This is a genomic window from Helicobacter sp. (genome assembly GCF_022770205.1).
In the GTDB taxonomy this organism is placed as follows: domain Bacteria; phylum Campylobacterota; class Campylobacteria; order Campylobacterales; family Helicobacteraceae; genus Helicobacter_D.
Genome location: NZ_JALEIK010000001.1, coordinates 1 through 45338, shown reverse-complemented (window position 1 = coordinate 45338; position 45338 = coordinate 1). Strand labels below are relative to the sequence as shown.

The following is a 45338-nucleotide window of genomic DNA, read 5'->3' as shown; positions in this document are numbered from 1 at the left end:
AAACATCTAACATATTATTGAGCACATTTTTTAATTCTATTAATTGTGGATTGTGAGGATTCTCTACAATTCTAGCTGTTAAATCTCCATCCTCTACTGCTTTAGCTGTTTCTGCTGATTGAGCAATGGCTTGGGAGTCTTGTTTAAGTCCTTCTTCAATGTTTTGGATATTTGTATTAATTTCTTTTGCCATTGCGCCAAATTCATCTTTAGAATCCAAAGTAATAAGTGCTACATTTGTAGAATTATTATTAATAAATCTAAAGAAATTGCGCAAATTGGATTGTAAAACACGCACACTTGAAACAAGATTAGCATAAAGCATCCAAAGAATCGGAGCTACGATGACAAAAAAGCACACCACACTAATGATAAATGCTTTTATAAGTGTTGCATTAATGTTATCAGTAATGGCATTAATAATGCTATTAGAAGCTCCTGTTATATGCGACGCAAGTGTATCTACATAAACCCCGGTTCCTAGGAAAAGGTTATCTGTATTTGGAATCATCACAGCATAAGCAACCTTTTGTGCTTGTTCGTGTGCCATCTGGCAAAGGTTTTGAAAAGGTGTAATGCACAAATTTTGTTTCTTTATCCTGATGTTTAGCAGTCTCAAAAAGTTCGCGCACATAATACACGCCATTGACATCTTTTGCATCATACAAGGATTTACCAATCAAATCTTTACGCGTTGGCAATGCTACTACGGTATGTGCTCTTTATAGGCAAAATAATATCCGCTCTTATCGTCTTCAAAGCGAAATTTTTCAATCCCTGTTGCGATAATTTGGATTTGTGTTGCTTCATAAAGACCACGCACCAACTCCCAAAAAGCATTTGCCAAAGAATCTGTGGCAAGCTTTAGTTTTTGTTGAGTTTCTTCATTGATATTATTGTGGATTGCAACGCGTGTATACGCAACAATACTATTCTCATAATACATTATAATTCCACCAGCTATAATAAGCCCTGCTAACACGCCAAAGACTAGCGTTATAATCTTTGCTTTAAGCGATAAATTTTTATACATTAACCCTGCCCCTAAGAAAATTTTAAATGTAACATTTAAATTTATGTTTTATTTACTTAAAAAAATCCCTTAAATTAAATTTCAAACAGAATTAAAATAAAATTTTTACAAAAAGTAACTCAAACTGCTTTTGCCAAAACGCTTTGTTTTAAAATGCACAAACGCACCTATTGTCTTTGGAATTGCGAGTTTAGAGCGATGTTCTAAGGCAATCAAACTAAAAATATTAGAATCCAAACTTTCTACCATCTTAAAACATTTTGCATAAATGTCCTCTGCATTCTCACGCACATCAAAGGGTGGATCAATGTAGCCAATACAAGGTGCTTGTAATGTTTTTAAAGCCCTAGAATACTCCCTAAAAGTATCACCAAAAATAAGTTTATAAGATGTAGTATTGTTACAAATGTTTTCCAAATTAGATTCCAACACAGCAAAAGATTTTTTATTTTGCTCAAAAAACAGCGCAAACTTTGCACCACGACTTAACGCTTCAATCCCAACACTTCCACTTCCTGCAAAAAATTCTATAAAATTTGCCCCCACAATATCCGCACTTAGTGTGTTAAAAAGCGATTCCTTTAAAATTGCCTTTGAAGAGCGTGTAACTTCCAAAGGTGCCATTTGCAAATTCCGCCCCTTATAAATTCCACCAATCACTCTTAAAGTTGGAATCTTAGCCACGCTTTTCCTTTAAATGCTCCAAAATCGTTGTTTCAATCTCTTTTGCATAACGCTTTAAAATCTCTTCCATTTTTATATTCAAATCTCCTAAAAATAGAGAATCCGTATCTGTGTTTAGAGAATGTATTTCTTCACTCCTTACATCTATGCTTGGCAGAATTGCTTCCTTGCTATTTCTCTGACTTCCATCTTTTAGCGTGTAATAAAAGAATTCCAATTCCTTTAATAAAAGCTCCTTAGTAAATGGAATCTTCAAATGCGCACCTTCCATATCACCAATTAAAAACACAGGCTTTTGGGATTCCACAAATTGTGTCGCCACCACAAAATCACACAATTTATAACTTGTTAAATATTCTTTTAAATACATCTCCAAACTTCTATCTAGCAATAAGGAATCACAAATTAGCGCAATTTTCATTCTATTTCCTTAATCAATTATAATGATTAATTTTACTAGCTTTTCACCTAAGATTCCATATTTTAGAATCTTTTTGCTATAATCTGCAAATTTTTTACAAAGTATAGGAGCGAAGAATGAAAGTTATGGTAATCCAAGGACCAAACCTAAATATGCTAGGAGTGCGAGACCCACGCATTTATGGACCAGTAAAGCTTGAAACAATCCACGAAAATATCCAAACTCAAGCACAGCAAATGGGAGTAGAAGTAGAGTTTTTTCAAAGTAATTTTGAAGGTGAGATTGTAGATAAAATCCAAGAATGCTTTGAACAATTTGATGGAATCATCATTAATCCAGCGGCGTATTCACACACATCTGTGGCAATCCGTGATGCAATTGCTGCTGTTAATATTCCAACCATTGAAGTGCATATTAGTAACATACACGCTAGAGAAAAATTCCGCCAAGAGAGCTTAACAGCAGCAGTTTGCGCTGGAGTAATCGCAGGATTTGGACCATTAGGATACCACTTAGCGTTAAATGGGCTTACGCAAATTGTTAGCGAACTCAATGCGGTTAGAAACGCGCGCCAACAAGCAGAACAACCACAAGGGTAGTCAAATAAGGGGGCATTAATGTTAGCTAGCAAAGTGATGCTTTCCATTGAGCCAAGTATTTACATTCCAAAATGCTATGGTGTGCGCATCATAGGTGCAGCATCATAAAATGCCAATCAAAACATCTGCTAAGACACACTTACCAAGCAAGCATTGCTATGGCGTCAAAACCTATGCTCTAAAATCGCTAGACAAGGATTTAATAGAGCTTATCCCTAAAACACATAAAAAAAGACGAAATCCAACATTTAAAACCACGCAAATCCCCCGTTTTACACAAGTGCGCAAACCTAATCCCTATCGCCTTTTCAAAGCTTATAGCAAGCTAAAGGATTCTGTAATTTTAGGTGTTGGGGCAAATTGCGGAGAGTCTTTGGTGCGTTTTTGGAAGCTTTTTAAAAGACTCTCTTGTAAAAATGCTATAATTGCTACTTCACCGATTCTAAAAAACCCAGCCTTTGGTTACACACAACAGCCAGATTTTTATAATATGATCATTTGGCTAAAAACAAAACTTGGGGTTGCGGATTTTTGGAGTTTTTGCGCATATTTGGAACGCTATTTTGGGAGAGAGCGCAAACGCCCTTTTAAAAATGCACCGCGCACGCTAGATTTAGACATTATCGCTTTTAAAAATCAGCGCATTGCTATGGGGAGTTTAGAGATTCCACACAAGGCTTGGAGTGAGCGTCAAAGCGTTTGGATTCCGCTTACACATTGCAATTAAAGCTTGGAGGATGCTATGAAATTATTTACCTTTACCGCAGAAACTGGCGCACAAGCACTTGCAGAAGCCAAAAAAGAACTTGGCGATGAATTTTCAATCATTGCACAAAAAAAACTAAATGACGGCAAATACGAAGTTTCTGTAGCAATTAGTGAAGAGGATTTAAAACAGGCTAAGGCAAAACAACAGCAAGAAGAACCGCCAAAGACAAATAATATTGCACAACGCCTAGAGTTAATCGCACAAAAAGAAATTGAAAGAAAACGCATTGCACAAAGTATGCCTCCACTCCCAGAAGATGTATCCTTACAACTCTCTGATGCAGTGCGTCAAATTTCACAAATTGCAGGCATAGAGCCAAAAATCCCGGCAAAATCCCCTTATGGAGAGCAAAAAACAAATCAAGCCCCCACAAAAACACAAACCCCACCCCAAAAACAAATGGAATCTAAAAAAAAGGAATCCCAACCTGATGATTTGCGCCTTATTAAAGGTGAGATTGATCGCTTAAATGACAAACTAAAACTCATCCAAAATATGTTTTGGGAAGAGAGAGGTCCAAAGCGCGATGGACTAATCATTCCGCACGAATTTGCAGAGATTTATAGAATCACAAAAGCAAGCGGAATGGCAAAGGAACATTTAGAGAAAATTATGCAATTAACCCTAGAACTAATGCCTATTAAAATGCGTGAAAATTCTGTGCTAATCAAACGCTATTTTAGGGAGGTTTTACGCAAAATGGTAGTTGCTAGGGCTGAAAATTTAAGCAGCAATGCAAAAAACATTATGATGCTTGTTGGTCCAACAGGCGTGGGAAAAACAACTACCCTAGCAAAACTTGCAGCACGCTATTCTAGGCTACTAAATAAAAATTACAAAGTTGGAATCATAACGCTTGATACTTACAGAATCGGTGCAGTGGATCAGCTAATGTTTTATGCAAAGAAAATGAAGTTAAGCATTGATACGGTGGTGGATACTGAAGAGTTTGTCAATGCACTAGAATCTTTAAAATATTGTGATTATATTTTAATTGACACGGTGGGAAGCTCCCAGCACGATAGAGCAAAGCTAGAATCGCTAAAGAGTTTTGTTAATGCTGACCCAAACACGAAAATTGATGTCAGCTTAGTGATGAGTGCTACCACAAAATACGAGGATTTAAAGGATATTTACCACACATTCTCAACGCTTGGAATTGACACTTTAGTTTTTACCAAGCTTGATGAAACACATAGTTATGGCAATGTGTTTTCACTCATTTATGAAACCAAAAAGCCTGTAAGCTACTTCTCTACAGGACAGGAAGTGCCAAATGATTTAAGCGTTGCAACAAGCGATTTTTTAATTGACTGCTTGTTAGATGGACTGATAAAATGAAAAATCAAGCAGCAAATTTAGAACTCCTTATTGACTCTAAAAAAGCAACTAGCACGAAGTTTATCACCATAACAAGCGGCAAAGGGGGCGTTGGTAAATCCACATTTAGCGCAAACCTGTCTTATAAACTTTGGCAACTTGGTTTTAAAGTCGGAATCTTTGATGCAGACATCGGACTTGCAAACTTAGACATTATGTTTGGCGTGCGTTGTGAAAAAAATCTCTTACATGTGCTTAAAAATCAAGCAAGTTTAAGGGATATTATTCTTCCTATTGAACACGGATTGTATTTGATTCCCGGGGATTCTGGGACGGATATTTTCCGCTATAAAAGTGAGTTTATGTTTGAAACACTCATTGAGGATTCCGCCCTTTTAGATAGCCTTGATTTTGTAATTATTGACACAGGGGCGGGCATTGGCGAATACACACAAACTTTTTTAAAAAATAGCGATGAAGCCATTGTGATTACGATTCCAGATCCAGCAGCAATTACTGATGCCTATGCCACAATCAAACTTGCCGCAAATTACAAAGAGCGCATTTTTATGTTGATTAATATGACAAAAAACAACGATGAGGCGCAAATGATTTTTCAAAAAGTGCAAAAAATCGCACAAAGCAATATTGGCAAAATTAATCTTGAATGCATTGGAAAACTCACAAAAACAACGATGATTAATTATTACAGCAAAAATCGTGGAATCTTTGTTAAAGAAGAACCAAATGCAACGCCTTCAATGGAGATAGAAGAAGTCGCAAGGGCATTGGCTAAAAAAATGGAACGGAATGTGCTAGTGCAAGAATATAAAAGATTTGGGAAATTCCTAAAAAAGATTCTGGGTCATTTTTAGGAAGTGTAAGGAAACAGAATGCCTTTAAAAATGGATAATTTCTTAAGTTTTGCAATTGTCAATGGATTTTTCATCGGACTTTTATTATCCTTTTTAAAATTTGATGATCCTGCAATGATTGTAGCTGGAACTCTCATTTCTACAATAGGATTCTACCTCATCACTCTTATTAGCGTGTCTTTATTTGTGCGCTTTATTAACACACACGAGAATACAAGTAAAAAAGACGCTTATAACGCCCTTTTAGAAGAATACATTGATGAATTTGATAAGCGCGAAAAGGCAACAAACAAAATTCGCGGATTCTTACGCACAATGGAAAAAACAATGCGTGAAGAAGAACAAGAAGATTTACGCACTAAACCTAGCAAGACTGAGAGAAACAACTATGCTGACGACTTCTAATGGCTACCAAAATGCACTTAAGCGCGACCAAGACTCCCTAGCACTAGATTATCTCCCAGCCCTTAAAGCGATGGCTTTTCGCCTAAAAGAGCGTCTGCCTGCAAGCGTGGATTTCTCTGATTTAATCTCCATTGGCACAGAAGAGTTAATCAAGCTTGCACGCAAATACGATAGTAGTATCAATGATTCCTTTTGGGGCTATGCAAGACCGCGCGTGCAAGGGGCTATGCTTGATTATTTACGCTCCTTAGATCCGCTATCAAGGAATCTAAGAACGCTATGTAAGCGCGTTGATAAAGTGATTTCAGAATATTTTAATGAATATCAAGAAGAGCCTAGTGATGCGTATTTGAGTGAAGTTTTAGGAGAGAGTGAAGAAAAGATTAAAGAAGCAAGAATTGCAAGTGAAATTTATAGCATTATGCCCCTTGAAGAACAACTAGGTGCAACCCAAGAAAGCGCATTAGAAAGCGTGGAAAAAGAAGAGTTAATTGCAATTATTACACAAATCTTAGAACACGCAACACCCAATGAGCAACTTGTAGTGCAACTTTATTATTATGAAGAATTAAGTTTTAAAGAAATTAGTCAAGTGCTAGAAGTGAGTGAGGCTAGAGTTTCTCAACTGCACAGGGCTGTGATTAGAAGGGTTAGACAACACCTTGAAGAAAGGGGATTAGATGGCTGATATATTATCCCAAGAAGAAATTGATGCGTTATTAGAAGTTGTAGATGATGAAGGGGAGGAAACAGAAACATTAGAAAAGCCTGCTGTAGTCCAACAAAGACAAATCACGCTTTATGACTTCAAACGCCCAAATCGCGTTAGCAAAGAACAACTCCGTGCATTTCGTGGAATCCACGATAAAATGGCAAGGAGTCTCTCGAGTCAAATCTCTGCAATTATGCGCTCCATCGTTGAGATTCAGCTCCACAGCGTAGATCAAATGACTTATGGTGAATTTCTAATGAGTTTGCCAAGCCCTACAAGTTTCAATGTGTTTTCCATGAAACCCCTTGATGGCACAGGCGTTTTAGAGATTAACCCTAGCATTGCCTTTCCTATGATTGATAGGCTCTTAGGCGGTAAAGGCGACCCTTATGAATCCACAAGAGAATTTAGCGACATTGAATTAAATTTGCTTGATACGATTTTGCGCCAAATGATGCAAAACCTTAAAGAAGCGTGGGCACCTATTACAGAAATTTTTCCAACCGTTGATGTGAAGGAATCTAGCCCAAATGTTGTGCAAATCGTTGCACAAAATGAGATTGTTATTATGGTAGTTATGGAGATTATCATCGGGCATAGTAGTGGAATGATGAACTTATGCTATCCTGTTATTTCCCTAGAATCCGTGCTATCACGCCTTGCAAGCAGGGATATAATGCTAAGTGAAACTAGTGCAAAAAAATCAAGAAACAAAGAACTTCAAGCACTCTTAGGGGGAGCAAAAGTTAATGTTGCTGCAATTTTGGGCGAAACAAAACTCTCAATGCACGAAGTTCTTGACTTAGAAGTGGGCGATATTGTGCGCTTAGACCGCCCTGCTGATGATACGGTGATTATTAATGTAGATGGTAGAGAAAAATTTCTAGCTAGCATCGGATTACACCGCTACCGCAAAACCATTGAAGTCAAAGAAATGATAAAAACAGAAAAAGACCAAGTCAAAGAGATTTTAGAAATGCTTGAGGTGCAAAGAAAATCGCGCGCTAGCGAATTAGAAGAGGAGTAAAAATGCTAAATGATTTTTTAAAACTCATTGTCCAAGAAACAACCGCCACCATTGAAGGGCTATTAGGACAAGCACCAGAAGTTAGCCAGATAGAAGCCCAAGATGGCAAAAGCGATTCCATAAACCCCCCTATGGCAAAGATTGATATAAGCACTGATGATGGAGCAACTTTAGCATTTTTCATTTCACCAAAAGTTGCCACTGCTTTAGCTGATATGATGTTAGGAGGAGAGGGAGAAAGCAAAGAAGCAATGGATGCTGATGATTTAGACGCAACAAAAGAAATTGTATCAAATATTTTTGGTGCAATCTCCACTTCTCTTGGCGGACAAAAAGAACTTCCAAAGCTAAGTTTTACACTAAAGAATATCAATTTTACTCCTGATGGCGATTTAGGGCTTGGAAATTACAGCGGATTTTATACCTTCTCTTTTAACATAGGCTCTGTGCAAGATTACTTGTATTTTGGATTCTCTAGTGCATTTGAAAACCACTTTAGCCCAAACACAACAGCAAGTCCAACTCCTACACAAAGCATTGCAACAAATGACAATGCAACAAAAGTAGAACTTAGCAATTCTGAAATGAAAAATATGGCAATGCTTTTAGATGTGCGCTTGCAAGTGAAGGTTAGAATCGGACAGAAAAAAATGCTACTTAAAGATGTGATTGCAATGGATATTGGAAGTGTTGTAGAGCTAAATCAGCTAGCAAACGATCCTTTAGAAGTGCTTGTAGATGATAAAGTCATTGCAAAAGGGGAAGTCGTTATTGTAGATGGCAACTTTGGAATCCAAATCACAGAAATCGCTCCTAAAAAAGATAGGATTGATCAATTAATGTAAAAATTGCACTTTTTAGCTAAAATTCCATTTATGGACGATAGAATCAAGGCATTTATCACAAAACAGCATTTGCTTGCTCTTAGCGTAATTGATAACACAGATAGCACACATTTAAGCGTTTATAGCGCAAGCTGTTATTATGCGTTTGTTAAAGAAAATTTGAGTCTGTGTTTTAAAAGCGATTCCAACTCTAAACATATAAAATTAGCCTATGTTAATCCTAGTGTTGGAGTAATAATTGCAAAAGATTCTAACACTCTAACACATCTAAAAGGCGTCCAAATTCAGGCAACTTTCCGTAATGCTACACAGCAAGAACAAGGCGTTTATTACGATAAATTCCCCTTTGCAAGACTTGGAAGCGGCGAGATTTTTGCCCTTGATATTGACTTTGCCAAATACACAAACAATCAACTTTTATTGCAAAAAAAATTAACATACACAAAGGAATGAAATGAAAAAGGTTTTATTATTAATGAGCGGTGGCGTGGATTCTAGCTATTGTGCCTACCTTTTGCAAAAACAAGGCTACTTAGTCTATGGAGTGTATTTAAAACTCCACGATAAAGAGGAAAAGCACGCCTATTTTGTGCGTAATATTGAAAAATGCGCAAAACATTTAAACATAGAATATTCTATCATTGATGAAAGGGAGTTATTTAAAACAAAGGTTTATGATTATTTTGTGGAATCTTACAAAAAAGGCTTAACGCCCAATCCTTGCGCGATGTGCAATCCCTTTGTAAAATTTGGAATCGCATTTGATTTAGCCAATAAAATGGGATTTGATTATGTAGCAACGGGGCATTATGCGCAAATTAAAGAGGGCAAGGTTGCGCAAGGGGCGGATATGCACAAGGATCAAAGTTATTTTCTTTTTGGATTAAAGCCTGAGTGGATTTCGCGCATTATTTTTCCACTTGGGGATAAGATTAAAGAGGAGATTAAGCCTGTTGCCTTAAAAGAACTCTCTTGGCTTGGCACGCTAGAAACCTATAAAGACTCTCAAGAGATTTGCTTTGTGGAAAATTCCTACATTGATGTGCTAAATAAGCATTATAAGACGGAATCTAAAGGCGATGTGCTAGATACGCAAGGGAATGTGATTGGCACGCATAAGGGTTATATGCAATACACCATTGGCAAGCGCAAGGGCTTTACAATTAAAGGCGCACTAACCCCCCATTATGTGCTAAAAATTAACCCACAAGATAACACGATTATTGTAGGCGATAAGGAGGATTTAGCCACAAAAGAAGTGCGTGCGGCAAATTTCTCTTTGCCAAAGGAATATTTTAAAGACGACAATACCTTAGAATGCGAAGTGAAAATCCGCTACAAAAGCCATAAGGCAAAGGCTAGGATTGAGCTAGTTAAAGAAGCGCAAAAGGAAGTGATTGTAGCACATTTAGAGGAGCCTGTTTATGGTGTGGCAAGCGGACAAGCCCTTGTGCTTTATGATGGCTCTAAAGTGCTTGGCGGGGGGTTTATTCTTTAAGACTAAAATGTTAAAATCCGGCTTTTATTTTTAAGGACTCCCTATGATTTTTAGCTCTTACATTTTCATCTTTGCCTTTTTGCCTATTATGCTTTTAGGCTTTTATGGTTTAAGATATTTGAATCAAAACCTTTTAGCTAAGCTTTTCTTAGTGCTTGGAAGTTTGTTTTTCTATGCCTTTTGGGAAGTTAAATATTTAGGACTACTCTTACTCTCTATTGTGGTAAATTATGCAATCGCTTCACTAATGCTAAAGAATTTTGCTAAAAATAGTGGGGGGGGGGGGCAAAACAGGCTACTTTAATAAGTCCTAGATTCTATCTTTATGTTGGAATCTTTTTTAATCTTGCCTTACTTGGATTTTTCAAATACACAGATTTCTTTTTAGAAAATTTTAATCTACTCTCTAAACTTTTACATTTAGATTTTAATATCCCACTGCCCCATATTCTTTTGCCTTTAGCCATTTCCTTTTTTACCTTTCAGCAAATTGCGTTTTTAGTGGATTGTTATAAAGGTGTTGATAAGAAATTTGATTTTTTAGATTATTGCTTATTTGTTAGCTTTTTTCCACAGCTTATTGCAGGACCTATTGTGCATCACAAAGAAATGATGCCGCAATTTAAGTCTTTAAGTGTGGAGTGGGATAAAATTGCTAAGGGTGTGTTGATTTTCTCGCTTGGTTTATTTAAAAAAGTTTTCATTGCTGATAGTTTTGCAAAATGGGCAAATAATGGATTTAGCATTGTAGAAAAGGGCGAATTTTTAAATATCGCAGAATCTTGGGCTACTTCTTTATCTTATACCTTTCAGTTGTATTTTGATTTTAGTGGGTATTGTGATATGGCAATAGGTTTGGGATTACTTTTTGGAATCCTTTTGCCCATTAACTTTAACTCCCCTTATAAAGCATTAAGCATTACGGAGTTTTGGAGAAGATGGCATATTACTTTAGGGAGATTTTTAAAAGATTATCTCTATATTCCGCTAGGGGGCAATAGAGGCTCTAAACTTCTTACACTTAGGAATCTTTTTCTTGTTGCTTTTTTAAGTGGTGTGTGGCACGGGGCTGGATTTGGATTTATTATTTGGGGAGCATTACACGGGCTTGCAATGTGTTTGCACAGAATTTATGGCTATGTTTTAGAATCTTTAAATTTACACAAGGCTACATTTTTACAAAGTCGTTTGTATAAAGTCTTATGCTGGATTCTTACCTTTAACTTTTTAAATATGACTTGGGTGTTTTTTAGAGCAGAGAATCTCCAAGGGGCTTTAAATCTTTTAGCAGGAATGTTTGGGATTATGTGGGTGGAATTGCCAGATAAAATAAGAATGCCTTTGTTATTAAGTCGTATAGAAGGACGCAATGATACGGCGTTTTATCTCATTCTTGGCTTTATTCTTGTTCTATGCTTTTCAAATTCTATTCAAAAGCTAGATTCCTTTAAGCCTACGCTAAGGGGGGCGATTTTTACAGGAATTTTATTTTACACTGCCCTAGTTTGGCTTGCAGTTACACCTTATGTAGAGTTTATTTATTTTAATTTTTAGGAGTGGTTGTGTCTTATAAAAAATATTTGCTTTTAGCCTTTGTGGTTCCGCTTCCCTTTATCCTTGCATACATTGCCTTTTTTATGTTTATGATCCTTTGCAAATCTACCACAAGCCCTATTTTAGAGAAACAACATTTTCCACAGATATGAGAAGGCAAGCATTAGGGATTATTAAACACTATGATTTTGATTCCTTTATCTTAGGCACTTCTATGCTAGAAAACACTTCTGCAAAAGAGGCAAGTGGGTGAATATCTCCCTTGCAGCATCAAAATTTGGTGAGAGGGCTGTGATTTTAGACTATCTTTTCAAGCATAAAACGCCAAGGGCGTTTATTTACAGCATTGATGATATACACGCTGAGAATCCAAATGTCGCACATTATGATTTTTTATACAATGCAAATAGAATGGATGATATAAGAGTATATTTTAGCTTTAGATTTGCAAGCTGTCTTATCAAAAATGCTCCCAAGTGCGGACAAAAAGTAGAGTTAGAAGATTTGCTCAAATGGAACTTTAAAGAAAGGCGTGTGCTTCAAAATTTTGGTGGCTTTGAAAATTTTCCAAAAGGAGAAATGCGAGCTCTCTTAAAAGCAATCGCCTCTAAAGAAACAGGGCAAATAGAAATTTTAGACTTTCAAAATGGCTTTAATGCTTCCATCCTTCCCTTTATCAAAGCCCATCCTAACACGCAATTTTACTTCATCATTCCCCCTTATTCCACGGCATCTTATAAAATTGACAAAGGAAAATTTGAGAGACTTGCTTTAAGGCTAAAGTGGCTACTTCAACAGACAAAAGATTATCAAAATGTAAGCGTGTATGGCTTTGATAATCTCTCCTACACAGATAATATCGCAAATTACAGAGATTTTGTGCATTACAATAGCGATATGAACTCTTGGCATCTTGATGCAATTAAGGGCGGTGAGCATATTTTAACGCTAGAAAATGTTAATGCCTATCTAAAAACAATGGGGCAAAAAATACAAGCTTATGACATAGCCCCGCTTGTTGATATTGCAAAAAATACCTTAAAAGAGTGAAAATGTTTTAAGATTTAGCTAAAATTGCGTTTATTTTTCAAGGAAACTTATGCAAACAATTTATTTAGCAGGCGGATGCTTTTGGGGTGTGCAGGGATATTTTGACTTGCTTAAAGGTGTGGTTAGCTCACAAGTGGGCTATGCAAATTCTAAGGTGGAATCGCCTAGTTATCAGCAAGTTTGCAATGGAGAAACAGGAGCGGTGGAGGCGGTGGAAATCATTTTTGATTCCAACTTTTTAAGCCTTGAAGTGCTACTTAAACGCTTTTTTAGCATTATTAATCCCTTTGCACTCAATTATCAAGGCAATGATAGAGGCACGCAATATAGAAGTGGAATCTATACAAAAGACGCACAAATGCTACGGGAGATTAAAGGTTTTGTGGAGAATTTACAAAAGCAATTTTCTCAAAAAATCGTCACAGAAACAAGCCTGCTAGAAAACTTCTATCCCGCTGAAGACTATCATCAAAAATATCTAGCTAAAAATCCTAATGGATATTGCCACATTGATTTAAGCAAAGCAAAACAAGACATTTAGAGTTAGGCTTTTTGTTTTTGCTTTAAGGCTTTCTCAAACTTTTTGCGTTTAATAATGGAGAGTTTATCAATGAATAAAACACCATTTAAATGATCAATTTCGTGCTGCAAAGCAACTGCTAAAAAATCTTGTGCCAAAATCTCTTTTGGATTGCCATAGCGATCTTGATAAGAAATCTTTATGCTTGAAGCACGCTTTACTTCTTCGTAAAACTCCGGCACACTCAAGCAACCTTCGTTAAAAAAGATTTGACCATCTTTTTCTAAAATTTGGGGATTAATCACCTCCAATAAATCCTTTTTATGCTGATTGCCCTCTTCATCAGGGATACAAACAAGAAGTGCTCGGATTGGTTTTGCCACTTGGATTGCAGAGATTCCAACACCATTTTTTGTAAGCATTGCATCATACATTCCATCTAAAAGAGCGTGTAATTCCTCATCAAAAACTTCCACAGGCTTAGAAACCTGACGCAATAAAGGATTAGGATAAGTAATAACCTCTAACATCAACTAATCTCCATACACCACAAAAGAAACATTACCATTTGATGCCTTTTTAAGAGCGTCAAGTCCATTCTTTATAATCTCTTTTTGTTTAGAAAATGCATTAATCTCAACAATTCCCGTGCAAACACTCAAAGACAAATCCTCTTCGCCTAAAATAATATTTGTTCCAACTACTTTTTCAGCAAGGCGATTTGCAAAGCGTTTTGCAGCATCTTTATCCCTATGGCTTAACAGAATTCCAAAAATCCCTGCTTCATAATAAGCAACAATATCGCTACGATTTGCAACCCTTTGCAAAATTTTTGAAAGCGAACGATTAATCAAAATCGCTGTTTTATCTAAAGTAATACGACTTTGCAAACTTTTTGATACGCGCACAAGCAAAAGTGCTGATTTATAACCGCCCGCATTCACCGAACCTGCCTCAGCTATCACACGCTTTTCTAAAAAGCGTTTATTATAGATTCCATACACACTATTACAAATAACTTCACTACTGATTCCCGCAATAGAAGCGAGTGTTTTGTCGTGCATTGTTTTAATGTCTTGAAGTTGATGTCCCGTAACTTCGCTCAATTTATCTAACTCTTTTTGAAAAACTACGATAATGTTTTGCAAAGTAATCGCATTGGTAGTTGTTTCCACCTCTTTTGCGTGTTTTTTTAAAATATTTTGGAGCAATCTTAAATTTTTCAGGATAGAATCAACCTGATTTAAGGTGCTTGTCATATAACTTTGTGCCTTTAATACTTTAGATTCCAACGCTGCTTGCTTTTCCTCTGGACGCTGATCAACTTCTACATATTGAAAAGCATCATCTTTAAACTGATCAGATTTATTCTCTAAGAGCTTCTCAAAATAAATTTTATAATTATAAGGAGTAGGTAAGATTCCATTTGTATTTAACTCTTGGACAACCTGCAAACCATACTCCTCTAACGAATTTACATCATTGTCTGACTCTGTATCTTGGGTTGTAGCAGCAGATGGAGAAGAATCCGTTTCAAAAGACGAAAAGGAATTTGTATTCTCTAAATTGGATTCCTCAATGCCATTAGCCTCAAAACTTTGCAATCCATCAAAGGAACCAAAATCATCTTTCACAACGCACCCCTTATTTCAAACTTTTTTCCAAAACACTATCAATCAAGCCATATTCTTGCGCTTCTTTGGCACTTAAATAAAAATCCCTATCTGTGTCTTTTGCAATTTTTTCTAAGGGCTGATTTGTATTTTGCGCTAAAATCGCATTTAAACTTGCTTTTAAGCGCAAAATCTCTTTTGCTTGGATTTCAATCTCTGTTGCCTGCCCTTGCGCTCCACCTAAAGGCTGATGAATCATAATGCGTGAGTTTGGTAAAGAATACCGCTTACCCTTTGTGCCACAACTTAACAAAAATGCCCCCATACTTGCGGCTTGTCCAATACAAATGGTGCTAATATCTGGCTTAACATAATGCATTGTATCATAAATGCTTAATCCACTTGTTACAACACCACCGGGGGAATTGATGTATAAATAAATGTCTTTTTCAGGATCTTCAGCTTCTAAAAATAACAATTGCGCAACAATAGAAGATGCCAAGCCATCGTCAATTTGTCCACTCAAAAGGATAATCCTATCCTTTAACAGCCTAGAATAAATATCATACGCACGCTCTCCGCGCCCTGTTTTTTCAATCACCGTTGGCACATAATACGCCATATCATACCTTTTTATCCAAAAGTGTTGTAAGCACCTTATCTTCAAGCATTGCCATTTTAACCGCTGGAATTAGATTGTTACTCTTATAATACTCAAACATTGCCTTAGGATCTTGGCGCATTGCCATTGCTTCATAATAAATTGTATTAATCACTTCATTATCTGGGATTTGAATATTATCACGCTTTGCAATTGCATCAATAAGCAAAGTTACGCGCACACTTTTTTGTGCATTTTCTCTCTGTTCTTCGCGTTTTGCCTGCATTGCATCTTTATCTTTTGCAAGCTTCTCTTGCTCTTCTTTTGGTAATGCCATAAACGCATTTCTAAGTAATAAATCCATTTCTTGCTCCACAATGGATTTTGGCAAGTCAAATACAATCTTAGCATTCAAGTTATCCACAAGCTTTTCTTTCAATTCATTATTATACACTTCCTGCTTTTTCTCTTCTTGGAGTTGCTCTTTTACCTTTGTTTTTAGACTATCTACACTCACTTCTTTATCATCAGGAAATAGCGTTTTTGCAAAATTATCATCAATTTCAATTTTGCCTTTTGTTTGAATCTCAAGCAACTTAACCTTAAAGACTGCGGGCTTTCCTGCTAAATCTTTTGCTTGATAATCTTCTGGAAAAGTTACATTAACTTCTTTTTCTTCACCCCTTTTCATTCCAATTAGCTGCTCTTCAAAACCTTCAATAAATGACTTACTACCCACTTTTAGCAAATACCCCTCTGCTTTTCCACCATCAAATGGTTTCCCATCAATAAAGCCTTCAAAATCAATCTTAGCAAATTCTCCATCTTTTAGTTTGCGTCTTCCATCTTCAATTTTCACTAATGGAGCTCTAGTGCTTGCAATTTCCTCTAAACGCTTTTGAATATCAGTCTCTTTGATTGTTGGAATCTTAACTTCTGGAATACAAGAATCTACATCATCAAGTTTGATTGTTGGTGCTAAACTAAGCTCAACTTCTAACTCAATTCCGTTATCTTTTTTCTGAAATTTTGTGATGCGGGGGTCGCCAAGCAACATAAATGCTTCAATATTTAACGCTTTTAAAATATCTTGCAATAAATCTTGCACACATTCTTTTTGTGCATCTTCTTCAAGCTGCTTTCCATAACGCTGTTTAATTGCTGAAGTTGGAACTTTTCCTTTGCGGAATCCATCTATTTTAAGATTTTTACTTGCTGCTTTTGTAACTTTATCTAGTTTTTTGTTTAGCGCATCTGCTGGGATTGTAGCCTGTGCTGTTGCATTTGCGCTATCTATTTTATTAACCTTTAGGCTTGCATTCATTCTCTCTATACTCCAAATTTTGAGATTTAAGGTAAGTCAGGGATTCTAACAAAACTTTTCTTAAAACTCCCAATTCTTTTAATTTTTATCTCCAATAATTTCACGCACTCCCTTAGAGTTTTCTTTACTTAGAAATCCTCTTTGTTGCATTTGCTCCACAATATTTGCCGCTTTATTAAAACCAATTCCTAGACGGCGCTGTATATAGCTAATGGAAGTTTTTCCATCTGCTAACATAATGCGCTTTGCTTCTTCATAAAGATCATCAGCCTCTCCATTAGATTGCATCTGCGTGCGCTCTTCCTTCTGCAAAAAGCGTTCATCGTATTGTGGCGGACATTGTGCTTTAATAAACTCCACAATGCGTTCAATCTCTTCTTCTGTGCTAAATGGGGCGTGCAAGCGTGTTACATTTCCACCACCCATTGCAAAAAGCATATCCCCATTTCCTAATAAGGATTCTGCTCCGTGGCAATCTAAAATCACTTTAGAATCAATTTTTTGTCCCACTTTATAGCTTATGCGTGAAGGAAGATTTGCTTTAATAAGCCCTGTTACAACATCAACACTTGGACGCTGTGTGGCAACAATTAAATGGATTCCACTTGAACGCGCCATTTGCGTTAAGCGTGAAATCGAAGCTTCTGCTTCTTTGCCTCCTGTCATCATTAAATCAGCTAATTCATCAATGATAATCACAATATAAGGAAAAGGCTCAAAGCCCTCCATTTCTGCTTTTTGATTGTAGCTTTCAATATTTTTAACTCTTGCTTCACTAATTAGTGCGTTGCGTTGCTCCATTTCTTTAACCGCTACATCAAGTGCAAAAATTGCATTTTTAGGATTTGTAATAACAGGGGTTAAGAGGTGGGGAATATCATTATAAATGCTAAATTCCACCATTTTAGGATCTACCATAATCAATTTAAGCTTATCAGGAGGGTTTTTATAAAGTAAAGATAAAATCATCGCATTAATCCCTACACTCTTACCACTTCCTGTTGTTCCAGCAATAAGTAAATGCGGAAGCTTTTTTAAATCTGTTACAAAAGGATTGCCTACAATATCCTTTCCTAATGCTAAAGTTAGTGATGAGAGAGAGTTTTTAAACAAATCATTTTCTAAAATTTCACGCAAATAAATCGTTTCTACTTGTGCATTTGGAATCTCAATCCCTACTACATCTTTACCCGGTATTGGTGCTTGGATACGGATTGTTTTAGCGCGCAAAGCCATTGCTAAATCATCTTGTAGAGTTAGAATGCGTGAAACCTTAACATTTGGACTTGGGCGAAACTCAAAAGTTGTTACAATAGGTCCTGAATAAGTGCGCACAATATCGCCTTCAATCTTAAACACACGCATTTTATTTAATAAATCATTGATTTTTCTATCAATTTCACTCTCATCAATTTCAATATGCGTTCTCTTTGGCTCTTGCAAAAACTCTAATTTAGGCAATTCATAATTTTTGGATTCCAACATTTGTGGAGTTTGTGCCATTTCTAAATTCTCTAAAAGGGCGGTGTTTTCTTCTAGTGTTTTGACGATTTCTACACTTTGAATCTGTGGTGCTTGGATAGGAATTTGCTCCACTTGCGTTTGTGCTAACTTTGTGTTTTGTTCTTGTAATGTTTGTAAAGCTTGGGGTGGCGTTTGCTCTAATGCTTTTAATTCTATTTGTGATGCTTGTTGTGCTTTTAATTGTTGTGGAGTTTTAGATTCCATAGTTTGCTTGATTTGTTCTATTGCAACAGGCTGTGGAATTTGTCGCGCTGGCTCTTGGTAATGCACATAACCATAATCAAAAGTTGGAATCGCATTTGGAATTGTTGCGTATTGTGGCATTGTGGTTTGTTCCACTAACATCTGGGTGGGCATTTGTGCTTGCATTGTAGATTCTTGTGGCGTTTTGGATTCCGCGTCTTCTAAAGATTGTGCGATTTCTTTAGGATTAGCAATTTTAGATTCCATATTTTGTGTAGCTTCAATGCTTGTCTGCTCTTTTGGAATCGTATTTTCTGTAATTGCAACACTTTCTTGCATTGCAACTTGAATTTGTGGAATTATGCTTTTAGATTCCGTATTTTCTGTTAAAGGATGCGTGCTTACCCTATCCCCATAATAAAAAATGGTTTTAGGAAGCACATCTTTCTCCTTTTGGCTTGGATATTCCCTTTGGAAGCTGTTTGTATCTACAAGGCAATCGTGCGTGCCAACTGATTCTTTATCATAATAAGCACTAAAAGGCGTTGCTGCATAAAGTTTTTTGGGATAAGACTTAATGGCTTGTTTTTTGGGGCTTTCTTTTTGAAAAGATTCTTGTTTTATTGGAGTTTGCTCTAACTCTTGCTCGCTAATGCTTTCTTTTTTAATAAGTTTGATTGCCTCTTCTTTTTGCTCTTCCTCTTTATAATAAACATCACTTTTCTCAAAACGCTTGAAATTTTCCAAACTTGCCATAGATTGTATTTGAAATTGTGCTGGGTTAAAAGCATCAGGTTGGACACTTTTTGCGCTGATTATGCGGATTGTTTCCTCTGAATTTTCTGCCTCTTTAAGAGATTTTTCTAACAGATTCGTCTCATACGCTGGAAACTCCCTATCCTGACGCAATGTGTCAATACCCTCCTCAAAACCATCTTGTGTAGAACTAAGCGCATTTGCAAGCTCGCTTTCTTGTTCTTCGCTAAAGTTAAAAGGGGCATATTCCTTAGGCGGAGGATTGTTTTTGCTCTGCTCAATGAGCTCCTCTAATGTCAAAGGGCGCAACTCTTCGTTTTCTTTTCTTGTTTGTTTTTGCGCTTGTGGTATCTCTTGTGCATTCGATACAGAATCGCTTTTAGATTCTACACCACTAGATTCAATATTTACAGCCCTTTTTGTAGGTGGAGTGAAAAATGCCTGTGTCTTTAGCCAAAAATATTTTAGACTTTCTATATCTTTGCGTAATTTGAGTTTAGAAGTCTTAGCTTTTTTAATGCCTCTTTGGAAATCCTCTTTTAATGCATTTAATAGAACGATATAAAGCTCTTTTGGGGATTTGTCAACATACAACACCACGCCAAAAATAAACATTGCAAGACTTAAGCCAAACACACCAAGGGAAGTAATAATAGGTTTTAAAACATTATTAAAGGCAACACCTAAGATTCCAGCATTTTGAAAAAAAAGCCCTTGCAAAACAAGAAGTGCAAAAGCAACCATAATTACGCCCAATGTTTTTTCTAAAAAGAGAGAATTTTTAAAATCTGGAATCATTTCTGTTTTATATAACATAAAAGCTGCACCAAATGCCCAAATGTAGCCAAAATAACCTAAAAGCCAAAATTGCACACGCGACAAAATGTTCAAAACATCTAATACCCCACCTAAAAGCGTTAATATTCCAAAAAGCACCAATAGGACTACGGAAAGCATTTTTTTGTTATTAAATTGCAACAAAATTTCTCTATAATTCCTTGCTTTTATGATAAAGTCCTTAAATGAGGTGGCAAGAGGGTGAGAGAATCGAACTCCCCAGCAAATAGACACCTATCCGCCCAAACGGGTTTGAAGCCCACGATGCCCACCAGCGACATATACCCTCCGCATTTATGTAAGAAACGAGAATTTAGCGCAAATTTACTTAATTTTCAATTTTTATCACACTTAAAATTCCACCATTTCTCTCTGCCTTTGACGATACACTGCGCATTTTGTATAACCCACATCTTTTGCTAACGCCTCTATTTCCCTGCGCTTGAAATTGATTTGTTCTAGTGCGTGCGCATCACTTCCAAAAGTAATGGGAATTTCAAATCCATAGCACATCTCTAAAATCTCTCTGCTTGGATATTGCTCCCCTACTTCTTTACGGAATCCTGCAGCATTTATTTCTACACTCATATTTGCCTGCTTAATAGCTTTTAATGCAGCCTCAATCTCACTTCTTAAATCTCTTGTAGGAAAGTGCTTAAAAATCTTTAGCAAATCCATATGCGCCACAATGTCAAACTTCCCACTCTTTGCTAAAGCCTGTGTTGCTTTAAAATACTCCGCCCAGCAATCATTAATATCACGCCTTGCATACTCTTTAATAAACTCCGGATTATCAAAGCTCCAATCCCCTAGAAAATGCACTGCACCAATTCTATAATCTAACGGAATCTTAAACAAAACATCCTCCATAAACGGAGGTAAAAAATCAATTTCAAGCGCACTTAAAATCTCAATTTGTCCCGCATATTTTTCTTTTAAAACTTGAATGGAATCTAAATACAAAGACAATTCATCAAAACGCATTCTATATTTTGCATCAAACTTCATAGGATTATGGCAAGAAAAACCAAAAACTTCAATCCCTTCTTCAATCGCCTTTAAAACATACTCTTCCATTGTGCCTGTAGCGTGGTTACACAAACTCGTGTGATTATGTAAATCTATGCGCATTTTTATTTCCTTAACCCATTTTCTTTTCCATCTCTTTTGTGATATGCAAGCTTAACACATGCTTATCAAAAACAGCAACATAAAAAATTGCATCAAAAATCTTAATATCTAACACAAATCCTTCTACCTTCACTTCACGCTTTTTTGTATCTTCTTGCAATGTTTCTGCGCGGAATAACACACCATTGCCTAACTCAATAGGAGCTAAAAACTTCACTTCTGCACCAATTATAATACCATTTGGCTCATTGACTGCTAAAAGCGCACAATATGCAGCACTAGAGAATAAATACCCAGAATGCACAAGCCCTTGTTTATCCAAAACCATTTTGCTTGTTGCCTCTAGTAAAACACTTGCCTTGCCATATCTTTGCTCTTTAATCACTCCATTTGCAGGATTAATATTTAAGCACACCTTTTGGATCACTGCATCATTATCAGTTTTATTTAAAAAGTCCTCTTCGTCTATGAGTTCTTCATCCACGCACATAACTCCTTTAAAAGTGCCACATTATAGCATAATTACACGTTTAAAATCTCTTGGCTTTTCAATGCTATTACTTGTATTATAAAAGTGTTACATATAATCTTTTAGATTCCATAAGAAGTAGAGAGCAAATGCTCAAACAAGAATGGCGACCCTTGAAAGATTCGAACTTTCGTTTATGCCGTGAAAGGGCATTATCCTTGGCCACTAGATGAAAGGGTCAAAAAGAATCCGCATTTTAACAGACATATCACGATTTTTTGCTTAAAAAGGCAAAGCTAAGACTCCACAGAAGCGATGCTCTTAACGCGCAAAAATGCTTTTATTGTATAATTGAAATTTATACTTCGTGATTCCCTTTTTAAGGAACAGGTATGGCACATACAAAGTCTAAAATTACAATTCTTGCCACAGGCGGAACAATCGCAGGCTCTATTAATGATTCCATTGCCACCACAGGATACACTGCTGGCACTCTTAGCATAGATGCACTCCTTCAAACACTGCCACAAATTAAAGATTTAGCAGATATTTCTAAGCAACAAATCGCAAACATTGATAGCTCAAATATGACGGATAAAATCCAGCTAAAACTTGCTAAAACAATCAACAAGCTTTTTATAAGCGGAATTGATGGAATCGTTGTTACACACGGAACAGATACTATGGAAGAAACCGCATATTTCTTAAATCTGACAATCAAAAGCGATAAACCTGTTGTTTTAGTGGGAGCTATGCGCCCTTCTACTGCCATAAGTGCCGATGGTCCTAAAAACCTTTATAATGCAATAGCACTTGCAGCAAACAAACAAAGCAAAGGCAAAGGCGTAATGGTAGCAATGAATGATAAAATCCAAAGTGCTAGAGATGTCGTCAAAACACATAGCTTAAACACAGATGCGTTTTCATCACCTAACTTTGGCAATTTAGGCTACATTGTAGATGGTAAAGTTTTTTTCTACAACAATGGAGTGAAACGGCACACTAAACAATCTCCTTTTGATACAAATCAATTAACAGCACTTCCAAAAGTGGATATTCTCTACACTTATTCAAATGACGGAAGCGGTGCTGCTGCAAAAGCTCTTGTTGCCAATGGGACAAAAGGCTTAGTGATTGCAGGAAGCGGTGCTGGAAATATCCACCAAAACCAAAAGGATGTGTTAAAAGAGCTTTTAAAGCAAGGAGTAAATATCGCTATTAGCTCAAGAGTTGTTGCAGGAAAAGTTATGCTCAATCATACAGATAGAGCATTGGGCTTTATCAGCGCAGAAGATTTAAATCCACAAAAAGCTAGAATCCTTTTAGCCCTAGCCCTTACAAAAACAAGCGACCCTAAGAAAATCCAAGAATATTTTCTAAAATATTAATTTGGATTCTAATAGCACCCTTGCAACTCTTTTGCGATATTTGTAGATTCCATTAAAAATGGATTCCAACTTTTGGAGTTTTGAATTTTCTAAACAAGCAAAGATCTTAAATAAAAAGTTTTGAAATAACTAGAAATTTCTCCTTTAACTTGAAAAACAAAATCTTAAAAGCCTTTGCACTTAAAGAGTGCTTGCAATTGCCTTTTTATGTGTAACAAGAAATTAAGTTCAAAAACAAAGATTTAAAAAAGTTGGAATCTAAAATGAAAGTTTAAAGAAATCAAGTGGTGCGCTGAGCGAGACTTGAACTCGCACGGGTCGCCCCGCCACCCCCTCAAGATGGTGTGTCTACCATTCCACCACCAGCGCAAACCTTAGGCAAAGCACCTAAGGATAACCATTATTAGCCTAAAAATGGATTTGCATAAAGTAAAATTAGCGCAATAACAAGGGTATAAATAACTTGCGCTTCAATCATTGCTAATGCAATGAACATTGTTGTCATTAATTTACCGCCAACGCCCGGGTTTCTAGCCATACCAGAGATTGTAGCAGCAGCTGTGCTTCCCATACCAATAGCCCCACCAAGAGCAGCAATCCCTAAACCAATACCAGCAGCAATTGCTGAATAAGACAACAGCATTTCATTCCCTTCAGCGGCAAATGCTACGCTAGCTAATGCAAAAAACACTAGAAATAATTTTTTCATATTTTCTCCTTAAAATTTCCAAAAAATTTCAAAGTTTTTTCGGATCTGTCCCCTACTCAACACTTTGCAGGGAGTGATTATAAATACACTTAGCTAAATTTTGCTTTAATTGCCACTTATTTACTCAACTTCTCTTGCAACCCTAGCTCAACTTTGTTTTTATTAAGCGATAGCACTTCAACGCGCAATACATCTCCCTCACACAAATAATCACTCGCTTGCGCATTGCGACTGCTCGTGATTTTTGAAATGTGCAACAATCCATCATAATTGTGTGGCAACTCCACAAATGCGCCAAACTCCACGACTTTTTTCACCCTTCCTTCATACACATCGCCTACTTTGTAAAGCATAGCAATGTTAGGCTTCTCGCTATTAGAATTTACGATTCCAATAATATAATCTTTTGCAGCACACACTTTTTCTTTGTTTCCACCGCTTATCTTAACTTCACCATTGTCGCGGTTTAAGTCAATTGCCACTTCAAATTTTTCAATGATTTCTTTAATCGTCTTACCCGCCTGTCCAATCACCTCAACAATCTTACTAGGATGAATGGCAAAAGTCTGTGAGCTAGGAAGCACAGCTGTGTTTAACACAATATTTTCTTTTGCCTGCTCCATTATCTCTAAAATATGCAAGCGCGCCTCTTTTGCCTGCAATAATGCGCATTCTAAAATCTCTGTGCTTAAGCCCCCAAGTTTAATATCCATTTGTAAAGCTGTGATTCCATTTCTGCTTCCAGCAACTTTGAAATCCATATCCCCATCGTGGTCTTCTAAACCCATAATATCCGTTAAAATAGCATATTTATCCCCCTCACACACAAGCCCCATTGCCACACCAGCAATCAAAGAAGTGCATTCAATATCTGCTGCTGCTAGCGCTAGAGAGCCTCCACAAATTGTTGCCATAGAGCTTGAACCATTAGATTCTAAGATTTCTGACACAAGGCGGATTGTTTTTTGCTCCCCATTTACCACACTGCATTCTAATGCCCTTTTAGCTAAATTCCCGTGTCCTAGCTCACGCCTTCCTGTTGCACCAATAGGGCTTGCCTCCCCCACACTAAAGGGCGGAAAATTATAATGCACCATAAAACGCTCTTTTGAAGCGCCTTTATCAGTTAGCAACTCATAGCTTTGTGCGTCCATTTCCCCTCCTAGCGTGCATACCACCAATGCCTGTGTTTGTCCGCGCGTGAAAAGTGCGCTAGAATGTGCATTTGGCAAAATGTTTGTTTCTATGTGAATTGGGCGCACTTCTTTTAGTGTCCTGCCATCTGCTCTTACGCCCTCTTCTAAAACCATTGCACGAAGCATTTGACGCTTTTGCGCCTCTAATGCTTCCCACACGCGCTCTTCTAGCGATTCTATGTCTTGTGGATTGCTTTGTGTATAATCTTGAACGATTTTTCTAGCAAAGGCTTTTAATCGGCTGTGGCGTTCTGTTTTAGAAAGATGTGCAATGATTGCACGCAATGCGCCTAAATAACCTTGCGCAATGAAATCTTGCACTCTTGCGCATTGGTATTTCTTGCGCATTTGGGATAATTCTAAAGGGGTTTTTACACATTCTGCAAAACTCTCTGCCATTAGCTTGCTTTTTTTGCTAATGTGTGCTTTAGCCAGCTCTAAAGCCTGCATTAACTCCGCCTCTGTAAGTTCATTTGCGCTAAATTCTGTGTTAAATGTGCGCATTTCAATCATCAATAAATCTTCATTCACTCCGCTTACAAACAAATCTAGTGTGCTTTGCTCCATTTCTTTTAAGCTTGGATTAATCACAAATTCTTTTCCAATTCTACCTATACGCACACCATTTACAGGAAAACTTAATGGAATCTCTGAAGTGTATAACGCCGCACTTGCCGCATTTAAGGCTAAGAGTTGCAAGTCTGCTTGCGTTTCTGCACTTAGCACCATAATTGTAATTTGCGTAGGATAGCAATAATCTTTTGGAAAAAGCGGACGCAAACTTCTATCCACAATCCTTGCTGTAAGCGTCTCAAAATCTCCGGGCTTTGCTTCACGCTTGACATAACCACCCGGAAACTTGCCTGCTGCATAGGTTTTTTCAATATACTGCACCGTTAATGGTAAAAAATCCTCTTCTACAATAGAATCGCTATCCACTGCAATTGTTGCTAATAACACACTATCTCCGCTTTTATAATACACACTTCCACTTGCTTGCCTTGCCACATAGTCAAAAATATATTCTTCTTTTTGTTCTAAAAACGAAAAATTAATTGCGTGCATCTATTCTCCTTGTATCTTCTTAAAAACTTCTTCAATGGTTACTGCTTCAATCGTCGGATAATCCTTATAATAATATCCAATATCCACAAAATTCTTGGACTTATACAAACAAAAGATTCCATCTGTAACCTCTTCCATAATCTCCACAACATCATAAGGCGCAACAGGACAAGCAAAGTGCACCGTTTTTGCTTGCAAAGCCACCACAGATTTAATAGCAGAAAATGCAGTTAGCCCGCTATTAATGCCTTCATCTACAATTAACACTCGCTTCCCTTTAAGAGAAATCAACGGATTGCCTTTGCGATATTGATAGATTAAGGGCAACATTTTATCTTCATATTGCCTTTGCACTTCTCCGTAAATATAATCCAAACTAATCCCAAAAGAACGCACAAGGGGTTGATTTATCACAACATCGTGCGTTTCTGTTGCCATTGCAATTTCACATTCTGGATTATTTGGTGCTAAAATTGGAGAGGTAAAAAGAAAAGCCAAAGGCACTTTGATTGTCTCTGCTAAACAATGCGCAAAATAAATTCCTTGAAAAGAGATTCCAACCACAATACAATCTTGGCGTTCAAAAAAACTAATGGGCATATTGCTAAGTAGCTTTTGGAGTGCATCATCGCGGTTTTCAAATAAAATCTTACGCCTTGTAGAATGCGCTGTGTTACTAATATTTGGAATCGTATTGAGTAGATTTTGCATTATCGCCCAACCTTAACATCGCTACTTAAAAGCGGAATAAACTTAATGGTTAAAAGCACATATTTGTCATCTCTTGCTTCTGCACCACGCGTTGTTAGCATCGGATAAATTTCACTCACATATTTTAACCCAAAAGAAAAACATCGCACGCTTGTTTCAAAACCAATTTGCCAAGTTTTAAAATAATCTTCTTTATAGTCATAACCCAAATTTGCAAAAAGATTTAAATTTGCAAAGTTTTTGCTAGCTCCCGCCATAATGTAATTTGCCTCACCATAACGCCCACGACTCCAATCCACTCTTGCAAAAGAATCACGGAAGAAATGCCCAAAATGCACCTTCAAATACTCACTGCTATAATTAATCCTATGCATAGCTTCTGAGATTCTATTTTCTGTGTGCGCATAAAAAATATCGCTCAAAAAACTCCATTCATTATTATAAAAATACTGCATCTCATTTTCTAACTCTCCAATTTTATGCTCATCTTCTAAATGAAAATATTGGTGCATACGATGAGATAATTTTAACACATTGCTTGCATCATAAAAATGCTGCGCAACACTAAGCCTTGTTTCTTGTTTATCACCTGGAAGCGTAAAAAAAGTTGTAAAATCCCCTTTCTTATCCTGAAATCCCGGAAATGTATGCAATGCCTCTAAGCCCAATGTGTGCCCAAAGCTTTCATACTGCTTGACTAAATCTGTATTTGCCTTAAGCTGATAATGCTGCGTGATATAACGCCCTGCTTCTAAATTTAGTCCATTTTTTACATTGCTGTAATTTACTTGTGTGGCATAAAACACTGGAGAAATTGAAACATTTAAATAATCATTTGCTAAATTTTGAGTAAAGAGAATGGGCAACTGCACTTCTTGTTGCACTGCACGATAACCAATAGGGCGTGTGAAATGTTTGATTTGATAATCAAAGCTATAATATAAATCCTCAATAAATAGCTTATCAATTTGACGATGATACTGCACTTGTGGCAAGGTTTGAAGCGTTTTTGCGTTGCTTGTAGATTCCAAATTGGAATAATAACGCCCATAGATTCCAACATAATCTGCATCGCTTTTTAAAAAATAGTTCAACCTTGAAGTTAAAAGGCTACCCTGTAAATCCGCCTGCCCTTGTGCTTTATTATCCGCCAATCTAAAGTAATCCACATCAGAAACTTGCGAAATGTCCGCATACAATCCATCTTCATAAAAGTAGTTTTGGACATCTGTTAATAAATCCTTGCGTGTGTATTCAAGTTGGAATCCAAAATGCTCTTGGTTTTCTAAATCATAGGAATTTTGATAGCGACTAGAATCACTAAAATATCCGAAGTTTGCCCATAGCATCTGCTCTTTATCATCTACAACTCTAAACTCCCCATACACACCTCCACCCCTTTTGGTGCGTAGCGTTGGTGTTAGCGTCATATCCCACCAATCTTGGGGCGCAAAGTAAATGGGCTGGGAATAAATAATACCATCATCATTAGAGTTTCCAAAAACGGGATAGAGCAGACCACTTTTGCGCTTGTAACCCGCTGAGAAAGAGAGATAAGGGAAGTAAAGCACAGGGATATCATACACACACAAGCGCGGATTCCAAAGCGTTAGCCACTCTTTATTCACATCATATTTGCCCACACTTGCTTTAATCTGCCAAATCGGATTATTCACGCTACAAGTAGAGATTGACGCACCTTGCATTTTATACACATCTTTATCATATTCTGCATTTGTTGCCTCTACCCATAAACCTGTTGTGGAATCTTGCAAATAAAAAGGCTCTAAAAAGGAATAATTCTCTTGGAGTTTAATCCTAATTTCTTGCGCCTTTAAATACAACGCATTGCCCTTATAAGCATTCACATTTCCACTTAGCGTAATCTCACGCTTTTGCGTATCGTAAGCTACCCTATTTGCGCTAATGTAATAATCTAAATTAATAACAATTGCATTCCCTTTGCCTACTACAAGCGACTGACTATATTCCATATCATCTGCTAAAAGCTCAAAAATAGCTTCTTCTTTAGCATTAAACTGCTTAATGGATGGACGCGCTTCTAACGCATTAAATGCAAAACTTGCTACAAAAGAAATGGCGATTCCGAGCTTTTTAGCATTTCTCTTAAGCATTATAACTTTTTAGCTCCACAACAATAGTGTTTGCCATCCTATCGTGCAAGCTGATGTGTAAAAAATTTGTCAAAACATACAAAAATGGCAAATACATCAAAAACTCACTCAAAGCTCTAAAAAGAGAGCGTATAAGGGCTTGTTTTACATTTGGATTATCTAAAAGCCCCATTTCAATAACCTTAATTTTTACCACAATTTTTCCAATCGTTGCACCATAATAACGCACAAATAGCCAATGATACACGATTCTAACTGCATACAAAATCAACCACGAACTAGAAAGAAGACTTAGCAACACCTCAGGATTCTCTACATTTTGCGCGATGCTCTCCCAATGCGTTCCAATAATCACCATACCCACTAGCAAATCATCAATAATATGCGCAACAACACGCTTCCAAAGTGCTGCAATTTGAATCTCTTCACGCTCTAAAATTTCTTCTATTTTTTCAAAATCCATTAGCATTTCCAAGCCTGATAAGCAATGTCTTTGCGGTATTGCATTCCCTCAAACTCCACAGATTCCACACAATCATAAGCTCTCTTCACTGCCTCTTGCACACTCTCCCCTTTGCCCACGCACACAAGCACACGCCCCCCCGTTGCTAACAAACTCTCACCCTCCTTGCTAACGCCTGCAAAGCTGATGTGTGCATCCTTGCTATCTTGAAAATTTATTTTAATTTTTTCTTTTTTAGAGTTTTTATAAGGATAATCTTTAGAAGCCACCACAACACCCACGCATACTTCATCACTTAGGCTATATCGCACGCTTTTTAAACCGCCCTTAGCACAAGCTAGGAAACAATCTAATAGCCCTTCTTTGAAAAGCGGCATTAGCACTTCGCATTCAGGATCCCCAAAGCGCACATTAAATTCCAACAAATAAGGTTTATCTTTTACCACCATAATCCCACAAAACAACACTCCACTAAAAGCACTTCCCTCTTTTCCCATTCCCTCTAATGTTGGCGCAATAATGCTTTGCTCCACTTGCGCAAGGATTTCTTTACTCGCTAAAGGAGAAGGCGCATAAGCCCCCATTCCTCCGGTATTTGGACCTTTATTATTCTCTAACAATCGCTTATGATCTTGTGCTGCTGGCAACACAATAAAATCCCTTCCATCACACATTGCAAAAATTGAAAGCTCAAAACCTTCTAAAAATTCTTCAATCACAATTGTCTTTCCAGAATCTCCAAAGCTCTTGCCCTCTAACATTTCCTTTGCTACGCGTTTTGCTTCCTCATAGCTTTGCGCAATCATCACGCCCTTACCCGCACAAAGCCCATCAGCCTTTACCACTATGGGCGTCTTTAATGCATCAATAAATGCACAAGCTTCCTTGTAGTCTTGCGTTTGGATAAAGCTAGCTGTTGGAATCCTATAACGCTTTGCAAACTCTTTCATATAGGCTTTTGAACCCTCTAAGCGCGCCGCTTTTGCACTTGGACCAAAGGTTGCAATTCCATTCTCCCTTAAAACATCTGCCAACCCTTCAACAAGCGGAGCTTCTGGACCGATAATCACAAGCCCTATGCGTTCTTTTAAAGCAAAATCCACAAATTCCTTTTGCGTTTTAAAATCTACATTTTTGCCTAGCTTGCTTGTTGCTCCATTTCCGGGATAAAAATAGATTCCATCTATCCTGCATTCACTCTGTAATGCAAGCCCAATAGAATACTCTCTCCCGCCACTTCCTACAATCACAACTTCCATTTTTTACCTTAATATTTTTAAATTTTACAAGCAATAGGAAAAAATTGCTTACGATTTAAGGTTGCTTTTTTAGAAATTTTATAAATCCTAAAAGCCTGTGCCTATCCCTAAAAGTTAGAATCCAAAAGCAAGCAACAAAACTTAAATTTTAGATTCCAACTTTAAAAAGCCCAAGTAGCCGTTACTTTTTTGTGCAGCCCGAAATAGGCAACGATTCTAACCACAAGTAGCTCATTAGGCGGCAGATTCTCGTCTCAACTTAAGAGACTAATAACGAAAACACCATCACACAGAACTAAACTATGCAATCAGCAATACTCAAATATGTTGGACTCCAAAGTGAAAGAAACACGCACCACTTAGGCAGGCGCAATTATAAACAATCCTAGCTAAAGTGGCTTTTAACTTTAATGCAAAAATCAATAAATTTTAGGCAGAATTCCACAAACAATTTACACTCAAGGAATCCCATAATGAAAAAACTACTACCAACACTAGTTTGCGCACTTGCACTAAGCAGCACCTTGTATGCTAGAGAGTGCATCTGTTTTGAATTAAAAGGAGAGTTTGGAGAAGAGATTAAAGCGATTATGAAAAAATACTCCAAAAATTTAGGAAATACTAACATAAAAGTTGTGCGTGAAGATGCGGATTTAACGCCACAAGAAAAAAGCTTTCTAGCAAGCATTCTAGGCGCGGGGGAAGTGAGTGATAGCAAAAGGGGGGCAAATTTAGAAAATGGAAAAAGACTTTTTGATAGAGATTGTGCAAGTTGCCACGGAGAGAAAGGCGAAATTTCTGTTGCAAACCAAAAGCCAATTAACACTTGGAAGGCTAAGGATATTGCCGATGAGATTAAAACCTATGCGAACCAAACTTTTGAAGGACAATCACGCTTTGTGAAAAACCAAATCGCTCAACGCTATACAAAGCGTGATATGGAAGACATTGGTGCATATATAGAAGGCTTGCAATAATCTAAAATTATTTTTAGATTCCATCTTTTTCTTGCTTCTTTGTTTCCATTTTAGCTTCAGAAACACTCAATTTATCTTTAAGCTTTTCTACATTCTTTTTCCCAAAGCCCTTCACATTTGCAAGCTCATCTACAGATTTAAAAGGCTGTTTTGAGCGATAATCCAAAATCGCCTGCGCCTTAGTTTCGCCTATCCCCTTTATACCCATTAACTCTTGCTTACTTGCCGTATTTAAATCCACCGCCCCAAAAACCCAAGACACAACAAGCAATAACGCCATTAAAATTTTCATTTTTTCTCCTTAAAATGTAAAATGATTCATTGTATCTAAATAAAAAATTTTTTACTTTTTTCTTAAGAAAACTTACTATTATTTTTCCAAAAGGTTACAATATCACACAAATTAAACCAAGAAATAATAAAATGGAAGCAATTTATAGAGCCATTCTAACACAAGCCTTTAAATAGTCCTTTGATTTTGATAAATTAAAGAGTATTGTTTATCTTCAGTCTGCAATAAAACTTATGCAATCCACGCGCTAAAAGAAGGGCGTGAGTATAATATTTTTTCAAACCCTTTAAAAATGAAAAAGAAGTAAAAATTTTTGAAGGAATACTATCCCCTAGAATAAATCCTGCCCTTGATAGCTATGCGCTAGCAATAGACAAAGACAGATTCATAAGGCAAGAAGATTATTTAGAGGTAATGATTGAGAATGGGATATTAGTGTATAAAATCAATAACGATTTTATTAACATAGACAAGATGGAATACTCCAAGACAAAAGACAAAGATTAAAAGCCAACTTGTTTCAAATCCATATGAAAGAGAGGAATGCTCACACCCCACCGCAAAAGCAAAAGATTAAAGGTAAGAGATTATTTTCTAATCTCTTTAATCCTTGCAGACTTCCCGCTTCTTGTGCGTAAGTAGTAAAGTTTAGCGCGTCTAACGCGTCCGACTTTAAGAACCTTAATGCTATCAATACTCTCAGAATAAATTGGAAAAATTCTCTCTACACCAACGCCATTTGCGCCGATTTTTCTAATCGTAATAGTCTTACCTGTCCCATCACCGCGCAAAGAAATACACACGCCTTCAAAATTTTGGATTCTTGTTTTATCTCCTTCAGAGATTCTAATCCCTATCCTTAGTGTGTCCCCCGCCTTAAATTGCGGAATCTCTTTGCCTGCAATTTGTGCATCTTCAAAATGCTGAATGTATTTATTTCTCATTTTCTAACCCTTGTTTGTAGCGCATATAGAGGTCTGGTCTATGGAATTTAGTTTTTGCCTCTGCGGCTTTTAATTTTAAGCCTGCGATTCTAGCGTGATTTCCCTTTGAATACTCTGAAGGAATGGTTAAATTTTTAAATTGATGGGGTTTTACAAAATTTGGAGCTTCTAACAAATGCTTTTCATAACTCTCACCCCTTAAAGATTCTCCATTCCCAAGCACGCCGCTAACTTGCCTAGCTATGCTATCACACAGACACAACGCCGCTAGCTCACCGCCTGTTAAGATAAAATCCCCAATGCTAAAAACCTCATTAGCATAAAGCTCAATCAAACGTTCATCAAAGCCTTCATAACGCCCACACACAAAGACGATATGATTCTTTTGACTCAAGCGTTTTGCGTCATTTTGTGAAAAGCTCTTCGCACAAGGCGTTAAAAAAATAATATGCGTTTTTGGATTCCGTATTTTTATGGAATCTAATGCCAAGCTAAATGCTAAAGGCTCTAGCACAAGCCCCGCGCCACCGCCTACTTGATAATCATCAACCTTTAAAAACCTATTTGGGCTAAAGTTGCGCGGATTGACAAAATCCACTTCAATTAACTCCGTATCTATCGCACGGCGCAAAATAGAATCGCTAAAATAAGGCTCTATTAAATGTGGAAACAGGGTTACAAAAGTAAAGCGCATTAACTATTTTCTAAAATCTCTTTGCAAAATTGTGTGCGAATTGTTTTAATAGAATCCACTTTGGATTCCACATTTAGAATGTAGCGTTTGTTATAAGGGATTAAAAAACTCTTTGGAAAACCTTGTGTTATAAGTATGGAATCTGTTTTTATAAACAAATAATCCTGATTACAAAAGCGATCAATCTCACTTACCATTCCCAAAACTTCATCATTTTCCACAATCACGCTTTCAATAAGTTCAAACCAAAAAAACGCATTGTCTTCTAATTTACATTGCGCTTTTGTTTCTTCTTGCGTGGAATACAAAATGCAATTAACAATCTGTTTAGCTTCTTCTTTAGAATTGATTTGTTGAAACTTTGCAGTAGATTTTTGTGGAGAGTAAGACTCTAGGGTTAAATCCCCAAATTGTGAGTGATAAACATTGCCAGTCTTAAAAGATTCCGGAAAATCACTAAGGAGATGCAAAAGCACATCACCCTTAAAGCCAAGTGAGCGTCCAATCTTTGCAACCCCCACCCAATCCTTTGGAATTTTTCGCATCATTGTGGCTTAACTGCAATACGATAAGAACTTCCATCCTTTGCCTTAACGCCTGAGATAAAAGTCTTAATTGCGCTAATCATTTTTCCATCTTTGCCAATCAATCGCCCAGCATCTTGTAAAGAAGTTAGAATCTCAATTTCATAAAAATTCGTATCCACTTCACGCTTAAGGACGCGGATTTTATCCGGCTCTGCTACGATTTTTTTCACATAAGATTCTATAAAATCCTCCACCATTTATTTTGTAATCGCCTGCACACGCTCGCTCATTTTTGCACCAACACCAACCCAATATTTCAAACGCTCTGCATCGTATTTAATTGTTGATGGTTCTGTTAAAGGATTATAATACCCAATAGATTCAATCCAGCCCCCATCGCGTTTTTTCCTACTATCAGTTACGACGATTCTATAAAATGGCTTTTTCTTGCGTCCCATTTTTGTTAAGCGAATAACGGTTGCCAAAATATGCTCCTTAAAGTTAAATCTATAAAAGCGTTGATTATACTTAAAAGTAAAATAATTTTCCCTTAAAATTAGCTAAGCAATAAGAAATTATTGCCTTAACTGCCCCATTCTTGCATCTTTCATTAAGCTCATTAAATCCCCCATTCCACCTTTTTTTGAAAACTTTTTTGCCATTTTTGCAGCATTTTCAAACTGCTTTAAGAAGCGATTCACATCACTGACATCTATCCCCGCCCCCATTGCAATGCGCTTTTTACGACTTCCATTTAGCAAATCTGGATTATCACGCTCTTTTGGTGTCATAGAGGACACCATTGCGCGCATTTGTTTAATCTCTTTGGAATTATCCAAATCCACATCTTTTAGCGCGCTAGCCATATTCCCAAGCCCCGGAAGCATTGATAGAATAGACTGCATTGAGCCAATTTTTTTGATATTATCAAGTTGCACAATGAAATCATTAAAGGTAAATTTGCCCTTTTTAATCTTTTTTGAAATATCCTTTACTTCCTTTTCGCTAATCACAGCGGCGGTTTTTTCAGCCAAAGAGTGAATATCTCCCGCCCCCATTAATCGCCCCACAATGCGCTCTGGAATAAACACTTCTAAATCTGCAATCTTCTCTCCTACACCAATAAAACGCAATGGAATCCCAAGTTGATGCGCAATAGATAAAGCGATTCCACCTTTGCTATCACCATCAAATTTACTTAAAACCACACCGCTTAAATCCATTTTTTCGTGGAATGTCGCGGCACTTTTGACTCCATCTTGCCCACTTAAACTATCTACCACATAAAGCACTTCATTAGGATTTATCGCACTCTTAATGCTTTGAAGTTCTTGCATTAATGCTTCATCAATCGCTAATCGCCCTGCTGTATCCACTAATAGCACATCATATAAGCCTTCAATTGCCTTTTTTTTAGCTTCTGTGGCAATCTCTACTGCGCTTTTTCCTTCAAGGTAAAAAAACTCCACTTCCACCTGCCCTGCTAGCTGACGCAACTGCTCCACTGCTGCTAGCCTTTGTAAATCGCAAGCTGCAAGCAAAACTTTTTTTTGTTTGCCTTTTAGATAATTTGCTAGCTTTGCTGTTGTTGTTGTCTTACCACTTCCTTGCAAGCCTGCCATTAAAACAATCGTAGGTGGCTTTGGTGCAAAGATAAATCCATAATTCCCCGGTGCAGTTAGAATCGTATTTAGCGATTCCTTTAACGCCTTTAAAAAGCTATCCTTGCCGATTCCTGCTTGCTTTGTTTGCTTTTCAACTTCTGCTAAAAGTTCTTTTAAAACCTTATAATGCACATCAGATTTCAAGAGAGCCTTTTTTAGCTCATCTAATGCACGCTTCAACGCCTTTTCATCATCTTGGAATCTAATTTTACTAATTGCACTTTGGAAACTCTCTGTAATAACGCCAAACAACTTTGAGCCTTTTATTAAAATAAATTGCGCATTTTAGAATACTTTTGCTTAAAAAAATCAGCCACTCATTTGCGCCTTTTTTTCTGTTTCATACAGCCAAATAAAGACTTCCACAACCGCCTTATACAAAGTTGGCGGTATCTCTTCATCTAACTCTAAGTTCATTAAAGAATCCACTAACGCCTTGCTTTGAAAGAGTGGAATATCAAATTCCTTTGCCTTTTCAATAATTTTTTCAGCCAAAAACCCTTCTCCTTTAGCAATCACTTTTGGGGCGCGCTGTTTGTTTTGTTCATAAGCTAGGGCAACGGCTTTTTGATTAAGCGGTATTTTTGGTGGCATTAATAACTCCCTAAGATTCTATCCACTGCTGCCCAACTAAGTTTAGAGTCTTGGTTAAGTGTGGAATCTTGCTTGCAAGCTAAAAAGTGTTGCACCATTCGCGCTAAACAATCTGTTTCAATATTCACTCTCTGCCCTACTTTATAACCCCTAAAAAGCGTTGTTTGCAAAGTGTGCGGAATAATTGTCAAACGCAGTATGGAATCTAAAACTTCATTAAGGGTTAAGCTAATCCCATTAATCGCAATGCTTCCCTTAGGCACGCACAGAGCCAAAACTTTGGAATCCACTTTGATAAAAAAGTCTGTTCCAACAGAATGCGGAGTGATTTTTGTGATTGTGCCAATTCCATCAATATGCCCTTGCACGATATGCCCATCTAGCCTATCACTTAAGCGCATTGCAGGTTCAATATGCACCAAATCTTGGTAGGATTCCAATGCAATATGCCTTTGTGTTTCTTCACTAAGCTCTAGCACAAAGCCCCCCTTAAACACTTCAATCGCCGTTAAACACGCACCATTTACCGCTATGGAATCGCCAATACTAGGCTTATGCTTTGCTAAAATCCGCAAACTTGAACCCTGCAATCTCTCCACCCTACCAAACTCACGCACAAGCCCTGTAAACATCGCTAACCTTTAAGCTACAATCTAATACAATGCGTAAATTGTAACATAAAAGGATTATTATGCAGCTTTGCGATACCCACTGCCACTTAGATGACGCGCGCTTTGATACAGATTTTAACGCAATGCTAGAGCGCGCACAAAACGCAGGAATCTCACGCTTTATTATCCCAGCAGCAGACCCAAAGGACTTACAAAAAGCACAAAAGCTAGCAAATGCGCATACAAATGTGTATTTTGCAAGCGGTGTGCATCCAGACCTTGCATATGCTTATGATTCTAAATTTGTGGAATCCTTTTTAAGCGATTCAAAATGCGTGGCAATTGGAGAGTGTGGCTTAGATTATTATCGCCTAGATGAGAAGCTAGAAGACTTTAACACAGATTCCACAGAAGAAATTAAAACCACACAAAAGCGCGTGTTTAGAGAACAAATTGAACTTGCCATTAAGCTTAAAAAGCCCTTAATCGTGCATATAAGAGAGGCTTCAAATGATAGTTTAGAGATTTTACAAACTTATGCAAAAGACTTGGTAGGCGGTGTTTTACACTGCTTTAATGCCGATTTTCAGCTCTTAAAGCTTGCTCCCTTTAACTTTTATTATGGAATCGGGGGTGTTTTAACCTTTAAAAACGCTAGAAAATTAGTAGAAATCCTACCAAAAATCCCTCTAAAATCCCTTTTACTTGAAACTGACGCCCCCTATCTTACACCCCACCCACACAGAGGCAAGCGCAATGAGCCATCTTATATTCCTTTAGTGTTAGAAAAAATGCAAGAGATTTTAGAGATTCCAAAAGAGCAATTAATCGCGCAAATTAACGCAAACACCACGCGCCTTTTTGCCCTTAGCTAACAAGCTTTAACCCCACGCTACAAGCCACAATTAGCGCAATAAAAAAGAGCTTCCAAAAGTTACGCGACTCTTTATAAAAAAGTATTCCAACTAGCACACCCCCAGCTGTGCCAATCCCTGTCCATATCGCATATCCCATTCCCATAGGAATCTCACGCAAGGCTAAAGACAAGCTCCCAAGACTTAGGATAAAAAAGAATGCCACGCCCAAAAGATAGTGCTTTTTAGAAGTAACCACATAGGCTTTCATCATCATAACGCCAAGCACTTCCATACACCCAGCAAGCACTAAAAACACCCAACTCATTTTAGATTCACTTCAGCAATTTCATCAATTGCTTTAGAGTCTTGCGCATCACTTTCTTTACTCACAAGCTTAAGCCCAACCACGCCAATTAGCAAAAGCGCAATTAACACAAGTTGTAGCATTGAAACACTAGCCCCAAAGATAAAGATTTCACTTAACACCACACCAATCGCACCAATCCCTACAAACACCGCATAAGCGATACTAACTTCTATGCGTTTAATTGCTAAAATCATACAGGTAAAGGAAATTAAGATTCCAACAATGGTAAAAAAATACCCCACAAAACTGACAGAATGTTTAAGCCCACTTACCCAAAGTATCTCCACAATCCCGCCTAAGAGAATCAATAACCAGCCCAAATTAAACTCCTAAATCCACTTAAAAAGACTCCACCATTGCGCTTATATCACTGCACACATAATTTTTTAAATTTGCATTATGCGTGCCTTCTCTATTGTAATACACTAATTTGACTATGATATTTTTTGCATCATAAGTGCCATCTTTAAAAATTGCTTCAAATCCTTGAGCTTTGTTTTCAGCATTTTGCGGAGCGATATTTATGCCTTTTGGATCTACAAAAATGATTTTATACACTCCGCTTTGCTTATGCTTTAACCAAAAGATAAAATCGGGGTAAAACCTCCTTTGCTCTTGGCTTTGTGTATCAAAATAGGGGATAAATATAGAATCTTTTGTTTCTACAATCTTGCTAAAGCACCATTTATAGTCTCTAAATGCGTTATTAGAATCTTTTAAATATATTTGTAAATCCTCTAAAAATTCTATCTCACTTCTTTCACTAATAGCATAGTTAATATGGATTGCAGAATCTTTATATGATTCTAAAACCATAGGGCTGTAATAATGCTTTGCCAACTCCGCTGTGATAGCATAGCTATGTTTTTCTATTCTTTGTGTTGGCTTATTTTGGATTTGTTCTGTGTATTCATCTAGCGTGATTTTACCTTCTGTAAGTTCTTTTTGAAGCTCTTCTATACTTTTAGTTTGTTTGCTCTGTGCCAATGCCTTAACCGCTTTATTCATCTCTTGTATAATCATCTCACTTAGTCCATCACCACTTAGCATAAACTCATCATAATGCGTGATACTATTCTCGCAAGGCACAAACTTTTCTAACTCCAGCAAAGGTGTATGGAAAAATCTATCCATACTATGCAGGGCATTTTGTGGTTTAAGCTTTGGCATATTGCCCTTTATTTCTAAAGCCCTGCTTGCTTCATCACGCATTTTTTGCTGTATCTTTTGCAAAGTGCTAAAGCCTAAATCAGCCCTATTTATCCCACTTGATACAAGCAAAATATCTTCATCATAAGATTCTATATATTTGCTTAATCTCTCAAAATCACAATGTGAAATCACAAAGGTTTCATTGCTTTTATGAGAGTTTTTATAGCTTGGCACAAGCAGGGGATCTAGCGTTTTATTTCTCTTAAAGCCTGTAAGCTTACTTTGAAATCTAAAGCCCTCAAGCCCCTCTAAAATCCCTTGAATTGCTTCATTTTCTGTCGCCATAATAAACACACTCTCAATGCCCAAACTCCCATCACCTAAAGAATCCTTTTTGTTATACTCTAGTTTATTGCTTGCTTTTAGTCGTTTGCGTATATCTTTAAAAGGCTCAATTCTTACCCCTCGTCCTATGGTTTGCAGGACATATTTTTTTGCCTTTTTGCTACCGATATTGATAAAGTTAATGAAATTCACGCGATTGCTATCCCACCCCTCGCTAAATACCTTGCTTCCCATCATAATTTGTATGGGCGATTTTTTGTGGTTTAGCCCTTCAAAATACCCCTTTGCCATATCCTCCCCACTCTCAATACCTAGCCCATCAAGGTAGCTTTTCTCCCACTCTTTAATGCTACCGATATTTAAAAGCAAAAAGGGCTTTGTCGCATTTTTACTCTTAAAGGCAAGTTCTTTATTATTCCCCTTAATCTTACAGCACTCTAGGCTTGAAGCCTCTTTAGCATAAAAGATTTGCTCTCTTAAGTCTTTAGAATCCACTTTTGCAAGTCTCTCTAAAAAGTCTTTATTCATCTCTTTTTCAGCAAAATATATCCTACTAGATTCTAGCTTTTTTGCTAAATTTTTTGCAATCTCGCTTATATCTTTAGAATCTTGTAAGATTTTCATAATCGCTTCAAAATACAGCTTAATCCCCGCATCTTTGGTATTGACTTTATCAGCCACAGCGATGATTAAAGGATTATGATAATGCAGGTTTTCAAACCTTGCTTTTAAGCTTTTTAATTCCTGCTTTATCCCCACAAAAAGGATAAAACTCTCCATTATCCGCTCTAACTTTTCATCGCTAGAATCCACTTTAGAATCTTTAAAGGCTTTGAGATTGCTATCTAGCACCACGATATTTTTCCCATAGCCATCGTTATTAAATTTTTCTAAATTGTAGTTAAAAGCACAAGTAAAAAGCTCTATATCATTATCAAAAGTCGCAGAAAAGTTAAAGATAAATCCGTGCGGATAGTCCCCCATTTCTAGCCCTTTTGCTAATTCCCTAATATAGCTTTTTCTTATAGAATCTTTGCTATCGCCCTTATGCGCTTCATCAAGCAAGATATACCAGCCTTTTTCACGCATTACATTATTATAATTTAGCCTTTTTGCCTTAGAATCTTTGCCGACATTTTCCTTTATATCTAGCAAATCACTTCTGCCAAGAAACACGACATTTTCACAATCTAGCAAACTTTGATTATCATAAGCTTTTATCTCTTTGCAAGTGATTTGTATCGGTTGATACGCATTAAAGCTGTGTATATGTCTTTTAAATTGATTTAAAATCTTATCATTTGGCACAAGTAGCATTATGGGCTTAGATTCTATCTCGCCATTTTTCATAAGTTTTTGCATTAAGCTTACAAGCTTTATCATCACAATACTTTTGCCACTGCCTGTCGCCATCCAAAAGCTTGCCATATTGCAAAACTCTTTTATATCCAAGCCTTTTTTAGAATCTAATTTTATAGCGTTGTATTTAAAAGCCTGTTTGTATTCATAGCATAGCTCTTTTGTATCATCTCTATATAGCTTTAAGCTACATAGTGCCTTTTGCAATGCCGCTACTTGATACTCTTGCAGACTAATACTGCCATTAAAGCTTATTAAATCAAGGCTTTCAAGAAGATCATTATAGGATTGAATCTTTTTGTCCGTAATATCCTTTAAAATCAATTGTTGTTTTTTAGTCATTTTCTGCTCTCGTGTTAAGTGTTTTATAGGTAGATTCCAATATCTCCTCATCTTCTTGTTCTGCCTTTAGCAACGCTTCCTTTTTGCGTTGTGTAGCAAATAGCTCATACTGCTTATAAGCGATTTGCTCCATTTGTGCGTTAGAGATACTGCCATTATCTTTTAAAATTTGCATTCCTTGAAAGGTGAGCAAAGAATCCACATTTTGCCTCCAAAAGTCCATAGTCAAAGTTTGCTTATCTTTCACTCTAAGTTCTGCAGATTCTAAAAACACATTAACCAAACGATTTAAACTATCTAGCTCCTCTTTTTTTAGATAATTTTTCGCCACAATCACATCGCCTTTACGCACAACACTACCTTTCCAACTTGTAAGCCCCATATTCAGCTTTTTTGCATTTGCTCTCTCGCAAATCAGCTCTGCGGCAGTTCTATGCGTGATAGCGTATAAAAGCTTGTTTTGCGTTTGTGCGAAAAACATTTGCGTTGCTTTATCACTAGAATCATAATCTATACTCAAAGCAAAAAGCTCTCGCACTTTTTGATAAAACCTTTTTTCACTCGCCCTTATATCCCTAATCTGCTCTAACAGCTCATCAAAATAATCACTTCTGCCATTTGGATTTTTAAGTCTATCACTATCTATTAAAAAGCCCTTTTGTAAATAGGTTTTTAAATGCTCATTTGCCCAGATTCTAAACTGCACTCCCCTTTTACTACGGACACGAAAGCCCACAGCCAAAATCATCTCTAAAGAATAAAACTTCACTTTGTATGATTTGCCATCACTAGCAGTTGTTCGGATTTCCCGAATAACTGAATTTGCCTGCAATTCCCCATCTTTTAGGATATTTGTGATATGTTCGCTTATACTAGATTTTGAGGTGTCAAAAAGTTTTGCCATAGAATCTTGAGCTAAAAATACACTCTCTCCAAGCTCATACAGCTCTACTTTTATTTTTTTATCTTGTGTGGTATAGAGAAGGATATTTGGCATAGGATTTCACTTGTTTGAGATTGTTTTATACGAATTGGCAACTCTTATTTCTTCTTCACCTGCTTCGGTAGTATAAATCTTTCTAAAAACTATATCAGCTAAATGCTCTATATCTTTTTCATTATTGATTTCAAGCTCATTATTTTTAATGAAATTCCGCTTATATTTCAGGGCATAATTTTTATACTCTTCAAATCTCTCTTTTACTTTTTCTAGCTCATCAACAATCAATGCAATTGTTTTAAGCTTTCTTTTTGATAAAGATTCAAAATTTAAATTTTGAACTTTTAAAAATGGATATTTATTGTTGTCTTTAAAAATCTGTATATCTTCTTTGGTTGCTTCTCTGTAATATTTGGAAAAACTAGGGAATACTAACTCTAAATCACTAAATTTTGCAAAGTATATTTTCTGCTCTCCTTGATTCCAATAGAGATGTGTGTGGTTACAAATCGGTATAGTGATTTTATTTGTCTCAATATAAGCCAACTCGTTAAACGATAAAATAGGCTTTTCAATTCTAGCTGCAGGCATTATCCGCTGAATATAAAGATGAAATTGATTATTTATTTTTTCGAAAACATACAAAGTCTCTATCTTTTTTAAAGCATCTTTAGTTATAGAATTACAATCACTTGTCTTATTCATTTTATCAAGATACTCTCCTATATCCTTATCTTCAGTTTTTATGAAAAAAATTTCATTTTCACTAAGTGTATAATTGCTACCACCTTGTTCTACAAAATCAATCTCATCATACTCCTTAAGTTTATAGTCCCAAACACCGTCAAGTGAATGTTCTGTAACCTTGTAAAACTTATTTTCTGCTTTCCCATAAATATTTACCTTAGCCATTTTTATCTCCTTTATCTAAAAAAGTAAAATCATTCAATCTTATAAGATTATTATATGTTTTAATATATTTTATCTTTTGTTTAGATATTAAAAATAATTTATATTTAGCATATTTTTCACCATCGGTATCTATAGACACTTCATAAAAATGATAACCAAAAAATAAAAGATAAGGATTAAAATATGAAAATTTGCCTTTCAAAATTAACAAATAAATCAATATAAATACAACGCTAAAAATCAATACATCACAAATACTAACAGCATAACAAAATAAGCAATATAAACAGGAATGTATTTAGGTTCTGCAATTTCAACATCACTACACTCCATTGACTCGCTTTGAGTGTTTTGATAATATTTTTTTACACAATAAATATAAAAATAAGACAATAGCAAAGCAACAATAATTATACACAAAGCTATAACAACATTATTAAAAACAATATTTTGATAAATGGATATTTCTATATTTTTACTTCTCAAAATAAATATTACTACAAGTGGTGTTAGTGCCATTGCAACATATATAAAATAAAAAGCAAATAAAAACAATTCCATTTCCTACTCCCACCATATTAGATTTTTAAGTTTTGGGTATGTGTGTAAGTCGATTTGCTCTAGTGATATAATATCGCCATTGTCAAACTCACAAGTTTCTATGCCTTTAGAATCTAAAAATAATCGCTTGATTTTTAGCCCTTGCAAATTTGCTAAAGTGTGAAACAAATCAAATTCCTTTCTATATCCGCTCATATCTAGCGTGATTGTTTCATTTTTATTTAGCTTTTTAATGAGTTTGCGAGATTTTCTATAATCAATGATTTTTTGTGCTTTTGGATAATCTTTAGCAGGATAGATACTTTCATCATCTTTACAAATTGCTGTGCTATGCAAACTTGTCATATTGAGCGTGGATTTATCATATTGAGCTTGTGAAACAAGCGAAATATCTTTTTTAGATTCTTTAGATACTTCGCTTTGCTCAGTATGACAAGATGAAGGCTTAGTATATGTAGAATCCATAAGCACATATTCACACTCTTTTAAAGCCTCTTCATAGGATTCTAATTCATAGTATCTAAATGCTCCGCTGCCTTGATAGTCGCATTCTTTGCTAATCCCACTTTGGAATCCTGCGATAACTTTTTTAAGGCGTGGGAGTATGACTTTATAAAAATGCTCCCCCATTTCCACGCCTAGCCCTTTACGCCCTAGCTTTTGTGCGGTAGCTACACTTGTCCCACTTCCTGCAAAAAAATCTAAAATTATAGAATTTTCATTGCTACTTGCTTTAATAATTCTATCAAGTAGGGCTTCGGGTTTTTGGGTAAGATTGTTTTCAAATTCTATGCGTTCCTTAGATTGCGGATTTAAAAAAGGTATATCAAAAACATCAAATGCTAAAGTTCCTTCATTTTTTCTATAAACCACATTATCCCATTGACTTAGTTCTATTTTGCCTACAGCCACATTTTTTTCAAAAATATCTCTATTTTCTACTATAAGCTGTCGTCCTCTTGTGCCATCAGATTTCTTAAAAGTGTTACTATTATATCCACTCGTAAATTTACTTCTACTATCAGATAATTTTATATATTGCTCATTAAAAATATGATTTTGATTTTTTGAAAAACACAATAGGGTATCGTGCATTTTTTGAAACGCTTTGCTAGGGGCAGTCCAACGACGATAAAACCACACTATTTCATTTATAAAATTCTCTTCCCCAAAAATTGCATTTAAAAGCTCACGCCCACGATAATTTGCATTATGGTCTAAATGTAAATAAAAGCTTCCTCTATCACTTAGAAATTCCCTTGCTAATTCTAAGCGATTTTCCATAAGACTTAGCCAAGTAGAATCTTGAAATTTATCTCTGTATTCAAAATCACTTCCTGTATTAAAAGGCGGATCAATATAGATTAAATCCACTTTGTTTTGATATTTTGGCATTAGGGAATTTAAGGCTTGAAAATTATCCGCTTTTATTAGCTCACCATTAAGGATAGATTCTATATCATCAAACACGCTTAGAATCTTGTATTTTGTCTCTTTGCTAAAATGCTTTGTATCAAGGGGTAG

At 36.5% G+C, this 45338-nt stretch carries 49 protein-coding genes, 3 tRNA genes and 2 pseudogenes; 17 read left to right on the top strand and 37 right to left on the bottom strand.

Annotated elements, in window-relative coordinates; all coding sequences use genetic code 11:
* From MRZ19_RS00275 to MRZ19_RS00255, 5 genes and pseudogenes are all read right to left on the bottom strand, one after another.
* Positions 1–550, bottom strand: a pseudogene (locus MRZ19_RS00275) (chemotaxis protein); the annotation flags it as partial.
* Positions 492–701 carry a cache domain-containing protein gene (locus MRZ19_RS00270; protein WP_291029159.1) on the bottom strand — a complete coding sequence of 70 codons (210 nt, stop codon included), beginning with the start codon at positions 699–701 and terminating at the stop codon, positions 492–494. The gene MRZ19_RS00270 and the pseudogene MRZ19_RS00275, both read right to left, overlap by 59 nt.
* A 5-nt stretch (positions 702–706) precedes the next feature.
* Complete coding sequence (locus MRZ19_RS00265) at positions 707–1033, bottom strand: hypothetical protein (protein ID WP_291029157.1); 327 nt, start codon at positions 1031–1033, stop codon at positions 707–709.
* A gap of 105 nt (positions 1034–1138) precedes the next feature.
* The gene (rsmD, locus tag MRZ19_RS00260; RefSeq protein WP_291029154.1) at positions 1139–1717 is read right to left on the bottom strand and encodes a 16S rRNA (guanine(966)-N(2))-methyltransferase RsmD; all 579 of its coding nucleotides are present in this window, start codon (positions 1715–1717) and stop codon (positions 1139–1141) included.
* Positions 1710–2138 (bottom strand): hypothetical protein, encoded by a 429-nt coding sequence (locus MRZ19_RS00255; RefSeq protein WP_291029152.1) that lies wholly within the window; start codon positions 2136–2138, stop codon positions 1710–1712. The genes rsmD and MRZ19_RS00255 overlap by 8 nt, the downstream gene beginning before the upstream one ends.
* A 116-nt stretch (positions 2139–2254) precedes the next feature.
* On the opposite strand from MRZ19_RS00255, the gene aroQ reads away from it, so the two are divergent.
* The 14 genes and pseudogenes from aroQ to msrA all read left to right on the top strand — a co-directional run bounded on the left by aroQ (position 2255) and on the right by msrA (position 13333).
* A complete protein-coding gene (aroQ, locus tag MRZ19_RS00250) occupies positions 2255–2737 on the top strand; it encodes a type II 3-dehydroquinate dehydratase (protein ID WP_291029150.1) in 483 nt (160 codons plus the stop codon).
* A 109-nt stretch (positions 2738–2846) separates the two neighbouring features.
* On the top strand, positions 2847–3464 hold the full coding sequence (gene folK, locus MRZ19_RS00245; protein ID WP_291029148.1) for a 2-amino-4-hydroxy-6-hydroxymethyldihydropteridine diphosphokinase: 618 nt from the start codon (positions 2847–2849) through the stop codon (positions 3462–3464).
* Between the two features lie 15 nt (positions 3465–3479).
* Complete coding sequence (gene flhF / locus MRZ19_RS00240; protein WP_291029146.1) at positions 3480–4847, top strand: flagellar biosynthesis protein FlhF; 1368 nt, start codon at positions 3480–3482, stop codon at positions 4845–4847.
* Positions 4844–5701, top strand: coding sequence for a P-loop NTPase (locus MRZ19_RS00235; RefSeq protein ID WP_291029144.1), 858 nt, complete (start codon positions 4844–4846; stop codon positions 5699–5701). Before flhF ends, MRZ19_RS00235 begins: the two co-directional genes overlap by 4 nt.
* 18 nt (positions 5702–5719) lie before the next feature.
* Positions 5720–6106, top strand: a complete 387-nt coding sequence (locus MRZ19_RS00230) for a hypothetical protein (protein WP_291029142.1) — start codon at positions 5720–5722, stop codon at positions 6104–6106.
* Positions 6090–6794, top strand: coding sequence for an RNA polymerase sigma factor FliA (locus MRZ19_RS00225; protein WP_291029140.1), 705 nt, complete (start codon positions 6090–6092; stop codon positions 6792–6794). The genes MRZ19_RS00230 and MRZ19_RS00225 overlap by 17 nt, the downstream gene beginning before the upstream one ends.
* Positions 6787–7845: a flagellar motor switch protein FliM gene (fliM, locus tag MRZ19_RS00220; RefSeq protein ID WP_291029137.1), complete on the top strand. Its 1059-nt coding sequence runs from the start codon at positions 6787–6789 to the stop codon at positions 7843–7845. The genes MRZ19_RS00225 and fliM overlap by 8 nt, the downstream gene beginning before the upstream one ends.
* 2 nt (positions 7846–7847) lie before the next feature.
* Complete coding sequence (gene fliY / locus MRZ19_RS00215) at positions 7848–8690, top strand: flagellar motor switch protein FliY (protein WP_291029135.1); 843 nt, start codon at positions 7848–7850, stop codon at positions 8688–8690.
* A gap of 30 nt (positions 8691–8720) precedes the next feature.
* Positions 8721–9143, top strand: a complete 423-nt coding sequence (locus tag MRZ19_RS00210) for a hypothetical protein (protein WP_291029133.1) — start codon at positions 8721–8723, stop codon at positions 9141–9143.
* Between the two features lies 1 nt (position 9144).
* Complete coding sequence (mnmA, locus tag MRZ19_RS00205) at positions 9145–10188, top strand: tRNA 2-thiouridine(34) synthase MnmA (protein WP_291029131.1); 1044 nt, start codon at positions 9145–9147, stop codon at positions 10186–10188.
* A gap of 43 nt (positions 10189–10231) precedes the next feature.
* Positions 10232–11742, top strand: a pseudogene (locus MRZ19_RS00195) (MBOAT family O-acyltransferase).
* Between the two features lie 97 nt (positions 11743–11839).
* Positions 11840–11995, top strand: coding sequence for a hypothetical protein (locus MRZ19_RS00190; protein ID WP_291029125.1), 156 nt, complete (start codon positions 11840–11842; stop codon positions 11993–11995).
* Positions 11992–12792, top strand: coding sequence for a hypothetical protein (locus MRZ19_RS00185; RefSeq protein ID WP_291029123.1), 801 nt, complete (start codon positions 11992–11994; stop codon positions 12790–12792). Before MRZ19_RS00190 ends, MRZ19_RS00185 begins: the two co-directional genes overlap by 4 nt.
* Positions 12793–12841: 49 nt before the next feature.
* Positions 12842–13333 (top strand): peptide-methionine (S)-S-oxide reductase MsrA, encoded by a 492-nt coding sequence (gene msrA / locus MRZ19_RS00180; RefSeq protein WP_291029121.1) that lies wholly within the window; start codon positions 12842–12844, stop codon positions 13331–13333.
* 2 nt (positions 13334–13335) lie between these two features.
* On the opposite strand, the gene def is transcribed toward msrA, so the two are convergent.
* From def to MRZ19_RS00135, 9 genes are all read right to left on the bottom strand, one after another.
* Positions 13336–13842, bottom strand: coding sequence for a peptide deformylase (gene def, locus MRZ19_RS00175; RefSeq protein ID WP_291029119.1), 507 nt, complete (start codon positions 13840–13842; stop codon positions 13336–13338).
* 3 nt (positions 13843–13845) lie between these two features.
* A complete protein-coding gene (locus MRZ19_RS00170; protein ID WP_291029117.1) occupies positions 13846–14946 on the bottom strand; it encodes a hypothetical protein in 1101 nt (366 codons plus the stop codon).
* 10 nt (positions 14947–14956) lie between these two features.
* Positions 14957–15547 (bottom strand): ATP-dependent Clp endopeptidase proteolytic subunit ClpP, encoded by a 591-nt coding sequence (gene clpP, locus MRZ19_RS00165; RefSeq protein ID WP_291029115.1) that lies wholly within the window; start codon positions 15545–15547, stop codon positions 14957–14959.
* A gap of 1 nt (position 15548) precedes the next feature.
* Positions 15549–16850, bottom strand: coding sequence for a trigger factor (gene tig / locus MRZ19_RS00160; protein ID WP_291029113.1), 1302 nt, complete (start codon positions 16848–16850; stop codon positions 15549–15551).
* A 78-nt stretch (positions 16851–16928) separates the two neighbouring features.
* Positions 16929–19313, bottom strand: a complete 2385-nt coding sequence (locus MRZ19_RS00155; RefSeq protein WP_291029163.1) for a DNA translocase FtsK — start codon at positions 19311–19313, stop codon at positions 16929–16931.
* 1028 nt (positions 19314–20341) lie between these two features.
* Positions 20342–20439 (bottom strand) — tRNA-Sec (locus MRZ19_RS00150).
* Between the two features lie 62 nt (positions 20440–20501).
* On the bottom strand, positions 20502–21281 hold the full coding sequence (locus MRZ19_RS00145) for a histidinol-phosphatase (protein ID WP_291029110.1): 780 nt from the start codon (positions 21279–21281) through the stop codon (positions 20502–20504).
* A 10-nt stretch (positions 21282–21291) separates the two neighbouring features.
* Complete coding sequence (locus MRZ19_RS00140) at positions 21292–21771, bottom strand: hypothetical protein (RefSeq protein WP_320606422.1); 480 nt, start codon at positions 21769–21771, stop codon at positions 21292–21294.
* 143 nt (positions 21772–21914) lie between these two features.
* A tRNA-Glu gene (locus MRZ19_RS00135) sits at positions 21915–21990 on the bottom strand.
* A 152-nt stretch (positions 21991–22142) separates the two neighbouring features.
* Here MRZ19_RS00135 and MRZ19_RS00130 point away from each other — a divergent pair.
* Positions 22143–23138 (top strand): asparaginase, encoded by a 996-nt coding sequence (locus tag MRZ19_RS00130; RefSeq protein WP_291029108.1) that lies wholly within the window; start codon positions 22143–22145, stop codon positions 23136–23138.
* 285 nt (positions 23139–23423) lie between these two features.
* Here the strand turns inward: MRZ19_RS00130 and MRZ19_RS00125 are convergent.
* The 7 genes from MRZ19_RS00125 to purD all read right to left on the bottom strand — a co-directional run bounded on the left by MRZ19_RS00125 (position 23424) and on the right by purD (position 30676).
* Positions 23424–23507, bottom strand: a tRNA-Leu gene (locus MRZ19_RS00125).
* Between the two features lie 34 nt (positions 23508–23541).
* Positions 23542–23847, bottom strand: coding sequence for a F0F1 ATP synthase subunit C (locus tag MRZ19_RS00120; protein ID WP_291029106.1), 306 nt, complete (start codon positions 23845–23847; stop codon positions 23542–23544).
* Between the two features lie 116 nt (positions 23848–23963).
* The gene (locus tag MRZ19_RS00115; RefSeq protein ID WP_291029104.1) at positions 23964–26108 is read right to left on the bottom strand and encodes a polyribonucleotide nucleotidyltransferase; all 2145 of its coding nucleotides are present in this window, start codon (positions 26106–26108) and stop codon (positions 23964–23966) included.
* A complete protein-coding gene (locus MRZ19_RS00110; RefSeq protein WP_291029102.1) occupies positions 26109–26819 on the bottom strand; it encodes a phosphoribosyltransferase in 711 nt (236 codons plus the stop codon).
* Positions 26819–28954 (bottom strand): LPS assembly protein LptD, encoded by a 2136-nt coding sequence (lptD, locus tag MRZ19_RS00105; protein WP_291029100.1) that lies wholly within the window; start codon positions 28952–28954, stop codon positions 26819–26821. The genes MRZ19_RS00110 and lptD overlap by 1 nt, the downstream gene beginning before the upstream one ends.
* Entirely contained in the window at positions 28947–29417 is a 471-nt protein-coding gene (locus MRZ19_RS00100; RefSeq protein ID WP_291029098.1) for an RDD family protein, read from the bottom strand. The genes lptD and MRZ19_RS00100 overlap by 8 nt, the downstream gene beginning before the upstream one ends.
* On the bottom strand, positions 29417–30676 hold the full coding sequence (gene purD / locus MRZ19_RS00095; RefSeq protein ID WP_291029096.1) for a phosphoribosylamine--glycine ligase: 1260 nt from the start codon (positions 30674–30676) through the stop codon (positions 29417–29419). The genes MRZ19_RS00100 and purD overlap by 1 nt, the downstream gene beginning before the upstream one ends.
* Before the next feature lie 473 nt (positions 30677–31149).
* Between purD and MRZ19_RS00090 the strand changes: the two genes are divergently transcribed.
* Complete coding sequence (locus MRZ19_RS00090) at positions 31150–31653, top strand: cytochrome c (protein ID WP_291029094.1); 504 nt, start codon at positions 31150–31152, stop codon at positions 31651–31653.
* Positions 31654–31666: 13 nt separating this feature from the next.
* Here the strand turns inward: MRZ19_RS00090 and MRZ19_RS00085 are convergent, their stop codons facing one another.
* The 9 genes from MRZ19_RS00085 to ribE all read right to left on the bottom strand — a co-directional run bounded on the left by MRZ19_RS00085 (position 31667) and on the right by ribE (position 37000).
* Positions 31667–31945 carry a helix-hairpin-helix domain-containing protein gene (locus MRZ19_RS00085; protein WP_291029092.1) on the bottom strand — a complete coding sequence of 93 codons (279 nt, stop codon included), beginning with the start codon at positions 31943–31945 and terminating at the stop codon, positions 31667–31669.
* A gap of 587 nt (positions 31946–32532) precedes the next feature.
* Entirely contained in the window at positions 32533–32889 is a 357-nt protein-coding gene (gene rplS / locus MRZ19_RS00080) for a 50S ribosomal protein L19 (RefSeq protein ID WP_291029090.1), read from the bottom strand.
* A complete protein-coding gene (gene trmD / locus MRZ19_RS00075) occupies positions 32879–33583 on the bottom strand; it encodes a tRNA (guanosine(37)-N1)-methyltransferase TrmD (protein WP_291029088.1) in 705 nt (234 codons plus the stop codon). Before trmD ends, rplS begins: the two co-directional genes overlap by 11 nt.
* On the bottom strand, positions 33583–34131 hold the full coding sequence (gene rimM, locus MRZ19_RS00070) for a ribosome maturation factor RimM (protein ID WP_291029086.1): 549 nt from the start codon (positions 34129–34131) through the stop codon (positions 33583–33585). Before rimM ends, trmD begins: the two co-directional genes overlap by 1 nt.
* Entirely contained in the window at positions 34128–34367 is a 240-nt protein-coding gene (locus MRZ19_RS00065) for a KH domain-containing protein (protein WP_291029084.1), read from the bottom strand. The genes rimM and MRZ19_RS00065 overlap by 4 nt, the downstream gene beginning before the upstream one ends.
* A complete protein-coding gene (rpsP, locus tag MRZ19_RS00060) occupies positions 34368–34595 on the bottom strand; it encodes a 30S ribosomal protein S16 (protein ID WP_291029082.1) in 228 nt (75 codons plus the stop codon).
* Between the two features lie 90 nt (positions 34596–34685).
* On the bottom strand, positions 34686–36026 hold the full coding sequence (ffh, locus tag MRZ19_RS00055) for a signal recognition particle protein (RefSeq protein WP_291029080.1): 1341 nt from the start codon (positions 36024–36026) through the stop codon (positions 34686–34688).
* Positions 36027–36083: 57 nt separating this feature from the next.
* A complete protein-coding gene (locus MRZ19_RS00050) occupies positions 36084–36368 on the bottom strand; it encodes an EscU/YscU/HrcU family type III secretion system export apparatus switch protein (protein WP_291029078.1) in 285 nt (94 codons plus the stop codon).
* Positions 36368–37000 carry a riboflavin synthase gene (gene ribE / locus MRZ19_RS00045; protein ID WP_291029076.1) on the bottom strand — a complete coding sequence of 211 codons (633 nt, stop codon included), beginning with the start codon at positions 36998–37000 and terminating at the stop codon, positions 36368–36370. The genes MRZ19_RS00050 and ribE overlap by 1 nt, the downstream gene beginning before the upstream one ends.
* 59 nt (positions 37001–37059) lie before the next feature.
* Between ribE and MRZ19_RS00040 the strand changes: the two genes are divergently transcribed.
* Complete coding sequence (locus MRZ19_RS00040; RefSeq protein WP_291029074.1) at positions 37060–37854, top strand: TatD family hydrolase; 795 nt, start codon at positions 37060–37062, stop codon at positions 37852–37854.
* Here the strand turns inward: MRZ19_RS00040 and MRZ19_RS00035 are convergent.
* The 7 genes from MRZ19_RS00035 to MRZ19_RS00005 form a co-directional block, all read right to left on the bottom strand.
* On the bottom strand, positions 37847–38161 hold the full coding sequence (locus MRZ19_RS00035; protein WP_291029072.1) for a multidrug efflux SMR transporter: 315 nt from the start codon (positions 38159–38161) through the stop codon (positions 37847–37849). The two genes, MRZ19_RS00040 and MRZ19_RS00035, sit on opposite strands and share 8 nt — an antisense overlap.
* Positions 38158–38523 (bottom strand): SMR family transporter, encoded by a 366-nt coding sequence (locus MRZ19_RS00030; RefSeq protein ID WP_291029070.1) that lies wholly within the window; start codon positions 38521–38523, stop codon positions 38158–38160. The genes MRZ19_RS00035 and MRZ19_RS00030 overlap by 4 nt, the downstream gene beginning before the upstream one ends.
* A gap of 19 nt (positions 38524–38542) precedes the next feature.
* A complete protein-coding gene (locus tag MRZ19_RS00025) occupies positions 38543–41401 on the bottom strand; it encodes a DEAD/DEAH box helicase family protein (RefSeq protein ID WP_291029068.1) in 2859 nt (952 codons plus the stop codon).
* Complete coding sequence (locus MRZ19_RS00020) at positions 41394–42398, bottom strand: virulence RhuM family protein (protein ID WP_291029066.1); 1005 nt, start codon at positions 42396–42398, stop codon at positions 41394–41396. Before MRZ19_RS00020 ends, MRZ19_RS00025 begins: the two co-directional genes overlap by 8 nt.
* Positions 42399–42404: 6 nt before the next feature.
* Complete coding sequence (locus MRZ19_RS00015) at positions 42405–43253, bottom strand: hypothetical protein (RefSeq protein WP_291029064.1); 849 nt, start codon at positions 43251–43253, stop codon at positions 42405–42407.
* A gap of 240 nt (positions 43254–43493) precedes the next feature.
* Positions 43494–43814: a hypothetical protein gene (locus MRZ19_RS00010; RefSeq protein ID WP_291029062.1), complete on the bottom strand. Its 321-nt coding sequence runs from the start codon at positions 43812–43814 to the stop codon at positions 43494–43496.
* A 3-nt stretch (positions 43815–43817) separates the two neighbouring features.
* Positions 43818–45338: DNA methyltransferase (locus tag MRZ19_RS00005; RefSeq protein WP_291029060.1), on the bottom strand; the 1521-nt coding region annotated here is incomplete at its 5' end.

Bases quoted from the DNA above. Each gene is read 5' to 3' on its own strand.
- MRZ19_RS00265 (WP_291029157.1), bottom strand. From the start codon at position 1,033: ATGTATAAAAATTTATCGCTTAAAGCAAAGATTATAACGCTAGTCTTT.
- MRZ19_RS00255 (WP_291029152.1), bottom strand. From the start codon at position 2,138: ATGAAAATTGCGCTAATTTGTGATTCCTTATTGCTAGATAGAAGTTTG.
- aroQ (WP_291029150.1), top strand. From the start codon at position 2,255: ATGAAAGTTATGGTAATCCAAGGACCAAACCTAAATATGCTAGGAGTG.
- folK (WP_291029148.1), top strand. From the start codon at position 2,847: ATGCCAATCAAAACATCTGCTAAGACACACTTACCAAGCAAGCATTGC.
- flhF (WP_291029146.1), top strand. From the start codon at position 3,480: ATGAAATTATTTACCTTTACCGCAGAAACTGGCGCACAAGCACTTGCA.
- MRZ19_RS00235 (WP_291029144.1), top strand. From the start codon at position 4,844: ATGAAAAATCAAGCAGCAAATTTAGAACTCCTTATTGACTCTAAAAAA.
- MRZ19_RS00230 (WP_291029142.1), top strand. From the start codon at position 5,720: ATGCCTTTAAAAATGGATAATTTCTTAAGTTTTGCAATTGTCAATGGA.
- MRZ19_RS00225 (WP_291029140.1), top strand. From the start codon at position 6,090: ATGCTGACGACTTCTAATGGCTACCAAAATGCACTTAAGCGCGACCAA.
- fliM (WP_291029137.1), top strand. From the start codon at position 6,787: ATGGCTGATATATTATCCCAAGAAGAAATTGATGCGTTATTAGAAGTT.
- fliY (WP_291029135.1), top strand. From the start codon at position 7,848: ATGCTAAATGATTTTTTAAAACTCATTGTCCAAGAAACAACCGCCACC.
- MRZ19_RS00210 (WP_291029133.1), top strand. From the start codon at position 8,721: ATGGACGATAGAATCAAGGCATTTATCACAAAACAGCATTTGCTTGCT.
- mnmA (WP_291029131.1), top strand. From the start codon at position 9,145: ATGAAAAAGGTTTTATTATTAATGAGCGGTGGCGTGGATTCTAGCTAT.
- msrA (WP_291029121.1), top strand. From the start codon at position 12,842: ATGCAAACAATTTATTTAGCAGGCGGATGCTTTTGGGGTGTGCAGGGA.
- def (WP_291029119.1), bottom strand. From the start codon at position 13,842: ATGTTAGAGGTTATTACTTATCCTAATCCTTTATTGCGTCAGGTTTCT.
- clpP (WP_291029115.1), bottom strand. From the start codon at position 15,547: ATGGCGTATTATGTGCCAACGGTGATTGAAAAAACAGGGCGCGGAGAG.
- tig (WP_291029113.1), bottom strand. From the start codon at position 16,850: ATGAATGCAAGCCTAAAGGTTAATAAAATAGATAGCGCAAATGCAACA.
- MRZ19_RS00155 (WP_291029163.1), bottom strand. From the start codon at position 19,313: ATGGCAAGTTTGGAAAATTTCAAGCGTTTTGAGAAAAGTGATGTTTAT.
- MRZ19_RS00145 (WP_291029110.1), bottom strand. From the start codon at position 21,281: ATGCGCATAGATTTACATAATCACACGAGTTTGTGTAACCACGCTACA.
- MRZ19_RS00140 (WP_320606422.1), bottom strand. From the start codon at position 21,771: ATGTGCGTGGATGAAGAACTCATAGACGAAGAGGACTTTTTAAATAAA.
- MRZ19_RS00130 (WP_291029108.1), top strand. From the start codon at position 22,143: ATGGCACATACAAAGTCTAAAATTACAATTCTTGCCACAGGCGGAACA.
- MRZ19_RS00120 (WP_291029106.1), bottom strand. From the start codon at position 23,847: ATGAAAAAATTATTTCTAGTGTTTTTTGCATTAGCTAGCGTAGCATTT.
- MRZ19_RS00115 (WP_291029104.1), bottom strand. From the start codon at position 26,108: ATGCACGCAATTAATTTTTCGTTTTTAGAACAAAAAGAAGAATATATT.
- MRZ19_RS00110 (WP_291029102.1), bottom strand. From the start codon at position 26,819: ATGCAAAATCTACTCAATACGATTCCAAATATTAGTAACACAGCGCAT.
- lptD (WP_291029100.1), bottom strand. From the start codon at position 28,954: ATGCTTAAGAGAAATGCTAAAAAGCTCGGAATCGCCATTTCTTTTGTA.
- MRZ19_RS00100 (WP_291029098.1), bottom strand. From the start codon at position 29,417: ATGGATTTTGAAAAAATAGAAGAAATTTTAGAGCGTGAAGAGATTCAA.
- purD (WP_291029096.1), bottom strand. From the start codon at position 30,676: ATGGAAGTTGTGATTGTAGGAAGTGGCGGGAGAGAGTATTCTATTGGG.
- MRZ19_RS00090 (WP_291029094.1), top strand. From the start codon at position 31,150: ATGAAAAAACTACTACCAACACTAGTTTGCGCACTTGCACTAAGCAGC.
- MRZ19_RS00085 (WP_291029092.1), bottom strand. From the start codon at position 31,945: ATGAAAATTTTAATGGCGTTATTGCTTGTTGTGTCTTGGGTTTTTGGG.
- rplS (WP_291029090.1), bottom strand. From the start codon at position 32,889: ATGAGAAATAAATACATTCAGCATTTTGAAGATGCACAAATTGCAGGC.
- trmD (WP_291029088.1), bottom strand. From the start codon at position 33,583: ATGCGCTTTACTTTTGTAACCCTGTTTCCACATTTAATAGAGCCTTAT.
- rimM (WP_291029086.1), bottom strand. From the start codon at position 34,131: ATGATGCGAAAAATTCCAAAGGATTGGGTGGGGGTTGCAAAGATTGGA.
- MRZ19_RS00065 (WP_291029084.1), bottom strand. From the start codon at position 34,367: ATGGTGGAGGATTTTATAGAATCTTATGTGAAAAAAATCGTAGCAGAG.
- MRZ19_RS00050 (WP_291029078.1), bottom strand. From the start codon at position 36,368: ATGCCACCAAAAATACCGCTTAATCAAAAAGCCGTTGCCCTAGCTTAT.
- ribE (WP_291029076.1), bottom strand. From the start codon at position 37,000: ATGTTTACAGGGCTTGTGCGTGAGTTTGGTAGGGTGGAGAGATTGCAG.
- MRZ19_RS00040 (WP_291029074.1), top strand. From the start codon at position 37,060: ATGCAGCTTTGCGATACCCACTGCCACTTAGATGACGCGCGCTTTGAT.
- MRZ19_RS00035 (WP_291029072.1), bottom strand. From the start codon at position 38,161: ATGAGTTGGGTGTTTTTAGTGCTTGCTGGGTGTATGGAAGTGCTTGGC.
- MRZ19_RS00025 (WP_291029068.1), bottom strand. From the start codon at position 41,401: ATGACTAAAAAACAACAATTGATTTTAAAGGATATTACGGACAAAAAG.
- MRZ19_RS00020 (WP_291029066.1), bottom strand. From the start codon at position 42,398: ATGCCAAATATCCTTCTCTATACCACACAAGATAAAAAAATAAAAGTA.
- MRZ19_RS00015 (WP_291029064.1), bottom strand. From the start codon at position 43,253: ATGGCTAAGGTAAATATTTATGGGAAAGCAGAAAATAAGTTTTACAAG.
- MRZ19_RS00010 (WP_291029062.1), bottom strand. From the start codon at position 43,814: ATGGAATTGTTTTTATTTGCTTTTTATTTTATATATGTTGCAATGGCA.